Raw genomic sequence first — 57289 nt, forward strand, 5'->3', positions numbered from 1 at the left:
CCTCCTTGCCCTTCCAGTTAACAGCGGCTCAACAACGCTGTGTCAAGGAAATCAGTGCGGACATGAAACGCGCTTACCCGATGCACCGCTTGTTGCAGGGTGACGTGGGTAGCGGCAAAACCATTGTGTCAGCCATTGCCGCCGTGCAAGCGATTGCCAGCGGTTTTCAAGTGGCCCTGATGGCGCCCACTGAAATCTTGGCCGAGCAGCACTACCTGAAAATGCGCGCCTGGCTGGAGCCTTTGGGTGTAGAGCTGGCCTGGCTAAGCGGCAGTTTGGGCGTCAAGGCCAAACGTCTGGCTTATGACGCCATCAGCTCCGGACAAGCCAGACTGGCCATCGGCACTCAGGCTCTGATTCAGGACAATGTCCAGTTCCAGCAATTGGGCTTGGTGATTCTGGATGAGCAGCACCGCTTTGGTGTTGGCCAGCGCCTGGAACTGAACCGCAAAGGGGACGCGCAGGACAAGAAAGGGCAAGCCCACTTGCCGCATCAACTGAATATGAGTGCCACGCCCATCCCGCGTACCTTGGCCATGGCCTTCTTTGCCGATCTGGATGTCTCCGCCATTGACGAACTGCCGCCGGGCCGCAGCCCCATCATTACGAAACTGGCCGCCGATAATCGCCGCGATGAAATCATGGCGCGCGTTCGGGCCGAAGTCGCTCAAGGTCGACAAGCCTATTGGGTCTGCCCCCTGGTTGAAGAAAGCGAAGCGCTGCAATTGCAAACCGCTGTAGACACCCATGCGGCTCTGGAGCAAGCCTTAGCTCCCTTGCGAGTAGGCCTGATTCATGGCCGCTTGGCCTCCACGGAAAAAGCTGAGGTGATGGAGGCGTTTCGCAGCGGCAACCTGGACGTGCTGGTTGCGACCACCGTGATTGAAGTCGGTGTAGACGTGCCCAATGCTTCTTTAATGATCATTGAACATGCCGAGCGCTTTGGTCTGGCGCAACTGCATCAGTTGCGGGGTCGGGTAGGGCGGGGGCAGATTCAGTCTGTTTGCGTGTTGCTGTACCAAGCGCCACTTTCGGCTATTGCCCGCCTGCGTTTACGCGCCATGTATGAAACGACTGATGGTTTTGAAATTGCCCGGCGCGACTTGGAACAACGCGGCCCGGGCGAGTTCATGGGCATGCGCCAATCCGGACAGGCAGGCTTGCGGTTTGCCAGTCTGGAGTCCGATGAAGACTTGATCGAGCAGGCCCAAACCTTGGCCAGCACCTTTCGCCGTGATTATCCAGACCACGCACACCACCATTTACAGCGTTGGATGAAGGGCCGAGAAGAATTACTCCGTAGTTGACCACGAGCCTGCATGCAAGCCTGACCATTTACGGCGTGCTTACGCGAGGCATGATGGATATGGCGCCGCAGGCGCCCCCGTATTGGGGCGGAGAGGCTCTGGCTGTCAGGCCGGAGTTCTTCACCCAAGGTCTTAATGCTGTTTTGCACAAGGAATTGTCATGACATTGACCGAGCTGAAGTACATCGTTGCCGTAGCACGCGAGCGTCATTTCGGACGTGCTGCCGAAGCCTGCTTTGTGAGCCAACCAACCCTGTCGGTGGCCATCAAGAAGTTGGAAGACGAATTAGGCGTGGTCATCTTCGAGCGTGGCGGGCCCGAAGTGGCTATTACCCCGATTGGGCTGCGCATTGTCACCCAGGCACAGAAAGTGCTGGAAGAGGGGGCCAATCTGCGGGAGATTGCCCGCCAAGGCCACGACCCCTTGGCGGGCCCTTTGCGCGTGGGCATTATTTACACCGTGGCACCGTACCTGCTGCCCAAGCTCGTTCCCAAGCAGATCGAGCTGACCCCACAAATGCCACTTTTATTGCAAGAAAACTTTACCGTACGCCTGTTGGAACTGCTGCGCCAAGGGGAAATTGATTGCGCCATTGTGGCCCTGCCTTTGCCCGAAACCGGCCTGGTTATCCGCGAGCTGTACGACGAGCCTTTTGTGGTGGCCATGCCCCATGAACATGCCTGGGCCAAGCGCAAGGAAATCGATCCTGAACAACTGAAAGATCAGACCATGTTGCTGCTCGGTGCCGGCCATTGCTTTCGCGATCAGGTGCTGGATGTGTGTCCGGAACTGTCGCGCTTTTCAGCATCCAGTGAAGGTATACAGCGCACCTTTGAAGGCTCTTCACTGGAAACCATTCGACATATGGTTGCTACCGGCATCGGTCTGACGGTCCTGCCTGCAAGCTCCTTAAGTGCCCCAGGCCAAGCCAACGAGTTGCTCGCTTACGTTCCCTTCAAAAAACCCATTCCAGATCGACGCATTGCCTTGGTTTGGCGCAAAAGTTTTCCACGTATTTCAGCCATTGATGCGTTGACCCGTGGGATCATGGAAAGTGGCTTAGGTGGGGTCAACTACTTAAAAGTCGAATACAACAGCAATTTCCCGTATCCTGAACTAGCGTAAGTCGCATCATTACTGCGTGTTATTCTGCTTCAGTACCTATTTAGCCCTCTGTTTAACAGGAGTCCACTATGGCAAAAGCCGTGAAAGCAGTGAGTAAAACCGCCAAGGCCAGCAAGGCCGAAGCAGCCCCAAACACTGATACCAAGGTTACAGTTGCAGCTGAAACAAAGGCTGAATCAAAACCGGTAGCCACCAAGAAAGTGACCGCTAAAAAGCCCGTCGCCAAAAAGCCTGCCACGACTGCCAAAGCGCCCGCGACAGCAACTAAACCTGCGGCGAAGCCGGCCTCTGCCCGCAAGCCTGTCGCTGCCAAACCCACCGCTCCTGCTGGAGCCGCCAGCAGCGCCCTGAAGATCGATATCGGTATTTCGACAGCAGACCGTGCTGCGGTAGTCAACGAGCTGTCCAAGGTACTGGCCGACTCCTACACCGTGTACCTGATGACGCATAACTTCCACTGGAACGTCACCGGCCCCATGTTCAAGACACTGCATGAGCTGTTCATGACGCAGTACACCGAACTGTGGCAAGCCCTGGATGATATCGCCGAGCGTATCCGTGCCCTGGGTCACTACGCCCCAGGTACTTACGCCGAATTCCAGAAGCTGTCGTCCATCTCGCAGCCTACGTCCGTTCCAAACGCCACCACCATGATCGAACTGCTGGTCAAAGGTAACGAAGCCTTGGCTCGCACTGCTCGCGCCGCATTTAATCGTGCTGACTCTGCCGACGACCAGCCTACGGCTGACTTGTTGACCCAGCGCCTGGACGTACACGAGAAAAATGCATGGATGCTGCGTAGCCTGCTGCAGTAATTACCTGCTTATCGCCCTCAAATAGCGATAAAAAAAGGCCACCATACGGTGGCCTTTCCTATTCCCCTTATAGAAAACCCTGAATTCGCCCGCAAGGCAGGCATAAAGCCCTGTTATCGGTGTATGCTTTCCTGCATATTCACGGAGGTGTTTTCTATGAAAATTCGTTTCACTCCTGTTGCAGCGGCCATGAGCCTGGCAACGGGTCTGCTCTTGTCCGGTGCTGCTCACGCTGACAATATCCGTATCGCGCTGGCTGGTCCTTTCACCGGCTCGGTGACTCAATACGGTGACATGGTCAAACAAGGCGTCGATACCGCCATCGAACAGATCAACGCGGCTGGTGGCGTGTTGGGCAAACAGCTCGAACTAGTCACTGTTGACGATGCCTGCGAACCCAAGCAAGGTCCCGTCGCAGCCAACCGCATCGTGAATGACAAGATCCACTATGTTGTCGGTCACGTGTGCTCGGGCGCGACCATCGCGGCCACTGACATCTACAACAACGAAGGCGTGTTAATGGTGACCCCTTCGGCAACAGCACCCGCTGTTACCGACGGCAAAGGTTACGACATGATCCTGCGCACCATTGGTCGTGACGACCAGCAGGGCCCGGCAGCGGCCAAGTTTATTCTGGAACAGATCAAACCGACTAAGGTCGCCGTCCTGCACGACAAACAGTCCTATGGTCAAGGTATTGCCGCTTCGGTTCGCTCCGAACTGCAAAAAGCGGGCACCGAAGTTGCTCTGTTTGAAGGCATTAACGCAGGCGACAGCGATTATTCTGCCGTCATCACCAAGCTGAAATCCACCGGCGTGGACTTCGTCTATTTTGGTGGCTACCACCCGGAAATGGGCCTACTGTTGCGCCAAGCCGCTGAGCAAGGCGTGAAAGTTCACTTCATGGGCCCAGAAGGCGTGGGTAATCCCGACATTAACGCGATTGCTGGCAAAGCTGTTGAAGGCATGCTGCTGACCTTGCCTGCGGACTTCTCGCAAGATCCGGATAACCAGGCTATCGTCCAAGCCTTCAAGGACAAGAAGCGTGACCCTAGCGGCGCGTTCCAACTGTCCGCCTATGCCGCCACTCTCGCGATTGCCGAAGGCATCAAGGGCGCTGGCGCTGATGATCCCATCAAAGTTGCCGACTACCTGCACGCCAATAGCGTGAAAACGCCCATCGGCCAAATCAGCTGGAACAAGCAGGGCGACCTGAACGACTTCAAATTTGACGTCTTTAGCTGGCACGCTGACGGTACTAAAACCGTCTACGGCAAGTAATCCCTGATTCTTGCTCGTAAAAAAACCGGCCTTCGGGCCGGTTTTTTATTGTGCCTTGCCTTGGCGTTTGCTCAGGCCTCAATACGCAATCCCGTATCGCGATCAAACCAATGTAGAGGGTGGGGCGGCATATAGCCAATCTGAATGGCCTCGCCAATTTGAATCGGGTATTTACGGGTCTGCTCAATCGGGCAGCGCACGATAATGCGATAGTCGCCACAACCCAAGTGCAACAACTGCTCAGAACCCAAGACTTCCACCATTTCCACTTGCGTTGTCACACCGGGCACATGCAGCTTGATGTGCTCTGGTCGTATACCCAAGAACACCTTACGACCACGTACTGCAGCGGGCACCATCTCCGGGCCAAACTGTACGGGCTGACCGTTATCCTGCATGATTGCGCCTTGCTCGTTCACCTGCACGGGCAACAAGTTCATGGGGGGTGAACCGATAAACGTGGCTACAAAAACGGAAGCAGGTTTCTCGAACACCTCGGCTGGAGTGCCAATTTGCTCGGGCATGCCCTGATTCATCACAATCATGCGCTCGGCCAAGGTCATGGCCTCGATCTGATCATGAGTCACATACAAGCTGGTGGTTTTCAGGCGGCGATGCAGCTTCTGAATTTCCAGTCGCATCTGTACCCGCAGCTTGGCGTCCAGATTGGACAGGGGCTCGTCAAACAAGAACACCTTAGGTTCACGGACAATCGCACGGCCCATGGCAACACGCTGACGCTGGCCACCCGACAGTTGCCCAGGGCGGCGTTCCAACAAGGCGCCCAACTCCAGAATCGCCGCAGCGGCATTGACCCTTTGCTTGATTTCGTCCTTGGAAAACTTACGGATCTTCAAGCCGTAGGCCATATTGTCAAAGACCGACATATGCGGGTAGAGCGCGTAGTTCTGGAACACCATGGCGATGTCGCGTTCTGCCGGTTCCATATCATTGACGACTTTACCGTCGATCAGTACTTGGCCCCCCGTGACAGACTCCAGGCCCGCCACCATACGCATCAAGGTTGATTTACCGCATCCAGAGGGGCCCACAATCACCACGAACTCGCCATCTTTCACGTCCACATCAATACCGTGAATTACGACCGTCCCGTTCGGGTAGGTTTTCTTGACGCCTTCAAATCGTAAGCTAGCCATTCAATAAAGCCTGTAGAGAATTACTTTTCAGAGTCGATGAGACCTTTGACGAACCACTTTTGCATCAGCATCACCACCAAAGCAGGTGGGATCATGGCCAAAAGGGCCGTTGCCATCACCACGTTCCACTCGGTCACGCTGTCACCACCGGAGATCATGCGTCGAATCCCGACCACGATCGGGTACATATCCTCTTTGGTGGTAATAATCAGCGGCCACAAATACTGGTTCCAGCCGTAAATAAACTGAATCACAAACAAAGCGGCAATACTGGTCTTGGACAAAGGCAGCAGAACATCTTTAAAAAACCGCATGGGGCCAGCACCGTCAATGCGAGCGGCCTCGATCAGTTCATCAGGCACCGTCAGAAAGAACTGACGAAATAGAAAGGTAGCGGTTGCAGAGGCGATCAGGGGCAGGATCAGGCCCCCGTAGCTATCAAGCAAATGCAAGTCCGCCACGACCTCATACGTGGGCATGATGCGCACTTCCACCGGCAGCATCAGGGTGATGAAAATCATCCAGAAACACAGCATGCGAAAAGGGAAGCGGAAATACACCACGGCAAAGGCCGAGAGCATGGAAATAATGATTTTGCCCACCGCAATGCCCAAGGCCATGACCATGCTGACCAGCAACATGCGTCCGACTGGAGGGGAGTTGGTAGCCGTACCCTGCAAGGCGGTAATGTAGTTCTCCACCATGTGCGAGCCAGGCCAGAGCGACATAGGCGCACGCGCGACTTCCGCACTGGTCTGGGTGGAGGCCACAAAGGTGATATACAAGGGCAGGGCAATCACGATCACACCCAGAATCAGGGTCAGATGCGTGAAAAAATCAAGAATAGGGCGTCGTTCAACCATGACTGTGTTCCTTGCTGCGCATCAGCTGTACGTCACTTTGCGATCAATATAGCGGAACTGAATCACTGTCAGCGCCACAACCACGGCCATCAGCACCACAGACTGAGCCGCCGAGGAGCCAATATCCAAACCACGGAAACCCGTGTTGTAAACCCGGTAAACCAGAATCGAGGTCGCCTCGCCTGGACCGCCCTGGCTGACCACGTCAATAATGGCGAAGGTGTCAAAGAAGGCATAAATAATGTTCACGACCAGCAGGAAGAAGGTCGTAGGGGCCAGCAAAGGAAACACAATGCCCCAGAAGCGGCGCATGGGACCAGCCCCATCCATCGCCGCAGCTTCGATTAGCGAACGCGGGATGGCTTGCAAGCCGGCCAGAAAAAACAGGAAGTTGTAGGAGATCTGCTTCCAGACCGACGCAATCACCACCAGCAACATGGCGTCATTGCCATTCAAGCGTGGATTCCACTGAATGCCATGCTCCAGCAGGAACACGGCCACGATCCCCACTGATGGAGAAAACAGGAACAACCACAATACCCCGGCCACCGCGGTTGCCACCGCATAAGGCCAGATCAGCAGGCTGCGATACAGCAGTGCTCCTCGTATTACCCGATTTGCCATCACGGCCAAAATCAGTGCCACCACCAAGCCCAGCACCGACACGGCAAGCGAAAATACGGCCGTTGTCTTGAACGAGGCCCTATATTCCGCGCTACTGAACAGCTCGGCAAAATTGTCCAGGCCCACAAACTGCGAAGACAGGCCAAAAGGATCTTCCAAATGAAAAGCCTGCCACAGCGCTTGACCGGCAGGCAGAAAAAAGAAGATCAGGGTAATGGCTAGCTGCGGGGCCAGCAGCAAATAGGGCAGTGTCTTATGACGAAAGACGACTCGTTTTTCCATAGGTTTGCGCGCAGTGGGAAGGGAGCGCCACCATCAGGGTGGACAGACTTCAAGTGAAACGAAAAGCGTATGAGCGGCTTGGACTGCATCACGACACGATGCTGGCTTGGCGCCAGAACAGCAAGTCATCAGCAACTGCGCTCATACGCTCGATTGTAAACCACCCGCGCAAGGCGGGTCGGGCTTACTTCACGCTCTTTTCAAAGCGCTCCAGCAGTTCATTACCACGGCTTTGCATGGCTTTCAAACCCTCTTCAGGCGTGACCTTACCCGCAAAAATCTGCTCCATGACACCGTCTTCGATATCACGAATCTGGGGCAGGTAACCCAGACGGATACCACGCGAGTTCTCGGTGGTGCTGGCATCGAGCTGTTTGACGGCAACGTCTGCACCCACGTTCTTGGCATAGAAATCGGAGTCCTTGGTCATTTCAAAGCCGGCTTTGGTCACAGGCACATAGCCGGTGTCCTGGTGCCAGGCCGCAGCTTGTTCCGGGCTGGAGATGAAGTGAAAGAATTCGGTCACGCCTTTGTAGACATCATCCGATTTTTTGGCAAAGACCCACAGGGAGGCACCACCAATGATGGAGTTCTGGGGCGCGCCCTGGACATCGCTGTAGTAGGGCAGGCTGCTGGTGCCAAACTCAAATTCGCCGGTTTTGATAATGTTGGCGCGGTTACCACTGGAACCGGTAAACATGCCGCATTTGCCACTGGTAAACAGGGCATTAGCGGTATCGCCGCGACCACCGTAGGAGAACGTGCCGTCCTTGGACATGTCCGCCAGAAAGCTAATGTGCTTGAGAAACAGCGGGTTATCCAGTTGCAGACGGGCGCCGGGGCCACCAAAGCCGTTATTCTCGCTGGCAAAGGGAATGTTGTGCCAAGCGGCAAAGTTCTCCAGCAATATCCACGAGGGCCAGGAGGAGGTGTAGCCACACTCTTGGCCAGATTCACGCAGTTTCTTGGCTGCTGCGTGCAATTCTTGCCAGGTCTTGGGTGGTTTCTCAGCATCCAAGCCGGCTTTCTTGAAGGCATCCTTGTTGTAGTACAGCACCGGCGTGGAGCTGTTAAAGGGCATGGAAATCAGCTTGCCTTCATTAGACGAGTAGTAACCGGCAACGGCACCCAGGAACTCCGCTGGATTAATAGGCTTGCCTACTTTTTCCGACATTTCCTGCACCGGCTCAATGGCGCCCTTGGCCGCCATCATGGTGGCAGTACCCACCTCGAATACCTGCAAAATATCGGGGGCATTACCAGCACGGAAAGCGGCGACGCCAGCGTTCATGGACTCGCCATAGTTGCCTTTATACGAAGCTTTAACCTGGTAGTCCGACTGAGATGCGTTAAAGTCTTTGACTAATGCATTAACCCGTTCGCCCAAGGCCCCTTCCATTGAGTGCCAGAACTGAATTTCCGTGGCCGCTTGCGCAGTGCCGATAGAAGCAATCAGACCGGCTAGAGACAGAGCAAATAGTTTTGTTCGCATCAGGCTTTCTCCTGTATAAAAGGTGCCGCTAATGGTGTAGCAGGTTTAAAACTCAAGCTTATTACTTGTTTATGACGCTCTCATGAATGTAGCCATGGGAACGTTATATAAGCAATGACTAATTACCCTCGACTGCTGAAAAACGCGTCAAAGGACAGATTTCTAATGGGAGCGATGATGAATCCACACGATACCTCTTTTAAGCTGGCGTTTATTGGCGCGGGCAATATGGCCAGTGCCTTGGCCGCTGGTTTAATCGGGAAACGCTGCGGCGGCTCGGACGTTCTGGCCATTGATATTTACCCCCCAGCACTGGAGTCGTGGGCTCAGCAGGGTGTACAGACCACCCATGAACCCGGCCCGGCCTTGTCCAAGCAACGTATCTGGGTGTTTGCCGTCAAGCCCCAGGTCATGAAGGAAACCGTGCTGGCCTGCAAACCCTATCTGCAAGAGGACACTCTGGTTATCAGCGTCGCCGCTGGCATCCCGGCAACCGCTCTGGCCGACTGGCTGGGCGAACCCGGTAAGCCATACCAGCGCGTGATCCGCTGCATGCCCAATACCCCAGCCTTTATTGGTTGTGGCATTACCGGCCTGATGGCTCTGGAACAAGTCGATGAAAGCGATAAAGCCATTGCACAACAACTGTTGAAATCCGTCGGGGAAGTCGTCTGGGTTGAAAACGATGCCGCCATTGATGCTGTCACCGCAGTATCGGGCAGTGGTCCAGCTTATGTGTTTTTGTTTATCGAAGCCTTGATCAAAGCCGGAATTGAACAAGGTTTGTCCCCTGAGCAGGCTCGTCAGTTGTCCCTGGCCACCTTGCACGGCGCAACCCAACTGGCCACTCTGTCGCCGGAGGAGCCTTCAGTCTTGCGCGAAAGGGTTACTTCCAAAGGGGGGACAACGGCAGCGGCCTTGACGGTCTTTAATGAAGGCGGTTTTACGCCACTGGTGCAAAAAGCCGTCAATGCCGCCAAAGTGCGGGCCGGTGAATTGGCTGCAGAGTTTTCCTGACACTCGGATAACTCCCTAGCACGTTGCCAGGAATTGATATAGCGCAATAAAAAAGCAGTCAAAGAGTAGAGGGGCTCCGAAAGGATCTCCTCTTTTCTTTTTTATAGAGAAGGCGTTTAGTAAGCAGGCGGATTTTAGCCTACCCATTAACAGTGCCTCCTTATTGCAAAAATAAATAAGTAGGGCGCTAGGGCTTATACGAAGTGACAAGTTTTAGGCGGCTCCCCCAAAATGGGTTCCCCTGGTGCAGAACAATGTGAATGCAAGCACCAGAACAAGCACTTTCTAAAAGTAATGCCGGTAGACCCCGGCCTCGGGAGACAGTTGCTATGACCTTTACTCGACGCTTCACCCCCGCTCTGACCGCTTTGGCCACCGTAATGGCCATGGGCACAAGCTACGCGGCGGACACCATCAAAATTGGTATTCCTCAGCCCATGACCGGCCCGTCCACCCAATACGGTGACCAGATCCAGGCCGGTGCCTTGACCGCGATTGACGCGATTAATGCCGCTGGGGGTGTCAAAGGCAAACAGCTGGAAGCCGTTCTGATTGATGACGCATGCGAACCCAAGCAGGCTGTGCCGGCGGCCAACCGCGTGCTCAACTCTGGCGCAAAATTCGCTGTTGCTCACGCCTGCTCGGGTACAACGGTGCCTGCGGTCAATATTTACGAACAAGAAGGCATTGTCGCGATTACTCCCGGAGCCACCTCGCCCTTGGTGACCGACACCATCAAGCCTCATTATTTTTTCCGCACCATTGGGCGTGACGACCAACAAGGCCCCTTTGCAGCCGACTATATTGCTGACGTTCTCAAGCCCAAGAGCATTGCCGTCCTGCACGACAAGCAGACTTACGGCTCAGGTGTTGCCACTCAAGTGCGTGACGCGCTCAAGAAAAAGAACATGAATATTGTCATGTACGAGGGTATTAACGTTGGCGACAGCGATTACTCGGCCGTAATCACCAAACTGAAGGGTGTGAACCCCGATCTGATTTATTTCGGCGGTTACCATGCCGAGCTGGGCCTGCTGTTGCGTCAAGCTCGCGAGCAAGGCATGACCAACACCTTCATGGGCCCGGAAGGCGTTGCCAACCGCGATCTGGTCGCCATTGCCGGCCCGGCCGTGGAAGGTTTGCTGGTGACCTTGCCAACCGACTTCACCAAGATGCCGGCCAACAAGGATGTGATGGAAAACTTCAGCAAATACAAGCGCAATCCTAACGGGGCCTTTACCTTCCCGGCTTACGCGGCCGTGCAAATTATTGCCGACACGATCAATGCCGTAGGTGAAGATTCGGCCAAGGGAGCCGACTACATGCACGCAAATGCGTTCGATACTGCCATTGGCAAGGTAGAATACGACGCCAAGGGTGATTTGAAACATTTCGAATTTGCCGTTTTCAAGTGGGATAAAGAAGGTAACTTTGATCTGGTTGAGAAATAAGACTGGATGATGTGCCCCCGCTCTCTACGAAGAACGGGGGCATTGCTTTTAGATGCCCACAAAGCCTCAAAACAAAACGACGGACTCAACGGAAAAAAACAAGCATGTCTGATTTACTCCCTCAGATCGTGCAGCAGCTGTTCAATGGTTTATCCTTGGGCGCTATTTATGCACTGATCGCCATCGGCTACACAATGGTCTATGGCATTATCGGAATGATTAACTTTGCCCACGGCGAGATCTACATGATCGGCGCCTATGTCGGGCTGGTGACCCTGACTGCGATTGGCGTAGGCTCGGGTCTGCCCATCTGGCTGATCATTCTTATCATGTTGCTGGTTGCCATGCTGGTAACCGCCGTTTACGGCTACGCAATTGAAAAAGTTGCCTATGCGCCATTGCGTGGCAGCCCTCGGCTGGTCCCGCTGATTTCAGCCATTGGTATGTCCATTTTCTTGCAGAACTGGGTTGCCCTGGGCCAAGGCGCACGCGATATGGCTGTACCCGCCTTGCTGACGGGTTCTTTCCAGTTCAGTCTGGGCTCGGACGGCTTTACGGTTACCGCGCCTTACTCTCGCGTCATGATTATTGTCGTCACCGTAGTGCTGATGATCATGCTGAGCCTCTACATCAAATACTCGCGTCTGGGTCGTGCCTCGCGTGCTTGTTCACAAGACTTGCGCATGGCCAATCTGCTGGGGATCGACACCAATAAAATCATCTCCTTCACCTTTATCATCGGTGCCATGCTGGCTGCCGTGGGCGGCGTGCTGATTGCCACCGCCATTGGCAAACTGAACCCCTTTATCGGCTTTATTGCCGGCATCAAAGCCTTTACAGCCGCCGTGCTGGGCGGGATTGGCAGCATCCCCGGCGCCATGCTGGGCGGAGTCTTGCTAGGTTTGGCAGAAACCTTTGCCGCTGCCTTTATTTCGTCGCAGTACAAGGACATCGTGGCCTTTTTACTGTTGGTCTTTATCCTGCTGTTCCGCCCAACGGGCCTGCTGGGTAAACCCGAGGTGGAGAAAGTCTAATGATGAACCGCTTTAGCAATGCATTTATCGCCGCTGTCCTGGCAGGCATTATTGTGGCTCCCGTCTTTGGCCTGCAAATTATACGCACCGGGATGACCACCCACCTGGAAAGCGATTGGCAGATCATCCTTATCGGCATGGCACTGGTCTTTGTCGTCCAGTTGATCCGCCCTAACGTCAATCGCACCAAGGTGCGTGAAAGCCGCTGGACCTTGCCCAAACTGAGCATGCAGCACAAGAAGATCCTGCTGTACATCGTGATCGCTTGTGCCGTGGTCTGGCCCTTTTTTGGTGGTCGTGCCCAAGTGGACATTGCCACCCTGGTGCTGATCTACATCATGCTGGGCCTGGGGCTGAACATTGTGGTCGGCTTTGCCGGCCTGCTGGACCTGGGTTTTGTGGGTTTTTATGCCGTAGGTGCCTATACCTACGCCTTGCTCTATCACTACGCAGGCTGGGGCTTCTGGGAAGCGCTGCCGCTGGCGGGTGGTATGGCGGCCCTGTTTGGCTTCCTGCTGGGTTTCCCCGTACTGCGCTTACGCGGCGACTACCTGGCCATTGTTACCCTGGGCTTTGGTGAAATCATTCGCCTCTTGCTCATCAATATGTATAACCTGACGGGTGGCCCAGACGGCATCTCCGGTATTCCCAAGCCAACCGTATTCGGTTTCCCCATGGCGCGCCGTGCGCCAGAAGGGCAGACCACGTTCCACGATATGATGGGCTGGACCTTCAGCAATCAGGACGTCGTGGTGTATCTGTATTTGATGGCCCTGGCTCTGGCCCTGATTACCTTGTTAGTCTCCAGCCGTGTGGTGCGCATGCCTATTGGCCGTGCCTGGGAAGCCTTGCGCGAGGACGAGATTGCTTGTCGATCGCTGGGTCTGAACCCCACCACCATCAAACTGTCCGCCTTTACCATGGGCGCCATGTTTGCCGGTTTTGGCGGTGCTTTCTTTGCTGCCCGTCAGGGGCTGGTCAACCCAGAGTCCTTCACTTTTATTGAATCAGCCTTAATCCTGGCCATCGTCGTGCTGGGTGGTATGGGTTCACAAATTGGCGTCATTCTGGCTGCCATTGTGCTGACAGTGGTTCCTGAATTGGCCCGAGAGTTCGCGGAGTATCGGATGTTGATTTTTGGTTTGGTCATGGTTGCCATGATGGTTTGGCGTCCACAGGGCTTGTTACCTGTGCAACGCCCTCATGTGGAGTTGCGTACATGAGCCCATTACTCCAAGTATCAAACCTGTCGATGCGTTTTGGTGGCTTGCTGGCAGTCGATTCCGTCAGCTTCGATGTAAAGAAAGACGAAGTCTTTGCCATTATTGGCCCTAACGGCGCTGGGAAAACCACCGTATTTAACTGTGTCGGTGGTTTTTACAAACCCACCTCCGGCTCGGTCACCCTGGAAGACCAGCCCATCCACGGCTTGTCCAGCCATAAAGTGGCACAAAAAGGCTTGGTGCGTACCTTCCAGAACGTACGCCTGTTCAAGAAACTGACCGTACTGGAAAACCTGCTGGTTGCCCAGCACAGTCAGCTCAAGGCCGGCTTTCTGTCTGGCCTGTTAAACCTGTCACGCTACAAGCTGGCAGAAAAACAGGCCAAAGAACGAGCCGTGACATGGCTGGACTTCATGGGTCTGACCGATCTGGCCAACCGTGAAGCGGGCAACCTGGCCTACGGCCACCAGCGCCGCCTGGAAATTGCACGTTGCATGATTACCAAGCCTCGCTTGCTGATGTTGGACGAGCCTGCAGCGGGCCTGAACCCCCAAGAGAAACGCGATCTACAGGCCCTGATCGACCAGCTACGCCGGGAGTTTGGCGTGGCCGTCTTGCTGATCGAGCACGATATGAGCCTGGTTATGGGCGTGTCAGACCGGATCCTGGTCATGGAGTATGGCAAACCCATTGCCACCGGCCTACCTGAAGAAGTGCGCAATGATCCGCGCGTCATCAAAGCCTATCTGGGGGAAGAATAAGTGCTGAAGCTGGATTCCGTATCTACCCATTACGGCGCTATTCAGGCGCTGGATCAAGTTAGCGTGGACGTGAATCAGGGCGAAATCGTCACCCTGATTGGCGCGAACGGCGCTGGCAAAACCACCTTGCTCATGACCGTATGTGGCTCGCCCCGAGCCAGCTCGGGCAGCATCAGCTTCATGGGCGAGGACATTACCCAAGCCGATACGCACCGCATCATGCGCAAAGGCATCGCTATCTCTCCCGAAGGCCGCCGCGTCTTTCCAGACTTGACCGTATCGGAAAATCTGAAGATGGGCGGCTTCTTTCTGAGCCGCAGCGAGATCGAAGAAGGGGAGGAGCACGTCTACAAACTGTTTCCCCGCCTGAAAGAGCGCGCAGCCCAACGTGCCGGAACCATGTCAGGTGGTGAGCAGCAAATGCTGGCCATCGGGCGTGCGCTCATGAGCAAGCCTTCCTTGCTGCTACTGGACGAACCTACGCTAGGCCTGGCCCCACTGATCATCGCCCAGATTTTCGACATCATCCGCATGATTCGGGAAGAAGGTGTGACGGTGTTCCTGGTGGAACAAAACGCCAATAAGGCTCTGCAAGTTGCAGACCGTGGTTATGTGCTGGAAACCGGGAAAGTGGTGATGCAGGATACCGGGGCCAATCTGTTGGCCAATCCGGATATTCGGAAGGCGTATTTGGGGGCTTGACGTATTTGCACCCCAGAAAAAAGCTGAACACCAAAAAAACCAGAGATGGCGTATCTGCCAATCTCTGGTTTTTTTATTTACCCCTGCTTAGTCTCAAATAAGTATCCGTTTCAACAAAAAGTGGCGCAAGGCAAAAAGAGGCTGGGCCACCGTTCACTTCTACTCGTTTTCCAAACAGAGTGTGAGCTGCTGCCCGTTGGAGCCAAAGGCGCAATCAGGAAGAGGGGTACGTAAATTGAAATGCAGCGGCAGCACCAAGTAAAGCACGACCAACAATAACGCAACGACTGTTTTAACCTTGCTTGGTCGGGATGCTATCGGGTAAAGTCCGGCCTGTCGATATTTCACGATGCCGATCGCCGCGAGGCCCGCCCCTACCAGCATGGATACATAGAGCTCGCCAAGCCCAGGTGACAACATCTGCTCATGTCGTTCATACGCCTGCCAATATTGAATCCGCCACAGCGCACTGATACCCACTTGCAGTAGCCCCGCTAATACCCAGGTAATATGCCATCCAGAGAGCCGGAACAACGCTAGAGCGCATAGGCCTGATACGCCAAAAACCCAGTAGCTAAGATTGAATAGGGCGCCAAACATACCGCCCAATAGCGTTCCGCTGACATCCGTGGGTTTTAATACATGAAAATTAATGAAGGCAAACAAGGCCAAGACGGCCAATGCGGCAAGCCAGCTTGCCGCATAATAGCCGAGGTTTCTGGGAGCAGGCCCATCGTGTCTTTGCCGATAAAAACTGAACAGTCTGTTTTTACTCACTATCAACCTGTCCCAGAGCATGATGCTGTGTGGCTCGCCAGATAAGTGTGTGATTCGTCTCGTGCTATCTGAAGGATCAATCACTCACTATTCGCTTTGCACACAAGCTTAATCCTTCAATAGACCTTCACCACGCAAGGCCGCTTTCACGCCCTCGTTCTGCTCCATACGAGCAAAGAACGCGTTCAGGTTCTTCATGCCCGACAGGTCCAGCTTCATCAGGCCAGCCCAGCGCAGCACCACGTACAGGTAAGCATCGGCCACAGACAAGGAGCCCGACAGGGTTTCTTTGCCTTCCAGGTGCTTGTCAATCACGCCCAGTTGTTTGGTCAGCAAAGCAGCGGTCTTGGCTTTGATTTCGGCCTGGGTCGCTTCCTGATCAGCGTAGCGATGCACACCGAACACCACGCCCACGTTACGGTGGATTTCAGCGTTCAGGAAAGCCAGCCAGCGGCGCGCTTCAAAGCGCTGTTCGATCGTGCTGCCAATCAAATTGGCTTGCGGGTTCTTTTCGTTCAAGTATTCCAGAATAGCGATACTTTGCGTCAAGACCAGATCACCGTCCACCAGAACCGGCACAGCGCCGCTCGGGTTCAGTTTCAGGAAGGCTTCTTGTTGCAGTTCGTCGCGGCTAACGCGCTGGGATTCAAATGGCTTGCCTAGCCACTCCAATGCAATGCGGATTACCAAAGGACAAGCACCGGTCATGTAATACAGTTTCATACGTTCCCCTTCCAAAATTGCGATAAACAAAATGGCGCGAGCTTGTCGCGCCACTCCAAAACAATCAAGGCTGCAAATGTCGCGCTAGAAAGCGTTCCATGCGCTCGTAAAACTCGAACTTGTTCTCGTCGTTGTGAAAGCCGTGGCCTTCGTTGTCCTTGACCATATACTCCACGTCTACACCACGTGCTTTTAAAGCCTCGACCATTTGATCGCTTTCCGCCTTGTTCACCCGAGGATCATGTGCGCCCTGAGCAATAAATAGCGGAGTACGGATTTTGTCGGCGTGCAGAACCGGAGAGTTGGCTTCCAGCAGCTCTTTATCCTTCTCCGGATCGCCCACCATGGCGTGCATTTTCACCAGCAGCGGTTTCCAATACGGCGGGATGGTGTTCATGAAAGTCAGCAAGTTGGACACGCCTACATAGTCCACTGCAGCCGCGTACAAGTCCGGGGTTTTGACGATACCGGCCAAGGTCGCATAACCACCGTAGCTGGCACCGTAAATGGCAATACGCTTGGGATCAGCAATCTTTTGATCCATCAGCCACTGCACGCCATCGGTAATATCGTCCTGCATGCTCAGGCCCCATTGCTTGAAGCCCGCTTCCCAGAACTTGCGGCCATAACCGGTCGAACTACGGAAGTTGATTTGCAAGACGGCGTAGCCACGGTTGGCCAGGAACTGCACCTCGGGGTTAAAGCCCCAATAGTCGCGCGCCCAAGGGCCACCGTGCGGGTTGATTACCACCGGCAAATTACGGCTGGGTACACCCAGCGGCAGACTCAGGTAGCCGTGGATTTTCATGCCATCGCGTGCCGTAAATTCGATGGGATGCATGGTCGCCATATCGCTTTCAGGCAGCGCACTATTGATGACAGCCAGCTTATGCAGGCTGTTGCTATCCACGTCATAGAGGTAGCGTGAGCCTGGATTGCGGTCGCTGTAGCTGGCCACAATCATTTTCTTTTCATCGCGGGTGATGGACTGAACGCTGATCTCGTAGCCGGGCAGTTGGCGCGCAATTGCCGCGTGGACTTTCTCGCTGTGCTCGTCAAAGAAATGCTGACCCGGTTTGTCGGTGTAGTAATCCACCGAGGTCAGCACCTGGCGAAGACGGGAATAACCGGCCCCCATCAAATCGTAATCAGGCAATTCGTAAATTTTCTCTTCCTCGTGCGGCTTGGCAGGATCAATCAGGACTAAGGCCGAAGTGTCACGGCCACGATTGCTCAGCGCGTAAAAACGCTGGTTATCCGCGTGAAAGAAGAGGGGGCTGACTTCGGTACGGAAGTCCGTTTGCAAAATGCTGCGGAAGGGCTCGGATTCGCTGTCACGGTAACGCAGTTCGGAATCTACGCCCGAGATCGAGATCGCCAAACGCACACGACCTTGATGGTCCGTGCTCCAGCCCAGTACATCGCCTGGGTTCTCAGCGGCCAGGGTGCTTTCGCCGGTCAGGACATTCACCTTGTAGACATCAAACACTTCCGGGTTGCGGCCATTGTGTGACACCAGGATATGCTCCGGGTCGTCGGGCAAGTCATCCTGTACACCGGCGCGCACACCTTCCAGCGGTGTCAGATCAGTGACTTTGCCCGTGATCACGTTCACGGCCAGTACGTGATAGTTCTCGTCGCCATTGACGTCCTTGGCGTAAATAACGGTCTGGTCGCCTTTCCAGAAGTATTCGGCAATATCGCGCTGATGTTCAGCGGTGACTCGACGAGGCTCACCGACCGGTTCACTGCCTTTCAACTCTTGCACAAAGATATTTTGACGGGCGGGATTGCCATCAATTTTGACGGGCTCCATAAAGCCGATCATGCGCCCCTGGTCCGAAATCCGGAAACCGCTACGCTTGGGATTCTGAAAGAAGTCCCGTATGTCGTACAGTGGGGGAGTGGTGCTAGCGACGTTATCCGGTATCAGGGCGTGGGCGCCCAACGAAAGCAAGAGGGACAAGAGCATAAGCAATAACCTATAAAACAGGGTTATGAGGATCAGACCAAGGACAAGCCTGCGTCAATCCCATTACTATATCGGATGATGGTACCCGGCAAAGCTAAGAGCCCTCTGAAAATAGGGCCAGAATAGCGGGGACAACCCAGGACAAGGACAGGCATGACTTCTTTGACTCGTATCGTTTTTCTGGATAGAGAGACACTGTCAGACAGCGTACAGCTGCCACAGGTTCCCTTTAAGCATGAACTGCAAGTGTACGGACGTACGGCTCCCGATCAAGTGGCCGAACGTATTGCTGATGCCGACATTGTCATCAGCAATAAAGTGGCGCTGCGACGTGAGCATTTGCAGGCCGCGCCCAACTTGAAAATGATCGCGCTGGCCGCTACCGGTAGCGACAATATCGACCTGGATGCCGCCCGCGAACACCAGATTGTCGTCAGCAATATCCGCGACTATGCCGTACGTAGTGTTCCGGAGCACGTTTTTGCGCTGATCTTTGCCTTGCGTCGCAATATCTGCGCTTACCGCCAGTCTGTCAAAGAAGGCCGCTGGCAAGAAGCCCAACAGTTCTGTTATTTCGACTATCCCATACGCGATCTGGCCGGCTCCACCTTGGGGCTGATCGGTTCGGGCTCCTTGGGGCAAGCCGTTGCCACCATGGGCCGCGCCTTGGGCATGAAAGTCATCTTTGCCCAGCGCCGTGGTCAGACCATCGTCAGTAATGCTGATGACCGCCTGCCTTTCGAGCAAGTTCTGGAACAGGCGGACATCCTCTCCTTGCATTGCCCGCTGACAGCAGAAACGCAGAACATGCTGGGCATGGCCGAATTTAAGCGTATGGCCCCGCGCCGCCCCTTGCTGATCAATACCGCCCGTGGCGGGCTGATTGACAATCAAGCGCTGGAGCACGCCTTGCGGCAAGGCTGGCTGGGTGGCGCCGGCATTGATGTTTGCACGCCCGAACCGCCACCCGCGGACCATATCCTGATGCGCTTGTTAGACTTGCCCAATTACATTTTGACGCCGCACATAGGCTGGGCCAGTCAGGAAGCCATGCAAGCCCTGGCAAACCAGCTGATCGAAAACATTGCGGCTTTCCACCGTGGCGAAGCACGCCATACGCTGTAGACAATGACTGATTTAAGCTCCTATCAAGCCAATTTTTCCCTGGCCGGCCGCTGCGCTCTGGTGACCGGCTCTTCTGCTGGTCTGGGCCTGGAAATCGCCCGTGCCTACGCCGCCCATGGCGCCCATGTGATTCTGCATGGCCGCAACGCCAGCAAACTCCTGCCGCTTGCCGAGGAACTGAAAGCCGTTGGCGCCCATGTCGATACCTGGGAGCACGATCTGGCCGATCTGGACTCCTTGCCGGGCTCCTACCAGGCCCTATGCCAGCGCGCCGGCACACCGGATATTCTGGTGAACAATGTAGGCGTACGACTGCGCAGCCGCTTGCAGGACGCCAATTGGGACGATATTGAGCATTTGCTGAATGTGGACCTGCTGGCCACGCTGAAATTGTCCAAATACGCGGCCCAGGCCATGCTGCACGCCCAAGCCCAGCAAGGTCGTATTGTGACCTTGACCTCCATTGCAGGCCCGCTGGCCCGTCCGGGTGACGCTATTTACCCCGTCGCAAAGCAGGGACTGGCCGGCATGGTGCGTGCGCTGGCAGTAGAATTTGGCGGGCAGGGCATTACCAGCAACGGCATTGCCCCTGGCACGTTTGCCACAGAAAGCAATGCGGCGCTGGCCCAGGATCCGGTCAAAGGCCCTCTGGTGGTTGGCCGCAATCCCTTGGGACGCTGGGCCAATCCGGATGAAATCCGCGCTGCTGCTGTGTTTTTGGCCTCCCCGGCTGCTTCCTATGTCAATGGCCATATCGTGGTTGTAGACGGCGGATTCTCCATTACTTTCTGATTTTTCCTGATCATGCCGCTACCTCGTCCCATCCGCATCGCGATCAATGGCTATGGCCGCATAGGCCGTTGCTTGCTGCGCGCCATTTACGAATCCCCACAACGTCAGGCGTTTGATGTGGTGGTTATCAACGAGCCCGCCACGATAGCCACCATGGCTTACCTGACGCGCTTTGATTCGACTCATGGCGTATTCCCGGCCCAGGTAGAGCACAACGAACACGAACTGATTGTGGGTGGCAAAGCCATACGGGTTCTGCATGAAACCGACCCCAAAGCCATAGACTGGGCGGCGCTGAATCTGGACATGCTGATCGAGTGCAGTGGCGCCTTTGGCAGCCGCGCCGAGCTGCAACAGTTCCTGGACGCCGGTTGCCCGCGTGTGCTGGTATCAAACCCTGGCAATAGCGCCCAGGATGTGGATTTCACCACCGTGCTGGGCATTAACCATGAGCAGTTGCAGGGCGACGAGCGGATTGTCTCCAATGCGTCCTGCACCACCAATGCCATCATCCCGGTTCTGGCTGAACTGGATAAAACCTTTGGCATACGCCACGCCTTTTTAAGCACGCTGCACTCGGTGATGAACGATCAGCCCATGATCGACGGCTACCACAGCAGCGATCTGGCCCGTACCCGTTCCGCCTTGCAATCCATGATTCCCGTCTCTACCGGATTGGCGAGCGGCGTAGAACGTCTTTTGCCGCAGCTAAAAGGCAAGGTTCAGGCCAAGTCCATACGTGTGCCCATCTTGAACGTGTCGGCCATTGATCTGATGGTCAATCTGGAGCGCGACACTAGCCGGGACGAAATTAACCAGCTGTTTCAGAAAGCGGCACAGCAATGGCCTGGTATTCTTGACTACTCCGATCAGGCCCATGCCTCGATCGACTTCAATCACAATCCACACTCTGCCGTGGTGGACGGATCACAAACCCGAACCAATGGGGACGGGCTGGTCAATATGCTGGTCTGGTTTGATAACGAATGGGGGTTTTCCAACCGCATGCTCGATATTGCCTGTGTGTGGGCTGCGCGCTTTTTGCGCCAGCCGTGAACACCCCATTTCCAAACTGAACTGTCTTCCGAATTCTTACAGGAGCCATGATGAGTACGACACGTATTGAACAGGATTCCATGGGAACCATTGAGGTTCCCGCCGACCACTATTGGGGCGCACAGACACAGCGCTCGATTCTGAACTTCCCGATTGGTCGCGACCGCTTCCAGTGGGGCCGCAGCATGATCGAGTCGCTGGGCATCCTGAAAAAATCCACGGCCCTGGCCAACCAGGAACTGGGCGAATTGCCCGACGAGCTAGCCCAGTTGATTGTCAAAGCGGCTGATGAAGTGATTGCAGGCCAGTGGGACACCGAATTCCCGCTGGTAGTGTTCCAGACCGGCTCTGGCACGCAAAGCAATATGAACGTGAACGAGGTGATCTCCAACCGCGCCATTGAGCTGGCCGGTGGCGAGAAGGGCAGCAAAAAGCCCGTCCACCCGAATGACCACGTAAATCGCGGCCAGTCGTCTAACGACACGTTCCCGACTGCCATGTACATCGCAGTGGGTCTGGAATGTCAGCGCCGCCTGCGTAAAGACGTGGGCCAGTTGCGCGACACCCTGGCCGCCAAAGCCAAGCAATTCAACAATATTGTGAAAACTGGCCGTACCCACTTGCAAGATGCCACGCCCATCACGCTGGGTCAGGAAATTGGTGCCTGGGTTGCGCAGATTGATTTCGGCCTGCAAACCGTGGACAAGGCACTGGACGGCATTTACCAACTGGCGATTGGCGGCACTGCCGTGGGTACAGGTCTGAATGCCCATCCGCAGTTTGGCGAGCGTACAGCGGCCCATATTGCCAAGATCACAGGTCTGCCATTCCAGGCTGCCGAAAACAAGTTCTTCGCACTGTCGGCCCACGATGCGCTGGTGAACCTGTCCGCCTCCCTGCGTACCCTGGCCGGTGCCTTGATGAAGATGGCTAACGACGTGCGCTGGCTGGCCAGCGGTCCTCGCTGCGGGATTGGCGAACTGCAAATCCCCGAGAACGAGCCCGGTTCCTCCATCATGCCCGGCAAGGTCAACCCGACTCAGTGCGAAGCTCTGACCATGGTAGCCGTGCAGGTCTACGGTAACGACGCTGCTGTCGGCTTTGCCGGCAGCCAAGGCAACTTCCAGCTGAACGTCTACAAACCGGTGATGGTGCATAACGTCCTGGAGAGCATTGCCTTGATCAGCGATGCGTGCCTAGCCTTTGATGAGCATTGCGCCCAGGGTCTGGAACCTGTCATGGAGAAAATCCAGCACAATCTGGATCAGAACCTGATGCTGGTTACCGCCTTGAACCGCCACATCGGTTACGACAAGGCCGCCTACATTGCCAAGACCGCCCATAAAGAGGGCCTGACCTTACGTGAATCCGCCCTGAAATCGGGCTACCTGACTAACGAGCAGTACGATCAGTGGATTGTGCCGTTGGATATGACTCACCCGGGCTAAACCCCAGCCTCGGTTATGCTTGACCGTGTTCGCTCCATCAAGGGAGCGAACACCTAAGAAGACGGCCCTGTGTCTCTATGAAAGAGTAGGGGAGTGTTTCACCCCAACTAGCTGCCTTTCACTGCCCTATGCGTATAAAGAAAATTCTCGGCTTGTCCTCGGCGTTTGCTGCCACCGTGCTGGGCATGGCTGCCGCCATTGCGCCGACGCCGGCCCGGGCACAATCTGAACCTGTTCCTGTTATCAGCGGGCCGGCTGTCTCGGTTGAAATCCTGGCCAGCGGACTGGAACACCCTTGGGCCATGGTTTTTTTGCCCAATAACGCCGGAATTCTCCTTACCGAACGCCCAGGCCGCCTGCGCATTTGGACCAAAGAAAACGGCTTGTCTGAACCCATAACCGGTGTGCCCAAAGTCCACGCGCACTCTCAGGGCGGTTTACTGGATGTGGCTCTGGCCCCGGATTTTTTCCGCAGCCGCCGGATTTATCTGGCTTATGCAGAGCGGCGCGACAAGCAACACTCGGCCACCACCGTAGGCTATGGCGTGCTGTCTTCGGACCTGAAACGTATCGATGCCTTCCGTCCGATTTTCCGCCAGGAACCCGCCTTGTCCACCGGGCAGCACTATGGCGTGCGCATGGCCTTTGATCCGGGTGGACGAGACCTGTACATTGCCTTGGGCGAGAACAACCAGCCCGCAACCTCCCAGCAACTGGATCATCTGCAAGGCAAAGTCGTACGTATCCGTCCGGATGGCATGGTCCCACGCGACAACCCCTTTCGCAGTCTGCGCGGTGCCAGGGCGGAGATCTGGAGCTACGGCCACCGTAACCCGCAGGGCATGGCCTGGAACCCCTGGACAAATGAACTCTGGGTCGCTGAACATGGCCCGCAAGGCGGCGATGAGCTGAACCGCATTCAATCGGGCGCCAATTATGGCTGGCCTTTGCGTACCAAGGGTCAAGGCTATGATGGCAAACCCATTCCCAACGCCAGTACCACACTGATTGAGGGCCTGATCGAACCCTTCCACTACTGGTCAGTGTCGCCTGCTATCAGCGGTATGGCTTTCTATAACGACGAGCGCGTCCCGGACTGGCAGCACAGCCTGTTTGTTGGGGCCCTGAAAGAGCAAGCCTTGATTCGTCTGCAATTTGACGAAGAGGACGGCCATATCGTCGGAGAAGAGCGCTTGTTGCAAGACCTTAAGCAGCGTATCCGGGATGTACGCGTCGGGTCGGATGGCGATGTCTATGTGCTGACCGACGAAAACAACGGCCAGCTCCTGCGCATCCAAGCCAAGCCCTGATCCCTTAAGCCGGTTTGCGACTGCGTGTCGCCATAAAGCTGGGCAAGTATTTCTCGATCTCAAAGCGCGGGGCGGGGTGCATTTCTTCGATGTAATCGACCAGATGCAAACCTGCCTGCAACTGCCCACCAATCTGCTGCGCCAGGGAATGCCCAAAAATCAAGGGCTCCATGCGAGCCTGCTTGGCTTGTAGTGCGTCGGCATCCAGGCTGCTTAAGTCCGAATAAGGGACCGTGAACTTGGGACGGATCAAGCCCTGCTGGGCATAACTGGGATCCCGGTCGGCAATAAACACAGCCGGATTGAAGAAGCTGGACAGCAAATGTCCGCCTGGACGCAAAACGCGGGCGCATTCTTTCCACACCACGCTGATATCAGGCACATACTGGTTAGACACCGGGTGTAAGATCAGATCAAAACTCTCGGACGCAAAGCGCGATAAGTCGCACATATCGCCTTGTTCGATCTGCAAGGACAAGCCGTCACGCTCGGCCACCATACGGTCTTTGTCCAGTTGCCCGGCAGACAGATCAAACACCGTTACCTTAGCCCCGGCTGCGGCCAAAATAGGGGCTTGCTGCCCACCGGCACTGGCCAGGCATAAAACGGATTTACCTTGAATATCACCCAGCCAATCCGCAGGAACAGGCGAGGGCAGCAAATGCACTTGCCATTGCCCACGACGGGCCTGTTCAACCTGTTCGCTGCTGACAGGCAAGGACCAGGGGCTTTCGGTTTGCGCCTGCTTGTCCCAGGCACGGGCAGTGTGATCGAGTAAGTCGGAGTCTGGCATAAGGGGTGCGTTTGTAGTTGTGATGGCGGTATTGAAACACAGTCATAAAAAAGGCCGTCTCAAGGACGGCCTGCCGAGACTGAACAATCAGCTCAATTACTTAATCAAGGTGACGGGCACATGCACCAGGCTCAGCACCTTGGTTGTAACCGAACCCAGCACCAGGCCGGGTAGGGCGCTCAGACCGCGAGTCCCCATCACAACGTGATCGATTTGGTTATTTTCTACATATTCTTTGATAGTTTGAGCGGCGTTGCCGGCAATAATGCTCTCTTTGACTTTCAAGGGCGATCCAGCCAACACGGAGCGCGCAGGCAAAAGCGCATTGCTGCCTTCATCCTGGTAGTACGCCTGCAACACGTCTTCCGAGAAAAAGCGTTTAACGTTGCCCGACACGATCGGTGTAGGAACAGCCAGTACGTGCAAAGTGGCTTCTGGTTTGCCCGTTAGGATGTCAACCGCTGCTTTCAAAGCGCGCGTGGAAGCATCTGAGCCATCGACAGGAACGAGAACATTAAGCATGAAGACCTCTTGTAGTGTATGAACTGTTTAAGTATGAAGCACTAACTTCTACTAGGACATTACAGAATAAGCGCAGCGACCCGCTTGATCAGCATCAAGACCCACCGCAATTTATGAAAGCTTGTTCTATCATAACCGTATGATCACGATGTGCATGCCACATAGCCCCACTTATGTGCGGAAAAATACAAGTGCGACGCACCTTTCTCGCCCACCGTTCTGGCGCACCAGCCTTTTAATTAGGAGATACCCCTCATGCGTGTAAAGCAGCTACTGGTCTGTACAGCCTTGTTCAGTGCCGGTTTCAGTGCTCAGGCAGCCCAAGCCAGTTTTGAATCGGTCCAGGATGTGTTGACCAGAAACGCTTGCCTGTCCTGCCACACTGTTGACAGGAAAGTGGTCGGTCCTGCCTATAAAGACATTGCTGCCATGCGCAAGGGCGATCCGGCCAATGCTGAGGTGATTGCCCAGCATATTCGTCAAGGTAGCAAGGGGGTTTACGGTCCTTTACCCATGCCTGCAAATCCGGCCATTTCCGATGCGGACATCCAGGTAGTCGTGGACTGGATCATGGCGGGTGCGCCAAAAGAATAAGCAGGGTGTTGACACACAGGGAAACGGTCAACCAAGGATGGCCGTTTTTATTGGCTGCGCAGGATTGCGATTTTCCGTGCCATCCTACGATCATCATTTTGATAGGAAAAGACAAACGCAGCATCTGCGGTCAACGGCTAGACCACAAAATCCCAAGGCGATAAAAAAGCCTGGGGGCATCAATAGCCAGGCTTTTTTCTACATGATCAGATTGACTTAAAGAGTGTCGTTCCGATTCATCTTTTTGGCGTATTGCGCAGGCTGAAAGCTCCAGGCCATGATGGCCACCAATGCCGCCATTGCCGCATGCAACATCCAGCCTGCCTGAAAGCCATTACTCATTTCACGCAACTGCACGCTGATCATGGGAAAGAGGGCCGCAATCGGAAAGCCACCGCCTTGCATCAAGGCACTCAACGTCCCGGCACGAGCCGCATCCGGAAAGTGGTCCAGAGCCACCAACAGCAGCAAAGAAAAACAACCGCCCAGACCGATGCCGATAATAATCGCCCATAAATATGGGGCCATATCGGGCACAAAAGTAAAGGCCAGAAAGCCAACACATTGGCAAGCCAGGGCCAGCCATACCCACATACGGCGGTCTTTGTTCTTGGCCGCCAAGGTGGGCAAACCAAACGCCGCAATCGCTTGCGCCACCGACAAAACCGCCACCAGGCTACCGCTGGATTGCGCTGACCAGCCTCGATCTTGGTAGAACGTCGCTAGCCAAGTCACCAAGGAGGCATAACCCCCGTTGATCAGGCCAAAACACACCATTAAGGTCCAGGTGCGGGGACGAGCCAGCAAAGACAAGGAGGGCGGCGACAAATTCGCGCCCGGCTCCTGGCGTGGCACCACTTTCCACGCAATCCACAAGGCCACACTAATGGGCAAAGCCCAGAATGCCAGGGCGATACGCCAACTATCCGTCAAGGCACTCAGCAAAGGCGTAATCTGCGCGCCCAAAGCACCACCCCCCATCAGGGTGGCCGAGTAAATTCCGGTTACCTGAGCAATATGATGCGGAAACTGCTCTTTGATCAAACCGGGCATCCCAGCCTGCAACAAAGACACCCCAAAACCGCAGATCAGGGCTGTGGCAATCAGGCTGGCTCCATTGGGCACAAACCAGCGCAACACGCAGCCCAGACACAGCAAAAGCAAAGAAGTCATCAGCACGTGACGCAGCGCCAGGACACGCCGCAAAGAGGGCATGCAAAAGGCCCCCAGCCCCATCACCATCATAGGCAGCAAGGTCAACCAGGCCAGGCTGCTCAAAGGCATGTCCAAGCCTTCGGCCACCTGCCTGGCCAAAGTACCGCTGGATGTCAGAAAAGGGCGCAGGTTCAGCCCGACCAAAATGACGAAAGCCAGCCACAAGCCTGGGCTGGCCAATGCGCCCGACCGTGCGGGCGCAGTCTGAGTAAAAGACATAAAATCGTTATTGTTGTTGATGAGAAGAAAAAAATAGAGGGACGAACAGACTAGGCTTAGGGATTCGCCCCGGCCTGCTCCAGAATTTCGGCCATCTCGGTTTGGCTACGTTGGCGCGCCAAACTTAACGGTCGTACACCCTGACGATCCGGCAAGTTCACATCCGCCCCGGCCTTGATCAGCAAGCGCAGTACTTCCTGATGATCTGGCCCCCCATCGGACAACACGATGGCCTCATGCAGGGCAGTCCAACCCAGATAATTCACGTGATTAGGGTCTACGCCCGCTGCCAGCAGCAAACGTACGATATCGACATAGCCATGTTCAGCGGCAGGGATCAAAGCGGTGCCACCATAACGGTTCACGCTACGCAGATCAGCCCCATTTTTCAGAGTCATGCGTAGAATTTCCAAACGGCCTTGTGCACCGGCAACCAGATAAGGGCTGTCGTGAATGGAGTCAGTCTGGTTCACATCCGCGCCCGCGCGTATCAACTGCTCAGCAATATCCACATGGTTCAACCAGGTCGCACGTAGCAAAGGGCTTTGCCCTTGATCGTCGCTGACACTGACACTGGCGCGTGCTCGTTTTTCTGACAGAATTTCGCGCACCTTGGCACTATCGCCTTGTTCGACTGCTTCCAGCAAAACGGTTTGCGAGTACACGTTGCCACTTCCTAAGGCCAGGCCCATCACCAGTCCTGCCAACAAGCCTTGAATTGTTGCGCTCATGTACGTTCCCCCTTCATGGCTTTGGCCAAAGGGGCCAAACGTCTATAAATAGCATAGTTAGGTTTTGATCAATAGCGCGTCACGGCCATAGCACTTATATTTTTAGGGATAAGCCTGACCGGCCGCTGCGACATCCAGCTCCGGTTGCGACATCAATCGGTCCAGTTCACTGCGTAAATAGTTCAAAAACACACGAGTTTTTTGTGGCATCAGGCGGGATGGCAATAGCGCCAGAATGGGGAAAGGCGCAAACTCCCAATCAGGCAAAACACGCTCCAGTTGCGCACAATCCGGATCCAGACGGCGCTCCAGCAAGGATGCGGCGGTAATTCCCAAATCATGCACAGCCAGCTTGCGCATCATGATGGCGTTATTCACAGTGATAGCCCCTTCCACAACAGCGTCATAACGCTCTTGATTCGGGCCGCGCAGGGACCAGATACGATCCGCACGAGCAGGGCGGGCGCAGATACACGTGTGTCCTTCCAACTCTGAAGGGTGTTTGGGCCGCCCTTTGCGATCCAGATAATTGCGGGTTGCATACAGCCCCAATCGAATCTGTCCCAACATGGTGGCGACCGCGCTGGAGTCGGGCTGGGCACCCACGCGAATGACGCAATCGTAATTGTCCGACTGCAAATCAATAGGCCGAATCGTCAAATCAAACTCCAGCTCGATATCGGGATACTGCTGATTGAAGCCTCGGATAATGGACGGCATCAGCACAATGCTGAAGCTAGCCGGCATGGAAACGCGCAAGCGGCCTTTGGGGGTTTGGGCCACATCCAGCAACTGCTCGTGGGCCAGCCGGGCCTGTTCAACTACGGCCAGGCAACGCTCGAAATACACTTGCCCGGCATCGGTCACATCCACATTGCGGGTGCTGCGTTTTAGCAAAGCCACCCCCACTTCTTTTTCCAGTTCACGGATACGGCGTGACACCGTGGAGACGGGCATTCCCAAGGCCTGGGCAGCGCGACTAAAGTGGCGAGCGCGGGCCACTTCCACGAAGATCGCGATGTCGTTGAGCAAAGGGCCGGCGATAATGGTACTCATTTGGATTGTTCCATGAATGGAAATACATTTGCAATATTAAGGGTTTTTACTAGGTTTAGAAAGGCTCATACTCCATCTAACGATTCGCTAAACACCACAGCGAACGACCGAAAAACACACCATAGATATTTGGAGTAAATAATGAAAAACATCACACGCGCAACTATCGCCAGCCTGATTCTGGGTGCTACCGCTTTGAGCGGCACCGCCATGGCAGCCACCAACAACGTCGCCACCGGTGAAAACCTGAACTACCCAACGATTCAATCGACCGACGCTCCTTTGAGCCGTCAGCAAGTGGTTCAGGAACTGGCTACCGCTCAAGAGCAAGGCTACGTTAGCGCGGGTTCCATGAGCGATTACCCACGTATTGATACCCGCTCCGAACTGAGCCGTGATCAAGTTGCAGCTCAAGCCAACGACTGGAACAACAACAACGGCTCCTTCGTTGCTTACTAAGTTGAATAATCGCTAGTTAGTCGTCGCTTCCCCCTTAAAACGCCTCTTCGGAGGCGTTTTTTTTACCGCCGGGCCGTCCTAAAGCACGGTGCCCCCGATAAAAACGCTCCCTTGGGGATGAGCCGGACACACAGTAGTCCATTGCGGACTGCTGTGCGTCAGACGAATCCGAGCAGCATGCAGGCCGCGAGGTGGAGCGCAAGCCGAAGGCGTAGCATGGGGGCATTTTTTACCGCCGGGCCGCCCCAAGGTAAAAACGCTCCCTCGGGGGGCAGCAAGCCGAAGGCGTAGCGTGGGGGCATTTACTATCACGTCTTGACCTTCCCATCGGGTCAAGCCCTAAAGTGGCTCCATTGACGATTCATTGAAGGGTGATTTCGATGACAACAAGCGCTTCAAACAAGGGCTCACGCCTGACTTTAGACGTAGAAGGCATGACTTGCGCCTCCTGCGTGAGTCGGGTTGAAAAGATTATTGGCAAAGTGCCAGGAGTGCAATCGGCCCAGGTCAACCTGGCCACCAACAAAGCCACCGTGGACTACGACGGGGCTGCACCCATCCAAGCGATTATGCAGGCAGTGGAAAAGGGTGGTTACAAAGTTTCCCAACAAGACATCGTTTTGGATGTGCAGGACATGACCTGCGCTTCTTGCGTAGGTCGGGTGGAAAAAGCCCTGCTGAAAGTGCCCGGTGTACAAAAAGCCTCGGTCAATCTGGCTACCGCCAAAGCCCACGTCCAGGTCGTGCAAGGCGTAAAAACTGCCGACCTGATTCAGGTCGTAAGCAAAGCCGGTTATCCCGCCAGCCTGGCTCAGGCTGCCGCCACAAACGACCAGTTCGAACGCGCCGAGCAAAGCTACGAAACCCTGCGCAAGCGTTTCTGGCTCGCTCTGGTTCTGGCCTTACCTGTTTTCATTCTGGAAATGGGCGGCCATATGGTGCCTGCCTTTCATCATTGGGTGGCCAGCACCATCGGCACACAAAATAGTTGGTTGATCCAGTTTGTTCTCACCACGCTGGTCTTGCTATTTCCTGGGCGAGAGTTCTATACCAAAGGAATTCCTGTTCTGCTGCGTGGCGGCCCGGATATGAACTCGCTGGTGGCGGTGGGGACGTTGGCGGCGTACAGCTTCTCGCTGGTTGCAACCTTTGTTCCCCAGTGGCTGCCTGCCGAATCCGTTTACGTTTACTTCGAAGCCGCCGCTGTCATCGTGGCCCTGATTTTGCTCGGGCGCGTCATGGAGGCCCGCGCCAAAGGCCGTACTTCTGAAGCCATTCAGCGCTTGCTCAGCCTGCAACCACCTACCGCCCGTGTACGTCGTGACGGACAGGAAGTCGAACTGCCTTTAGCCGATCTGCATACCGGCGATATCGTCCTGGTTCGTCCCGGCGAGCGTATTCCGGTTGACGGTGATGTGGTGGCCGGTCAAAGCTATGTGGACGAATCCATGGTGACGGGCGAATCGATTGCCGTCTCCAAATCCCTGGGCGATAAGGTCATCGGTGGTACGGTAAACCAAAAAGGTTCGCTGGAATTTGAAGCTACCGCCGTAGGGCAGGACACCGTACTGGCCAATATTGTCTCTATGGTTGAGCAGGCCCAAGGCTCCAAGCTGCCGATTCAGGCCGTGGTCGACAAAATCACGCTGTGGTTTGTGCCTGCCGTCATGACACTGGCCGTCTTGACCGCCATTGTGTGGCTGATTTTTGGCCCATCGCCCGCACTGAGCTTTGCGCTGGTCAATGCCGTGGCCGTGCTGATTATTGCGTGCCCTTGCGCCATGGGTCTGGCCACACCAACCTCCATCATGGTGGGAACAGGTCGTGCTGCACAGGCAGGTGTGCTATTTCGTAAAGGGGACTCTCTGCAAGCACTGCGCGATGTGAAAGTCGTGGCCGTGGATAAAACCGGCACCTTGACCAAAGGCGCGCCCGAGCTGACCGATTTTGTGTGCGCCTCGGGTGAAAACCAGGATCAGACTTTGGCTGCCATTGCCGCTTTGGAGAATTACTCCGAACACCCGATTGCTCAAGCCATCGTCAGCGCCGCCAAGGACAAGCATGTCACGCTACCCAAAGCCGAGCAATTCGAGTCCCTGACCGGCTTGGGCGTCACGGCTCAAATCGGAGCCGATCAATGGCATGTCGGTGCAGACCGCTTGATGACTCAATTAGGTGCAGACCTGTCTGCTTTTACGGAGCAGGCCCAAGCGCTGGCCCAGGAAGGCAAGACGCCCATGTATGCCGCTCGCAACAAGCAGGTTATTGCCTTGCTGGCTGTGGCTGATCCGATCAAGGAAACCACCCCGCGCGCCATTGAGCAGTTGCATGCCCGTGGCATCAAAGTAGTCATGATTACCGGTGATAACCGCCACACGGCCCATGCCATTGCCCGCCGCTTGAATATTGATGAAGTGGTGGCGGAAGTCATGCCTGAAGGCAAAGTCCAGGCTGTCCAGGCCTTGCGCGAAACCCATCAACATCTGGCCTACGTCGGTGACGGGATTAACGACGCACCCGCGCTGGCCGTGGCCGACGTGGGGATTGCCATTGGCACGGGCACGGATATTGCCATTGAAGCGGCTGATGTGGTTTTGATGTCGGGGGACATGCAAGGCGTAGTCACCGCGATTGCCTTGTCCCACGCCACCATGCGCAATATCCGTCAAAACCTGTTCTGGGCCTTTGCCTACAACGTGGCGCTGATTCCCGTTGCCGCCGGTGTGCTGTATCCCTTTAACGGCACCTTGCTCTCGCCCATGTTTGCCGCAGGCGCCATGGCCTTGTCCAGCGTCTTTGTCGTTAGCAATGCCTTGCGTTTGCGTCGTGTGAAGCTGGATTAAGATCTTCTCAAAACACGTAGTACCGCAGGTCTTTAAAACCCGTTGTTTTAACAACGGGTTTTTTCTTCTCTCTTCTCTCTCAGAGCAGAAAAATGCCGCCACGGATGGGCGGCATGTTTATCGGGCAAAACAATATCGCCACACTCACGCTCCGACCTGTACTGATAATCAGGCTTTCAGCGTATAGCGCAAAATCTCGACGATCTGCTCGGGTGTGGTCGCCCAGGCCTGCGCACTGGCATCCACTTCTTTCAATGGGTGGATGATGTCCTCGGCATGCAAGGTCACGTAAGGTTTGCCCAAGGCGGCACAGAAGCCAGCATCAAAAGCAGCATTCCACTGCTTGTACTTGTCCCCAAAACGCACCACGACCAGATCCGCCTGCTCAATCAGGGCTCTGGTACGGATGGCATTGATTTTGGAAGACTTGTGATCACGCCAAAAACCTTCGCTGGCCGGCCCCAGGTGATCGCCTGCGGCATCGCTGGCATCATGATCGGTGACCGGGCTGGTAAAGGTGATATCCAGTCCAACGGCCTTTGCGCCTTGGGCAATCTGCTCGCGCCAATCCGTGTGAATTTCGCCGGACAGATAAACGGTGTAAGTCATTACGCACTCCATAAAGAAAAGCCGGACGCCTCTTCAACAGGCGCCCGGCGCATTCAAACCCGTCCAACAGTAGCATATTGAGCGCTGCCTAACAGCAGACAAACGCGATAGCCCTTATTTGCAAACACATTCAAGGTGTCAAACAGGCGGCTCGTACCTCTGGATACCGTATTACATGGGTGCAATCGGCTTGAACTCGCAGATACCACGCCTTGGGATTGCTGTTTTACTGAGCGATCCAGGGCGTCTAGCTAGTTCAGTTTTCCTGCAATGAATCGGGCAGATACTTACACCTTATTTCCAACCCAAACTATGAGATTGCTCCAGCGCCTGGTGACGTTGATCATCATCGGTATGCAGATAGATATTGGTCGTGGCAATGGACTCATGGCCCAGGGTGTCACGGATGATGCGTAAATCCACGCCTTGATCAGCCAGATGAGAGCCTGCTGAATGGCGCAGCCAGTGTGCCGAAGCCTGCTCCAGAATGCGGGCCTGAGATTCCTGGTCTGGATGCAAATTCCGCAAACGGTCAGCACTGCCTTGAAAAACCTGTTTGACCAGTACATGCGCCATGGCCCGCGTCAGATGTTTGTCACTGGCGCCAGCCGACATTAATAAAGGATAGGGCTCCAAGGCCTGCGGGGCACCCTGCAGAGCATGCGCTTGCCGATAGCGCATCAACTCACTAAACAGCTCCTGCGTCAAAGGCACACGACGCCATTTATCGCCTTTGCCGTGGATATGCAGCCACCACTGGGCTGTCGCTCCCGCATCGGCACGTTCTTGAACATCGGCCATACGTGCCTGAACCAGTTCGGAAATACGCAAGGCACCACCATAAAGGATAGAGAAAAGCCAGCGTACACGCGCCTTGTAGCGCAACTCGCTCTGCGTATCTTCGGGCAAAGCCTGAATGTAATCCTGCACCCAACGCCATTGCAGCCGGCTCAAATATCGCTGCTGGGAGGCAGTGGTTTTCTTTTGTCGACGACCTTGATGCGACAAGGCCAAAGGATTGCCCGCCAAATACCCCGCCTGCACCAGCCAGCTAAATAAAGAGTTCAGGATCAGTACAGCCTGATTCCGGCTGCTTTCAGACAAAGGCCCGGCAAAGGGCCGCCACGCCGCATGGTGACGGGCAGGGCGGGCGCGTCCTTGAACCACCCAACGATGAGCTGGTTGAGGGTCTGCCAAAAACAAACGATAGGCCAGGATGTCTTCCAGACTAAGCGAGGACAGATCCTTGCGACGCTCCAAGACGGCCCACAACAAAAGCCGCTCCGCCTCCTTGCGATAGTTCGCGTAGGTACGCGGGCTATCTATATAGCGTGCCAACCAGGCTCGCAACGCCTCTATATCTGTTTGCGCCTCAATCTGCGCCCGCCCACCGATAGAACGGTTTGCGCCTTGCCGCCCATCAAAACGGGCCAGTAATTGAGCAATATCGTCCGATCCCAGTTCTGTTGAGGGCGACGTGTTGGCTATTTCCATGGATAAGCAGAAAAACAGAGGCGTTAAGAGAGCAGGGAAGGGTTTTCAAACCCGCCCCCGTACAATCCGGCCTTCTTAAGGCCATATATTTGACATTATAGAGATAATGTCAAATTATAGAATTCAATTTGTTGATAATTTTATATATTACGTTGTATTATTAATTAAATTATCAACAAAGGTGAAAAATGGAGCAAAACCAGCCCAATGAGGGCCAAATCTTGGCTGATGTGGCCCAATTACGCGATCGCTTCAGCCATACGCAGACTTTGTACAAAGAAGTGGCTGCGCTCCTGTTTTTTCGCTATGGCGTCACGCCTACGGCCAACAAGCTGTACCAATTGGTGCGTAAAGGCAGCATGAGTGCCCCAGCCCAGGCTCTCCAGACGTTCTGGGAAGATTTGCGGGACAAAAGCCGGGTTCGGCTGGATATGGCTGATATGCCAGAAGAACTGCAAAGCCTGACGGGAGACCTGCTGGGCCGTATCTGGCAAGAAGCCATGGGTCACTCAAAACAGCACCTGCAGCATTACCAAACCCAGGCTGATGAACGCGTCGCACAGGCTCAAGCCCTAACCCAGGAAGCACAACAGGCACTGGAAGTAGAGCAGGGCGCCTTGAAAACGGCTCAAGCCAACATAGAACGCTTGAAAGAAGCACTACAGACAGCCGGTCAGGAGCAAGCGGCTCTGAAACAAGACTTGCTGCACGCCAAACAACGCCAAAACGAGCTGGAAACCGAAAAGCAGTTGGTTCAGCAAGAGCTGCGCCGCCAAAGCGAACAGTTCACCCAGGATTTGGAGCGGCTGCAAAAAGCCATTGAGCTGACCGAGGAGCGCGCCCAGGCCAACGAGCGCCGTGCCTTGTTGGAAATCGACAAGGAGCGCTCCATTCAAACGCGACTGCGTCAACAAATAGAAGAGGCCGAGCACGCGAACAAAACCCAGCGTCAGGCTCACGAACAAGAGCTGAACCAGCAGCAGGATCAAATGCAGAAGCTGCGCCAAGAACTGGGGCAAGAGCAGGGCGAGCGTCGTGCCATGCAAGCAGCTCTGGATATCAGCCATAGCTTGGCCAAAGAGATGCAGGGACAACTACAAATGCTACGCACACGTACAGCCTTGCTGGAGCGAGAAAATGAAGAAGCGCGCAAGAAAGCCCAACTGCTCAGCCAGCAACTGGAGCAAGCTCAGGCCCAGCCAGTGCGGCCCGTACGCTTAAAGCGGCGCTTGATCAAGAGCAATCCTGAACAATGAAGAGCCCATTCAGCAGCCTATGCCAGCATGCACTAGGATAGGCGTGGCGCGCTTTCAATCACCGAAAAAGGTGTCGGCCGATTTAGCGGGATTTCAATCAAAAATCAGGCAAAGCCCAGCCTTGAATGAACGAGCAGCCGAACCGAAGGCAAGGACAATTCATCGCCTCCCTCGTGCTTTGAATCCCTTCGTCCTCCTGCTTCGAATGCCATCATGAATGGAGCACTGCGTGTAACGGTCTGTTTTAGCGTAAACGACCAATAGCAGCCTCGTGCTAAGCTTTTACCCATGCTGCGCGCACTCATTTCATCTCGCAAAACCATAGGCTGGCTTTTAGTAGCCAGCCTTATTGTTTTGTTTGCCAGCATCGGCCTGGGTACCAGCTTTACCGCGCACGCCACGACTCAGAGCGCGGCTCACAGCATCATTCAAGGGCACCACGCCTCGCCGGGGCAATCTCACCATAGCGCTCCCAACCATTGCAGCACCCCGCAAAAAAGTGGCTGCTGCGCGTGTCTTGCGACACTGATTCCACCGCCTGAAGCGATTGTCTTGCAGCCCGCTTTCCCTCCCGTTCCTTTGCACCAAGACTACCTCTCCCGGTTCATTGGCCCCGCCCAGCCACCTCCGCGCTCGTCCTGATCATCTCGTTCTAATTACCGCCCCAAGCCTAAAAAGCCTGTACTCACTAGGCGTGGGCAGCGCATGTGTATTGATGATTAATAGGGATAAACCCATGAAACGACGCGATTTTTTCAAACTCACCTTAGGTGCCAGCCTCTTGAGCAGCCTGCCTATACGAAGCTGGGCACAGGGCATGATGGAGCACCACGGATCCATGCCCGCAGATATGCCCGGTCACGGCATGATGGCTCGGCAAGGCTTGATGCCGGTCGAAAAGATGCCGGCAGGTCAGGCACTTCAAGCTCTACCAGTGCTGAAAAACAGTAGTCAGAAAAAAGGGCTGTTTCAGGCGAAAATTACTGCGGCCGCCCACCAACGTGTGCTCGCCGATGGTAAAACCACCGAGCTTTGGCTATACAACGGCCAGGCTCCCGGCCCACTCATCGAGCTGTACGAAGGCGATCAAGTCGAAATCGAGTTTGAAAACCAGCTGGATCAAGCCACTACGATTCACTGGCACGGCTTGCCCGTACCCTCGGATCAGGACGGGAACCCACAGGACGCGGTCTTACCAGGACAAAGCCGCTACTACCGCTTTACTTTGCCCCAAGGTTGCGCCGGCACCTACTGGTATCACCCGCATCCGCATGGAAAAAGTGGTGAGCAAGTCGCGCATGGACTGGGCGGGACAATTATTGTTCGTTCTCCCAAAGACCCGTTGAAGGACTACGCGGAACAACATTGGGCGATCAGCGATTTGCGGTTGGACATCAATGGCCATATACCGGCCAACACCGGCCCGGATTGGATGAATGGCAGGGAAGGGCAGTTCGTGCTGTTGAATGCTCAACGCCAGCCGCGCATCCAGACCAGCACAGCAGAACGTATTCGCGTCTGGAACTCCTGCTCTGCCCGTTATTTAAGGCTGCACATCCCCGGCGCCCAGCTGATTCAAGTTGGTACAGATGGTGGGTTGCTGGAACAGCCTTTGGCCGCCGCAGAGTCTATTTTGCTGGCACCGGCTGAACGGGTGGAGTTCTTTATCCAAGCGGAAAAAGACCTGGAAAGCAGCTTGCAAGCCCTGTATTACGATAGGCAAAAAATGATGGTCAAGGAAAAGCCCGAGACCTTGACGCTGGCTGGGCTGACAATCCGCCATCAGGAAATCGACCTGCCCGAGCAGCTACGGACAATTCCGGCGATTCCTGCTGCCGCCAGTACCGCAAAAGTGGTGTTCAGCGAAGTCATGCCCATGAACCACGACATGCCATCCGGGCACGGCTCTGGCATGGCGGCCTCGCCCGGAATGAACCATCAGGGCATGGGGGGCATGGACCAGGAAACCATGACGCCCGGCATGGCAGCCATGCGCTCCATGTTCCGCATCAACAATCAGGTCTACGACATGAACCGTATCGACCTGCGTTGCCCGACCGGGGAGTGGCAATACTGGGATGTCATCAACGACTCCCATATGGATCATCCTTTCCATCTGCACGGAACGCAGTTTCAGGTGCTGGCACGTCAAACCGGCAACAGGTCCTTCCCGGAGCCATTCCGTGCCTGGCGAGATACTGTCAATCTGCGCCCCAACGAGACCGTCCGACTGGCATTCCGACAGGAATTGCCAGGCCTGCGCATGTTTCATTGCCACATTCTGGAGCATGAGGACCTGGGCATGATGGCGCAGCTAATGGTGGAATAAGGAGGCGGATTAAGGCTCGTCCGGCTTTCAAGCTGAAGTCTTGAAAACGTCCGCTCCGCAAGGCTGTGTGCCAGCGGGGCGGACAAAGCCGTCCTGCTTGAAAAAAACCCGGCGTCGCCTGCATTACAATACCGCTTTTGAATTTCTCATTTTCAGCGGAGCACGCGCCATGAGCCTGTTGGGCACCCCTTTATCGTCGTCGTCGGACAAAATCATGCTCTTGGGCTCGGGAGAGCTGGGCAAAGAAGTGCTGATTGCGCTGCAACGCCTAGGGGTAGAAACCATCGCGGTAGACCGCTACGACAACGCACCTGGCCAGCAAGTTGCCCATCATTCGCGCACTATTACCATGAGTGACGCCGAGCAACTGCGCGCCCTGATCGAACAAGAAAAGCCCACCCTGGTTGTGCCCGAGATTGAAGCTATTGCTACCGGCGTGCTGGAAGAGCTGGAAGCCCAAGGCAAGGTGCGCGTCATACCAACCGCCCGTGCTGCTCGGCTGACCATGGACCGCGAAGGCATTCGCCGTCTGGCTGCTGAAACACTGGGCGTTCCCACCAGCCCCTACCAATTTTGCGAATCGCTGGCAGAACTGCAAGCCGCTATCGACGATAAGATCGGCTACCCCTGCGTAGTCAAACCCTTGATGAGCAGCTCGGGCAAAGGTCAAAGCAAGATCAGCGGGCCTGATGACGTCGCCAAAGCCTGGGACTACGCCATGGCCGGTGGCCGCGTTAGCCAATGCCGCGTCATTGTGGAAGGCTTTATTGATTTCGACTACGAAATCACTTTGCTGACCGTCCGTGCCGTCGGTGCAGACGGCCAGATCGAAACCCAGTTCTGCGACCCCATTGGCCACAAGCAAGTAGATGGCGACTACGTAGAGAGCTGGCAGCCTCAGCCCATGAGCCCCAAAGCCCTGCAAAGCGCACGCGATATCGCCCAGGCGGTCACCCAGAACCTGGGTGGCCAAGGCTTGTTTGGCGTAGAGCTGTTTGTGAAGGGCGATCAGGTATGGTTCAGCGAAGTCAGCCCCCGCCCACACGACACGGGCATGGTCACCATGGCTACTCAATGGCAGTCCGAATTTGAGCTGCATGCACGCGCGATTCTGGGCCTGCCAGTCAATACGGCCTTGCGCATGCCCGGCGCCAGCGCCGTGATTTACGGTGGCGTAGATGCGAAAGACGTGGACTTCCTGAATGTGGCCCAAGCCCTGCGCATCCCGCAAACCGATATCCGTCTTTTCGGCAAACCCGAGAGCTTTGAAAAACGCCGCATGGGTGTTGCGCTGGCAGCAGACACTGACCTGGAAACGGCCCGCGCCAACGCTCGCCAAGCCGCTGCCACCGTCAAAGTCCAAGCCCGCTAAAACAAGGCGTTTTCCACCATGCCCATCATCATCTTCCTGCTGTTCATAGGGATTATTGCGGCGCTGGTCTATGGTGGAATGCAGCTCTTTAACCTGGTCAGCGCCAGTGCTGGTGCCTTCGCCGCTATCTTGAGCCTGTTGATAGCGGCGGCCATTCTGGTGGCTCCCTTTATGGTATGGCGACGCCGTTATCTGGCCATCCACGGTAAAAAACAACAAGGCCAGCGCATTGTAGAACTGGCTTTACCCGATGGCTCGATACGCCTGGATGCCTTGCAAAAGCGTGGTCAGATTCAAACCGGGCAGGGGGCACGTGCCTTTATTTTTGCGGATATTGAAGCAGTAGAGCCACAGGGCAGGGGGCTGACACTTATATTGCGTAATCCCACCCAACGCTGGGAGATTCAAACCAGCCACTTTGCTGAAGCCAAACGCTGGCACAAGATCCTGAACCTGGCTGCAAAACAGGATTTATAGGGCCAACATCAGTCCTGCAGCACATAAAAAGCACCCGCAAGTGCTTTTTTGTTTGTTTTTTGTTTGGTTATTTTGGCAGGATAGCCAAGCGAATACATCAATAGCGGGCTGCCGTCCTTAGACTTGCTCACTAACTTGATCCGACAAGGCCGGCTCATTGAGGCTGATCATGTGCTCATCCAAAGACTCCAGCGTTTCCACAACGGTACGCAGCACCTGAATACGCGCCGCTTTTTTGTCCTTGCTAGGCACAATATGCCAAGGCGCCATGTGAGTATCAGTCTGGGCAAACATCTCCTGAGCCGCACGTTGATACGCCGTCCATTTCTCACGATTACGCCAATCTTCTTCCGTAATCTTGTAAGCCTTAAAGGGCGTTTCCTCGCGGGCCTTGAAGCGCTTTAGCTGCTCATCCTTATCAATATCCAGCCAGAACTTGATCACCGCCGTGCCGTTGGCCAACAATTGCGCCTCAAACTCATTGATTTCCTCGTAGGAACGATGCCAGGCAGCACGGGAGATCAGCTTCTCCACTCGTTCTACCAGCACACGACCATACCAGGAGCGATCAAAAATGGAGATTTCTCCCAGACGCGGCAACTTGCGCCAGAAACGCCATAGATACGGACGTGCCCGTTCCACCGCGTTAGGAGCGGAAATAGGGAAGATATCGTACATCCGCACATCCAGGGCTTCAGTCAAACGGCGAATAGTGCCGCCTTTACCGGCCGCATCGCGTCCTTCAAAGACCAGTACCAAAGAATGTTTGCGGAAGGCTTTGCTACGTACCGCGCAGGACAAACGGCCTTGCCAATGCAAAAGCTCGGCATCGTAATCCAACACAGGCTCCACGGGAGGAGGGGACTGCAAGCTGGCAGTCGGCACATTCAAACGAAACGGGAACGCATACGGCTCTTTAACTTGTCGCGGGACAATGGGTTTATCCAAAGCCTGCAACACGACTTTTGCCAAGGACACATCACGCAAGTTCTGATCTGCGCTGGGGATCACCACCCAGGGAGCGTAATTTCTGTGGGTCAGATTAATGGTTTGTGTGGCCGCATTGCGCAATTGCTTGAATTTCTTGTGAACCTTCAAGTCTGCCTTGCTAACACGCCAAGCTGTATTTGGGTCAGCCATCAAGGTCGTACAGCGGGTCAACTGAGCTTGAGCGGAGAGGTGAAACCATAGTTTCAACACCTGCACGCCTTGATAGGCCAGTTGCGCTTCAAAACGATTGATCAAATGGGTGTATAGGGCGATCTTGGTCGGGTCCGGTTTTTTGCGGCCCAGCTCTGTCATCAAAGGGGCATACCAGGAACCAAACACCAAACCCGTCTGACCACGAACCGGCAGCCGATTCCAATAACGCCACATTAAAGGCCGCATGGCTTCCTCTTCATTGAGCGCACCAAAAGCCAAGGTGTGTACGTAGCGAGGATCCAACCAACTGTTCAAGGTATTGATCGCAGAGCCTTTTCCCACACCATCCATCCCGGCTACCACGATCAGCAAGGTTTGATCTGCTTTTTGCAGACGCTCGTACTGCTTTAGCAGCAGCGCTTCGCGCAGCGCGTCAATCTGCGTCTTGGCTACGTCATCACTCAAGCTGGGATCGCGTTCGGCAAACTGTAGTTCATGGCCCATCGTGCTTCGCTCCGTTTCACATAGCTCGTCACTATAACCATGCAAGGGGAGACTTAACTACCTTGGGGGGAAATAATCTGCAGAAAAACAGTAGCCAGGACGAGCGTAGTAGCGATTCTTTAGAGGTAGATACAAAGCACTGCTATTTAGCGACTTTACATAATATACATTATGCGATGTTTCCCAGCCGTCCTCGAGACAGGAAAACGAGCCTGTTCAGCAGTCTTTTGCATTATGTGAAGTTAGGCACCTCACAGTAATCTAAACCGAAACCCCGTCGAAACGTTGAATTGCACGACTGATCGGACGGTAGCACAGCACTTTATCCTGTGTCAAACATCCCCTTTATTCAACGATCCAACTTCAAGACTGGATTGACGGGAGGCACGGGTAAAACAAACCGATCCGGGTCCGTCAACACCACCGCCGCCAGCGAGGCGACCGGCACATTTCCTTTGCCGATGATCTGATAGCGCAAAATGTTGACCTTGCCACCGCCTTCCACTTGCCGCATCCGATGCCACCCAGCTTTGATAACCTCTCTCTGAATTTGCATCCCCATGGCATCCGCTTGCTCTTCAGGCCCTGTTTCAGCCGCGTAGCGTTTGAAAATTTTGGGTGAAATCAGTGCTATGCCTTCCTCTACAAAATGCACGGGTGCCCCAGATTCATTGTATTTAATCTCACGGCTGGCCAAGCCTTGCTGCAACCACTGGATAAACGCCGTCGCGGCTTCGCTGGGTTCCTTCACCGGGGCTTCGTGCGGTAGTTCAGGCAGGCTTGGTGTCAACACGACCGGCGTGGTGTTGGCCTGGCTGAACATGCGTTGCGATTTTGCCTGTGTCTTTGGAGCAAGCTCTGGCTCCAAAACCGACGCTTTAGGCGTCGGTAAGGCTGGTAATGCTCCAGGTGTGTGCTCAACAGAGGCTGGCACAACACTTTTAGCCTTTGCTGCAGTTATGGCTGTTGCTTCACGTTGTTGTGATTTTTTGACTGGGCGTGCGCTGCTAACCACCGCTGTCGGCGCTGAGCTCACAGACCTTGTCTTTTGCGACGTTTGTGGTGGGTTGCGATGAATAATGTTGGATGCTGTATCAGCTTCATCCAGAAAGTCATCGTCAACATCAAAGCCATCTACGGCGAGTTCGGCTGGCAAAATCACCGTCTCGTCGTCGTATGCCTGAATTGAAGCAGTTTGGTGGGTATTGCTTGAGGTTGGCCCAGGTTTGGGCTGGTTGCCGCTTTGCGCTGCGCCATTTTTCGGTGTTTGCCGCTTGGCTGCGCCAGTTGACGCATTTTTGGGCTTTCTAAACTCCATTGCTGGAACAAGATTACGCTTGGGTGCAGCCGTTTGTGGTCGAGCTGAGGCAGTTTTGGCCGTTGTGGCCACCTTTTGCGTCAATACTCCTTCATCAATGTTTTCTGGAGCAGCTTTGGCTTGAATGACTGTTGTATCAGGGCTGTGCTCAGGATCAACCGCAACTGGATCAGCTTCTGTTTCAAACTCATCATCGCCACGTTTGGCCCGGACATGGATCTCTCCAGACATCGCCGGTGGGTATAAGTTTGGATCATCATAGAGCTTTGACAGTGGAAAGCGCAGCACACTTAGTCTGTGTCGATAGTGATGGGCTTCTGCGCCCTCTTCTGTCGCTGGCGTTTGCCCGTTGATTTCAACGTGCCAAATCGCTTGACCAGAATGAGGGCTGACTTGCAGGATTCCATATTCCTGCCATGTATCAAACAGCCTATCGTTCTTGGCCTCGCCAGGTACGGACTCGTCAGGCTCATGCTTTTTAATCCAGGCCCGCGTGGCATCGGCCACACGCTTAGCCACAAACCACACCGAGCCGTCATACACCCATCCGGCAGCTCCAGTGCGATTGAGCGGCAATTCCGTTCCAGACTGCAACATGCTTTTGAGCGCTTGCATGAGTAAATCCACCAGCGGCACTGCATTGGCTGTCGCAAAACGAGCCTTGCTGCCCTTGATCAATGCGTTGCTGGTGGAGGCCTGGTCAGCGCGTTTGATAATGTCAGCCAATAATCCATCCTTGTGGCCTGACAAATACTGAGTCAACGCATCAAAGGCGTGAGGCGTTTGAGACAAAAAAGTTAAGGCAGATTTTGGTGCAATCTGATGAAGTAGGGTCAGTGCCAAGCGATTATGGGCCTGGTAGTCCCGGCTGGCTTTTGGCTCAAACTCGACCCGATACTCCAGATCCAGGCGCCCCTGCCCCACCTCGAACAAAGAGCCCGCAAGCGGTTTCCATCGTAATGGCTCGTCCATCGCCCCGTCTCGCCATAGGATCCGTAGATCCGTCATCGGTTTGGCAATGTCATGAAGCAGTGCCGCGTAGAAGACCACATAGGTCCACTGATCGCGCTCTGAGTCAATCTGCTCAACAGGTGCATTCGTCGGTAGAAAATGCGCGTTTCGCCAGGTCATAGCTGCCAAGACCATCTCTAGCGTATGAGCCAACAAACCACCAGCATGGGCATGGTGGTGGGCTTCTGAGGCGGGCATAAGCTGGACGTACTCCGCATATCGTCGGATAGCAGGAATGAAATCGCGTCTAAAAACAGGATCAGCGACACGCGACTGTAGGAACATTTGATGTACTGCTTTTTGAGCTTTCAGCAGACGGATCAGGTCATCGGACTCCAAAACGCGCAACCACCCCTCTTCCCGCCCTGCTACTCGTTGGGCAACTGGAACTGGTGGGGGTGGCGGAACCGGGGCGGGCTTAGCCGTGCTAGAGGCGCGTCGCGGAATATACGTGGAGAACTTAGAGATCCAAGGTGGGGTGCGGCGGTGAGTCATACGCTAACGTTCAAGCAAATGGGCTCGCAACGCCTCTAGCGTCGGGCGAGGATGGCGCAAAGTGAGCAAAATATGCAATGACTCAGTGGGGTGTTGCGGATCGCCCTGCTGCAGAAAATGGAACCAGCTCATCTGCAATGGATTCCATTGGATTGAATCAGGATCTGGCAGCATGTTCTTGCCCCAGTGAGCCCGATAGTGGACAAATGGCTGCTGCAAAATATCTTGAACAATGCGTTCTTTGCGCTCAGCCAGATCCACGGCTTGGCTACTTTCTTGCGCCAGGCTCTGACAATGATTCTTCAAAATTTCTCTCACACACAGATGAGGATCATCTTCATCCTCGGCATAAATTTCTAAACCGTCATAGCGCGATAGCCAGGCTGAAAAATGCGGGACCCAATCAGCCAGACCCAACTCAGTCAGGTGCTCGACAATGCGGTAAATCGCATGGCTACGATCATGCGCATCACGCCCAAAATGGGGAAACCCAGGATCGGGGTATGGATGCTCGTCTAGGTGCGTGTGGGCGAGGATAGTCATAGCGGCCACTCTACAAAGCGATTTGCCATCACTCAACGCGATACCGGTCGCGACGTAACCGAGGGTTCTCGCTTGCACGCACCGTTAAGTTCTGATAAGTCACACCGTCCGCTATGCTGCCCGAGGCCATTTGCGGCGCTTCACCCAGCCCCTGGGTGAGGCGCTGCGTAACCCGTAAGCCCCCTTTTCCCCTACCTGTAAGGCCTTTCCCGTCGGCCACCGGATTTTTAGGTGGACGGCGGCCCTTTGGATAAGGCCCTTGCCCCGTAACAACCCTTTCCCAGTAGCGGATTGACGCCCCGGCAGTCCGTCAACACATTCTTGTTCTATTTGTATTGTGCAATACAGAGCATTCTAACTCGGATGCCCTTTCTTTACTTGTTCAAAAACGCATCAAGCAGGCCGCGCGGATAACGCACATAACTGTTTTCGTCAAGCTGAAACCCCGTGTTACGTGACCTCGGGTTAACGAGCGACACCTCGGGGGGCCTTTGCAACACTGAAAGCCATTCTCAATCGGATGGAGTACTTCATGAGCTGGACAGCTAGACTCGCTGTTGCCGCGCCACTGGCTGTTTTGGCGTTGCAGGCCCAAGCCCAGGTCGGGGATACCTACGACAACGGCACACAGGTGCGAATTGGACAATACAGCACACAAGCCAGCACACCAGGGCATAGCGTTTCTGATCCCCTGTCTGTGTTTGTGGCGCTGACCTACCCACGTCAAGACGTAGCCACCATTGATGGTGCGATTGAGTACACCCTCAAACGGACAGGTTGGCAGCTTGATCGCTCCAAGCTATCGCTAGAAGCCGCGCAGTTTCTTCGCTTACCCCTTCCAGAATCCCAGCGGTCGCTGGGAACGTATCGTGTGCGTGACGTCTTGAATGCACTCGTAGGCGAGACCTGGCGCTGGGATGAGGACCCCATCCGTCGCAGACTGTGGATCAGTCTAGCGGCACAGCCGACTCTGTCGGGCGTCGAGCTGACGCAAAATTGGCTCCAGGCCCAAACCTACCCCGTCACAGTTGACCCTAAAAAGCCGTGGTTGCCCCTGACCGAGCGCATCAGCGGGGTGCAGCCATGAACCAGCAAGATCAACAGTGGCAACAGCAACAAGATGATCAGCGTCGCCGGGAGCACGCCGAGCAGCTAGAACGTGAACGGATTGAAAGAATCAATCTAGAAGAAGCCATGGAGGCAGAAAGGCTTGAGCGCGACCCCCAGGAAAGAGCGGAACGTGAACAACGTGAGCGTGAGCACCAGTTAGAGCTTGAGCGCCAAGAAAAACTGGATCAACACGATCTCGACCACCGACGCGAACTGGAGGCTGCAAAGCAGGATAGACACGGCTTTGTGCGAACCCTCTGGCTCATTCTGTTCTCACGCAAAGAACAAACGGCAGACGTTGAAAAACATAACGCGGAACCCGTGTTTTCGTCCGTAGTGGATCCTGTGAACGAGACGCAAAACAATGAAGCAGTCACCGATTTCTTTGCTGAACAAGACAATCAAGCGCAAGCAGCCAGCGTTTCGCCATCCCCATTGGCATCTGCTGCACAAACCGATACTCCAACGTCTAAGAAAAGGTCAGGCTATCCGTGGAAGCTAATCCTGGCTTTGTTGCTTTTTGCTGTCCTGTTCTTGAGCTGGAAATACCTGTTTAACCAACCTGTGGTTGAGCAAACAGCCGCCTTGTCGGCAGCCGAGCCCTCACTGGCTGAAATCGAAGACCAGGTCTCCCCTATTGAGGATGAGGAAAAGGGTGACCCCTCCCCTGCTCCCGCCACCAGTGATCTAGGCAATGTAGAGAAAGCAGATGAAATGCCGATAGACACGGCAGAGTCAACGGAATTTCAAGAGCTTTCCATTGATCTCGGGGAGTCGTTCCCATCGAACCTTGAAACAGCGCAAGCCTCGTACGCCGTTCAAGAAACACCAACTTTTGAGGTGCAAATATCGTCCCTGCAGCGTGATGTCAACGAAATCAGACAGTTACTCAATGAGCTCTTGCATCAAAACGAGCAGTTGATAGTTCTGTCCACACCTGCGCCTGAACCAGAACCAGAGGCGGTGCCCGTTGTTGAACCTGCCCCCGTTAAAAAGCCGGTCACACGTCGAGCCAGGGCCGCACCGAAGCCAAGCGTTCGTCTTGTCTCAGTCGATATGTGGGATGGCAAACCCTCCGTTGTCGTCGCCAGTACACGCGCAGGCGACAACCAAACCTTAGTGATGCGGCCAGGTGACACCGTCAACGGCGTCACGCTGCAAAGCGCAAGCGCATCCGAGCGCAGCGCCTCTTTTCTTGTAAACGGAAAAACCATCAAGTTAACCGTGGAGGGCCAGTGATGCCGCGCCGTATGAAAATCAAAGCAGCAGTCGTCAGCCTGCCCCTGCTTTTCCCTGTGGTGGCCCATTCGCAAACCCAGGCCACCGCTCAGCAACGTACCGAAGAAGTCACCAATGCGACGCAGGCACAAGGGCGCAATCCGATCGCACTGGATGCCGTAGATCGCCTACGCGCCAATATTTGGGGCTTAACTGACGAAGAAATGTTGCGCGCCAAAACCTTGCTGGAAGGCCCCCGCAAAGCATTCTCAGTTGAAAACCTCTCGCCTATTGAAGCGCTCGGCATTCACGCGACCTCGGAAGCCGAGCGCCGTAAATATGCCGAAATGTTCGCCCGTGCCTTTCATGCCGACGTCGAGCGGTCGCTGGCATGGAACCGAGCGTTTACCGAAGCGATGGCCCGCCTCTATCCGAACGAACCGGTTGTCAATTTCAGCCAGATACCACCTGTTCCCGCAACGGTGGGTGCAGCTGACACCTTGAATGTGCCACGCACAGCCATTATTGAAACCCCCGCGCCAGGCCACACACCGCTGACACAGGGTGTTCCAGCTCAGGGGACTAACAAGTAATGGGGACTTCCATGCACCGCCGTCAGTTTCTTGGCGCCCTCACTGCACTGACTGCCAGTGGCGTCATGACACGCTCCTGGGCACTGACTGCGCCTGCGCAGTCGATGCTGGCACAGCCAGAAGGCTTGGACCCGCAATGGTGGCCATATTGGTCGGATACGGCTGTGCGCATTGAACCTAGAATCACGCCCCAGGCGCAAATAGCCATTCCCGATGGGTATGTTCGACAGATGCCGCGCATTCGCACCCATCCAGATGCGCCCATCGTGACAGCCTCCCTGTTGCCTCCCCGTGCGTATGACTGGGCAGGACAGCGTTGGAACATTGACCCTTGGCTGCTCTACGGCGTGGCACTGCAAGAGTCGCAAATGAAGTTTGGCCAGCAGACACTGCCCTACCCCTGGACACTTTGCGTCAGAGGAGTCGGCAAGCGATATGGCTCCTATGAGGCCACCCTGCAAGCGCTACGCAAGTATGTAGATGTCAAAGGCATCCGCAATGTGGATTGTGGTGCGATGCAAGTGAACTGGGGCTATCACAACGACAAGCTCCAGAGCCTAGAGCGTGCTCTGGACCCCTACCCCAACCTCGAGGTAGGCGCACAAATCTTGCGCAATCACTTCGACCGCCACGCTTCCTGGCGTCTGGCTGTGGCGCTCTACCACACGGGATCCAGAAATACTCAAGAACGCGTCACTCGCGGTAATCGATACAGCCGTGGGGTATTCAATAAATTAGCAAAACTTGGGTTGGACACAACGGAGTTGGCTGCCTCGACTGGTTGGAGGCGATATGCGCCGTAATCTCGTTCTTGCCCTATGTACAGCGACTGTGCTGATTTCCAGCCAGTCCAACGCACAGACCGTGCCGATCACCACAGACGATTCGGTTCCTGCTGTTTCATATTACTCGGCCTTGATTTCAGGGGTGGATCAACCCGGTGTGGGTGCTGGTGCTCAGTTCCCACTGACGTCGACCTTGCTACAACCTGGGGTGCTCAAGCCATCGGCTGTTCCAGTATTCAACCCAAAATGGATGACCCAAACATTAGCCATTGTCGGTGACGACAAAGGCTCAAAAGAGTGGCTCAAGCTCCATTTGGAGCGTCTGCTTTCTTTGCAGGCCACCGTCATTGTGGTGTCCGCAGCCAGTGAAAAACGCTTTAAAGACATCCAGCGGCAAGCCAACGCCTTGCCCATCGTCCCTGACTCAGGCCACTGGTTACAGAATCGCCTTGCCGCAGCCCGTGTAACGGTCTACCCCGTGCTGATTGGCCTGGACGGTCAAGCGCGCCAGATCATCTTCTCAGAAGGGTTTGAACGAGGTGACGCGCATGAAAAATAACGCCGTCTTGGAAGCGTTACTGCGTCCGCCTGTCGAGATCTGGAGTGCGGCAACCGCGTGGTCCGTCACCGCCACGGCTGCCCTGGCTCCTTGGGCGCTGATGATGCCCCCTTCTTTGGGCTACGTTGCAGCCGCAGGGTCCGGGTACTTCGGCGGAGTCCGCTTTAAACAAGCAATGCGGATCAAGCGTTACCACCATCACCTGAAGTACTACAAGGTCACAAGAATTGCTCCTGCCAAAATCCCCGTGGCATCGGGAGAGTTTTACTTGGGCGAAGGGTTCGAGTGGTCGCAAGCGCACACGCAACGTAAACGTGAGGCCTTGCAACCGCAAGCCAAACGTTTTGTACGCCCATCGGCAAAAGAGCTGGCCCTCCGAAACCTGGGCGCAAAAGCCATCGAGCAGGCACAAGGTAAAGGCCCTGTTAAACCGATTGTTAGAGCCATTGCGAGAATTGCAGGTATTGATCATTGGCTCAACCCATTGCAGCCTCACCCAGACTTAGGTGGCTCACCCATCGTGCATGGCGTGGGCAGCATGGACGAAGCCCCCGTCAAGATTCGCCAATCTTCTCGCAATGGTCATATGTTGGTCATGGGCACAACCCGCGTGGGTAAAACCCGGATGTTAGAGATGATGGCCACCCAAGACATTCACGCCGGGCACGTCACTATCGTGATCGACCCCAAGGGGGATGCCGATCTGATGCTGCGTATGTATGCCGAATGCGCACGCGCAGGCCGCTTGGATCAGTTCTACATGTTCCATCTTGGTTATCCCGAGATCTCGGCCAGGTACAACGGCATTGGCAACTTCTCGCGTATCACCGAAGTAGCCACCCGTGCCACCAACGCCTTGCCCAGCAGCGGAAACTCCGCCGCTTTTAAAGAATTCTCCTGGCGTTTCACCAATATTGTGGCTCAGGCCCAGGTCGCACTGGGTCGCGTCCCGACCTATGAAGCCTTGCTCAAAGATGTGACCGGCATTGACGGTCTATTCATGGACTATGCCCGCATGGTGTTTGCCCAGCAAGCCCGTCAAGGCCGCCTGATCGACTGGGAGGTAAGGCTGGCCAACCTTGAGCTTGCGCTGCAAGACCGCAAAACCGCCCCACCAGTGCCACGGGCATTGGCCGATCGACAACCCGAGTTTGTGGCGATGTTTTTGCTCATCAAAGAAGCCAAGATCAAAGACACGGTACTCGCAGGCTTGGCAGCCGCCTTTAGCTATGAGCGTAGCTTCTACGAGAAGATCATCGCGTCCTTGGGACCATTCCTGGAGAAGTTGACCACCGGCGCAGTAGGCAAACTGATCTCTCCCGACTACTACGACCAAACCGATAAGCGACCAATTTTTGATTGGATGAGCGTCATCCGTCAGGGCGGCGTGGTCTATGTTGGCCTGGATGCACTGTCTGACTCGGTCGTGTCCTCGGCCGTGGGTAACTCCATGCTGGCCGACTTGGTCAGTGTCGGCGGAAAACTCTACAAGACCGGACTGGATCCCCATGCCCCAGACGGCAAAATCGTATTACCGACCATTTGTGCCCACTTTGACGAGGTCAATGAGATTGCAGGTCCTGAATTTGTGCCGATGGTAAACAAGCTGGGCGGCTCAGGGTTTCGTATCACGGCATACACACAGTCCGCTTTTGATATTGAGGCCAAAGTCGGGGACAAGGCCAAGGCGGGTCAGATCATGGATAACTTCAATCACCTGGTGATGCTGCGCGTGCGCAGTGTCACGACGGCTAAGCTGCTGACCGACCAGGTTCCCGAAGTTGAAGTCGTTCATCTAACTCCAATGTCAGGTGTCACAGACACCGCCGCCCAAGGCACCGGCGTGGACTTTATCAGTCGAAACGACGATATCTGGACCAAAACCAAGGTCCCCATGATTGAACCAGCCGATGTGCTGGAACTGCCGCAAGGCCAAGCCTTTGCCCTGCTTGAAGGCAACCGACGCTTCAAAATCCGTATCCCGTTGGCTGATGCACGCAATGACGAGTTCGTACCTGAGTCATTGCAAAAAATCGCCGCGCAAATGAAGGCCCGCTACCGAACTTCCGAGCAATGGGCCAGTGAAACCGACTGGTTCACTGAAAATTGGCTCAATAGCCAACCTATCGCCGAGGGCACCAGCATGATCGCCACTGATCTAGCAGTGCAAGATCCTGACCCCGATGACGACGATCAAAGCAGCAGCGCGATAAGCACAGACACCATGGGCCTGATCACAAGGGGGCACGGATGAGTAGCAGCTCGACCAATCGCCCTGTAAAGCCCACCACTCGCGGCCCTATTTTGATGACCTTTGAGATGGTCATGGGTTTGCTGATGGTCTCTATCTCAGCGTGTGTGCTGGGCTTGCTTATTGAGCTGGCTGGCATTCATACGATCTGGAAAGACCAAGGCACAGGCCATGCTCGCTCCATCGTTGAACAAGATCTGAGCTACATCGAGGCAGCGCCAAAGAGCCTGATTATTCCCAATACCGTGGCCTTCTCAAACAGGATGCTCAGCTATATCTCCTGGCCTTACGAGAAATTCGGAATTTTGCAGTGGTATGCCGATAGTCACGACCCTGTCTTGACTCGTCAACGCGCACTGCGCAGAGCAAAAGAGTCAGCGGCAAATGGCAACAGCCTCTCATCCAGGCTCAAAACGATAGGCGCTGATGCCAGCCAATTTATCAGCACGGTGCTCGTGCTTTCCATGTACGTCGCCATGGACGTGGCGCTTCGACTATCGATTGCTCTTTACGCACTACCGGCCTTCGTTCTTGCGTGCCTGGTCGGTGCCGTCGATGGCTTGGTGCGGCGTGACCTGCGCCGCTGGAGCGGCGGGCGCGAGTCTTCCTTCGTGTACCACCACGCCAAGCGATACACCACCTGGGCGCTAACTGGCGGATTCGGACTGTATTTGACTTGGCCCTTCGGGGGTTTCAACCCCGCTTACATGGTTCTGATTTTCACCGCGCTGGTGGCAGCAACGCTCAGCACCACCGTTGCTGCACTCAAGAAATATATGTGAGGACAAGGGATGACGCATAACCATTTCAATGAAATTGCATGGCGCGGTGTGTGTGAACAGTGTGCGCAGCACGCTGCTCGGCGTTCAGGCCTGTCAGAAACGATCTTCAGCAGAGAATTGGCCGCCGCTCTGGGTCCGCAGTTGCAGCAGATCAGTGAGCCGCACCGTGAACATGCGACCAAGATCGCCCGTGAGTACGGCCACCTGACAGAAAAGGAGCTGAAAGAAGACGATCAGTGGAACGCCGATCACGGCTATTGCGACCATGGCATCGAGTTGGGCTGCTGCCCACGCGGTTGCGAATGAGAGCAGCCATGACACACACCCAAATTACGCCTGAATCAGAGAACGGGAGAAAACATTCATGAATACAAAAACACCTGAAACCGTGCTGTTGGGAACGGGGCGCATGGCGCGTCGGGCCTGGGCCATTGCACTGCTATTGGTAGCGATTAGTGCGCGCGCCGGAGATACGGAAAGCGAACGCGAGAATTTGGCACGAATAGAGAACGAGCTGGCCGTTGTGCAACAAATGGTGGCCGCAGCCTCTCGTGATGCACCGCCGTCCCAGCGCGTCAATTTCCGCTACGAATGGCTAATCAATGACCTGGACGTGATGCGTCGGGGCATTCAACAACACCTCAATGCCCCCATGCAGCCACGCCCTGTCGAGCCACTGCGCGGCGACTATCGCCAATAACGCGACATAAGGAGATCACCTTATGGGCATGAACCAGGCACAGCTGGGTTCGAGCATGAGAGAAGCCTTTGCAGCAGGCTCAGGGGTTGACCCCAACACCATGAAGATCGTGCTGACAATCATCACGGTCGCGGCGGTGGTTCTGTTTTTCGCCTGGTTGGTGATGACTGCCCTTGATAACTACCGGGAAGGCCAGCTCAAGCAGGAAGAGGTGATCTGGGCCTGCCTCAAATTAGTGTTGCTCTTGTCCTTAATCCTGTGGGTGTTGGTTTGACGCCCACAGGACTTCTTAACACATCAAACCATACGGAGTTTAGCTATGACCACACTGAACGCTCTGTTGGCGGCACCCCGAGCGGGGTGGCAAAAAGCCAAGCGTCACCTCGCGCAAGCCGCTTTGATCCCTGCTGTAGCGTTACTTTCGTCACCTGCCATGGCGGCTTTGCCCACGATGCCTACACCGGGATCTGGCATTGACGGGGCTCAAGTTGCTGACGGCGATTGGCTTGGAGCGATGGGTGCTTACTGGAAACAGGGCATCACGATTCTGGCCATGATCTTTGTTGGCTACTTTTTCCTCAAAGTAGTTATGGGTGCGATCACAAAGTGGAACCAATACACCCGTGGTCAAGCTGATATCAGCGACCTGAAAGAGTACGTGATTACTGGTGGCGTGTTGGCCATTGCACTCGTTGCCATGGCAACGTATGCCATCGCCACGCTCGGGTAAAGGGGAAATGTCGCTATGGCTCGCAAACCCTCTGCCCCACATCTTGAACAGCTGGATGAACAAGTTACCCAGGGCATCGCTACGCCGATAACCGATCGCGTGAATGTTCAGCCAGCCATTCTGAACGGTATGACGGTCGATGAAGCACAAATCATCGGTCTGATCTCCGTGGTGGTGTGTCTGCTGGTGGGCTTGGTACTGCTGGCCATAACCGGCTTTTGGCAAACACTCATGGCCATCATGCTATTTGGACCATTAGTCATTTTGTGGTTTGCCTCTAAATACCTGGCTGGCCTTAAGCGCAACCGTCCTGACGGCTATTACAACCAGGCTATGCACCACTGGATGGCCTCTCGTGGGTGGGTGAAAGCCAAATTCATCCGCCACAACGGGTATTGGAGCTTGGGCCGGACCTTGCCTTTTAGCTTGTCCACTTCGTTCAACCCTAAACCGTCCCGTCAGAAAGTTGTTTCTACGGGCGATACGGCCATCCCCTCTTCTTGCGCTGCTCATGGTGTGACAACGACAGGTCAAACGCCGATAGCGGATAAAGCGAGCAACAACGTATGAGTTCAAAATATTTAAACGCCCTGGCCACGGTTCAGGCGACAAACAAAAGACTGGGCGCACTTGTTTTAGTTGTCGCCGCCCTAGGCGCTGTGGGTATGTACTTTGCTGCCCGCACACCACATCGAATCGACGTCAATCTGCACCCCAACATCCAAGGTGGGGACGTGGTCACCGTAACCGACGGCCAGTCGCCTGTCCCTGACGTCAATGTGTATGGCTTTGCCTACTACATCTGGCAGCAGGTCAATCGCTGGCAGGCTGACGGATACAAAGACTACGGCAAGCAGATTTACTACTACCAGGCGTATATCACCCCGTCTTGTCGAGCTCAGTTAGAGAACGACATGAACACACGGGACAGAGCCGGTGAGCTGCGTTCGCGTACACGAATCATGACCGAAATCCCTGGGTTTGGATTCTCACCAAGACGGGTGATCTCACACGGTACCAATAGCTGGACCGTACTGCTCGACATGCAATTGCAAGAGACATTTCGTGGCCAGCAAATCAAAGACATCTACATCCGGTATCCGATGCGTGTCGTGAAATATGACGTCGACCCCGAGAAGAACCCTTGGAAACTGGCCATTGACTGCTATGGCAACAACCGCCCTGCCCGCCTGAACCCTGACGAAGTCGCCGCCGTTCAAAAGAACAATCAGAGTCCTGACCTACCCTCTGAATCAGAGATCATCCCCGCGACGTTGCCAGGCACCGTCAGCGACCCGGCCACGAATGTCACCGATCCGGCTCCGACACCTATCCAGGTGCGCCCCGCCCAACCTCAAAGCGAGTGAGATTGTTATCCATGAAAGCCATTCTTAGCATTCGCAAAACAGCTCTGGCCTGCGCTCTTTTGGGACTGGCCCAGTACGCACAGGCGCAAGTGCGAGACTTGGGGCCGAATTTGGAAAGCGTCCCAGCCGACCTTATTGCCCCCGATCCTGGCAGCACAAACCCACCTGCCAATGTGCTCCCCACAACAACCGCACTTGGAAATAATCCGCCCGATCTAGGAGAGATCCCCGGTCTCGGCACCCCATCACTGAACACCGAATATCACCAGTCTGACGCCAATGCGATGAGTGGCCAGTCTATGCCTATCAGCACCGTGGATACGGCAATTGAACAGGCAATAGAAAACCTAGACGAAACAGGTAAAACCATCCGCAAGCCACCGCAGAACAAGCCACATGGAGTCGAGCGGGCCGTGTTTGATCGTGCGCCTGTGCGCGCCCCGCTTCCCGTGGGTATTGAACGCATGATCACTTTGCCGGCGCCTGCCGCCCTGCATGTGCCCTCGGATATGTCCAAGATTGCCCGAATCGAAGTCATTGATCGCACGATGTACATCACGGCGTTGCAGCAGTTCACACCTGTGCGAATCATTGCCGAACTCATTGATTCCGGGCAGCAAATTCCCTTCGATCTGCTTGCCGACAGCACGACAGCCAGTGCCCGTAGCGAACTTCAGGTTTTTGTCGTGGCCTCCTCATCACCTGGTGCAGGAAAAAGCGACGGTGATGGCCCCGCCTCCCAAGCGGCTGCGCAAGCGACCAGCATGGCCAATGAACACACATTGAGCCAGCAAATGGCGGAATCAGCTCCCACAGACATGGTCCAGCTCACGCGCTACGCCGCACGCCAACTGTATGCCCCGAAGCGGCTGGCCACGCCACTCTCAGGTGTACAGCAGGTTGAAGTCACTACGGAGCCAATTGCTGACCTAATTCGCGGCGTCAATGTTGTATCCACCCCCGTCGGTCAGTGGCGTTCTGGCCAGCTCTACGTGACAGCCGTCCTCATCAAGAACCGCTCACACCAGCCCTTGGAAATTCCACTGGAACAAGTGCGCGGGCAATGGATTGCAGCAACCGCGCAGCATGGGCGAATTGGTTCAGCCGGTTCCGAGACGGACACCACCGCCATTTATTTGGTGTGCCAGCGCCGATTTGAAGCCTGCCGCTAATAAAGGAACAACAGTATGAGCAGCACGTCTAGCAACAAACTGATCCCCATCCTCGGTGGTGTCGCCGTCCTGATCGTCAGCGTGGTGATATACAAGCAGTTTTCAGGTTCAGGATCCTCTCAAGACCCGGTACTGACCTCCATTCCGACACCTGAAAGTGCCACACTGCCCACAGCGCAAGGAGCGGACAACGACAACGCCGCTGAAACCTTGCGCACCGTCACCGCCAGCAATGAACAATTGCGGCGTGACGTGGCACGCGTGATTGAAATGAACAATCAACTCATCGCTGAAAATAAGCGCATGGGCGGTGCTAATGCGACGGTTTCACGTCGCATCGAACAAGAGCAGCGCGACACGCTCAATCTTGACGGACCCCGTACGGACTCGATCGACCCAAGCGGCGACGAATCTGAGGCAAAGAGCGCGGTTAACCTCACCTTGCAGCGCGGCTCCGAAGCGGTCGACACGTTTTCACGCGCCTTTCAAATGGGCATGTCGCCTGCCCGCTCTGAAACGGAAGCGGCCAATCGAGCGGCCCAGACTAGAACGACTTCCCTGCGGCCTCAACAATTAACGCCCGTGGGAACACAAGCGGCCACGGCAACCGTTGCCTCAACCGGCCCGTACCGTGTATTGCCTCCCATGGGGTACAGCGCGATAACGGAGTCCGAGCGTGGCCGCAATGGCAATGATGGTCC

The 57289-nt window shown here is 55.1% G+C and carries 55 protein-coding genes (2 of these 55 only partly in view); 37 read left to right on the top strand and 18 right to left on the bottom strand.

Annotation, left to right across the window (positions count from 1 at the left end; translation table 11 throughout):
- The 4 genes from recG to OKX01_RS09230 all read left to right on the top strand — a co-directional run.
- On the top strand, positions 1–1307 hold the 3' portion of the coding sequence (gene recG, locus OKX01_RS09215) for an ATP-dependent DNA helicase RecG (protein WP_264672833.1). 775 nt of this gene lie to the left of the window's left edge; the window shows 1307 of its 2082 coding nt (coding positions 776–2082); its start codon lies off the left edge, out of view; it ends in the stop codon at positions 1305–1307.
- 160 nt (positions 1308–1467) lie between these two features.
- On the top strand, positions 1468–2433 hold the full coding sequence (locus OKX01_RS09220; RefSeq protein WP_094196690.1) for a LysR substrate-binding domain-containing protein: 966 nt from the start codon (positions 1468–1470) through the stop codon (positions 2431–2433).
- A gap of 347 nt (positions 2434–2780) precedes the next feature.
- Complete coding sequence (locus OKX01_RS09225) at positions 2781–3248, top strand: Dps family protein (protein ID WP_094198343.1); 468 nt, start codon at positions 2781–2783, stop codon at positions 3246–3248.
- 156 nt (positions 3249–3404) lie between these two features.
- Positions 3405–4529, top strand: coding sequence for a branched-chain amino acid ABC transporter substrate-binding protein (locus tag OKX01_RS09230; protein WP_094196691.1), 1125 nt, complete (start codon positions 3405–3407; stop codon positions 4527–4529).
- Between the two features lie 71 nt (positions 4530–4600).
- Here the strand turns inward: OKX01_RS09230 and OKX01_RS09235 are convergent, their stop codons facing one another.
- The 4 genes from OKX01_RS09235 to ugpB all read right to left on the bottom strand — a co-directional run bounded on the left by OKX01_RS09235 (position 4601) and on the right by ugpB (position 8947).
- On the bottom strand, positions 4601–5686 hold the full coding sequence (locus OKX01_RS09235) for a sn-glycerol-3-phosphate import ATP-binding protein UgpC (protein WP_094196692.1): 1086 nt from the start codon (positions 5684–5686) through the stop codon (positions 4601–4603).
- 20 nt (positions 5687–5706) lie between these two features.
- The gene (gene ugpE, locus OKX01_RS09240; protein ID WP_094196693.1) at positions 5707–6549 is read right to left on the bottom strand and encodes a sn-glycerol-3-phosphate ABC transporter permease UgpE; all 843 of its coding nucleotides are present in this window, start codon (positions 6547–6549) and stop codon (positions 5707–5709) included.
- A 21-nt stretch (positions 6550–6570) separates the two neighbouring features.
- Positions 6571–7455, bottom strand: a complete 885-nt coding sequence (gene ugpA / locus OKX01_RS09245; RefSeq protein WP_094196694.1) for a sn-glycerol-3-phosphate ABC transporter permease UgpA — start codon at positions 7453–7455, stop codon at positions 6571–6573.
- Between the two features lie 184 nt (positions 7456–7639).
- Positions 7640–8947, bottom strand: coding sequence for a sn-glycerol-3-phosphate ABC transporter substrate-binding protein UgpB (gene ugpB, locus OKX01_RS09250; protein WP_094196695.1), 1308 nt, complete (start codon positions 8945–8947; stop codon positions 7640–7642).
- A gap of 165 nt (positions 8948–9112) precedes the next feature.
- On the opposite strand from ugpB, the gene proC reads away from it, so the two are divergent.
- From proC to OKX01_RS09280, 6 genes are all read left to right on the top strand, one after another.
- The gene (gene proC / locus OKX01_RS09255) at positions 9113–9964 is read left to right on the top strand and encodes a pyrroline-5-carboxylate reductase (protein ID WP_094196696.1); all 852 of its coding nucleotides are present in this window, start codon (positions 9113–9115) and stop codon (positions 9962–9964) included.
- A 329-nt stretch (positions 9965–10293) separates the two neighbouring features.
- Positions 10294–11415 (top strand): high-affinity branched-chain amino acid ABC transporter substrate-binding protein, encoded by a 1122-nt coding sequence (locus tag OKX01_RS09260; protein ID WP_094196697.1) that lies wholly within the window; start codon positions 10294–10296, stop codon positions 11413–11415.
- A gap of 104 nt (positions 11416–11519) precedes the next feature.
- Positions 11520–12449, top strand: coding sequence for a high-affinity branched-chain amino acid ABC transporter permease LivH (gene livH / locus OKX01_RS09265; protein WP_094196698.1), 930 nt, complete (start codon positions 11520–11522; stop codon positions 12447–12449).
- Complete coding sequence (gene livM, locus OKX01_RS09270; protein WP_121738934.1) at positions 12449–13672, top strand: high-affinity branched-chain amino acid ABC transporter permease LivM; 1224 nt, start codon at positions 12449–12451, stop codon at positions 13670–13672. Before livH ends, livM begins: the two co-directional genes overlap by 1 nt.
- On the top strand, positions 13669–14433 hold the full coding sequence (gene livG / locus OKX01_RS09275) for a high-affinity branched-chain amino acid ABC transporter ATP-binding protein LivG (RefSeq protein WP_094196700.1): 765 nt from the start codon (positions 13669–13671) through the stop codon (positions 14431–14433). The genes livM and livG overlap by 4 nt, the downstream gene beginning before the upstream one ends.
- Entirely contained in the window at positions 14434–15135 is a 702-nt protein-coding gene (locus OKX01_RS09280) for an ABC transporter ATP-binding protein (protein ID WP_094196701.1), read from the top strand.
- Positions 15136–15294: 159 nt separating this feature from the next.
- Here OKX01_RS09280 and OKX01_RS09285 read toward each other — a convergent pair whose 3' ends face one another.
- The 3 genes from OKX01_RS09285 to OKX01_RS09295 all read right to left on the bottom strand — a co-directional run bounded on the left by OKX01_RS09285 (position 15295) and on the right by OKX01_RS09295 (position 18607).
- Positions 15295–15996: a hypothetical protein gene (locus OKX01_RS09285; RefSeq protein WP_264672834.1), complete on the bottom strand. Its 702-nt coding sequence runs from the start codon at positions 15994–15996 to the stop codon at positions 15295–15297.
- A 24-nt stretch (positions 15997–16020) separates the two neighbouring features.
- A complete protein-coding gene (locus OKX01_RS09290) occupies positions 16021–16635 on the bottom strand; it encodes a glutathione S-transferase family protein (RefSeq protein WP_094198345.1) in 615 nt (204 codons plus the stop codon).
- Positions 16636–16699: 64 nt separating this feature from the next.
- Complete coding sequence (locus tag OKX01_RS09295) at positions 16700–18607, bottom strand: S9 family peptidase (RefSeq protein WP_264672835.1); 1908 nt, start codon at positions 18605–18607, stop codon at positions 16700–16702.
- 153 nt (positions 18608–18760) lie between these two features.
- Between OKX01_RS09295 and OKX01_RS09300 the strand changes: the two genes are divergently transcribed.
- The 5 genes from OKX01_RS09300 (at position 18761) to OKX01_RS09320 (ending at position 24338) form a co-directional block, all read left to right on the top strand.
- A complete protein-coding gene (locus OKX01_RS09300) occupies positions 18761–19732 on the top strand; it encodes a D-2-hydroxyacid dehydrogenase (protein WP_264672836.1) in 972 nt (323 codons plus the stop codon).
- Positions 19733–19735: 3 nt separating this feature from the next.
- Positions 19736–20524 (top strand): SDR family oxidoreductase, encoded by a 789-nt coding sequence (locus tag OKX01_RS09305; RefSeq protein WP_264672837.1) that lies wholly within the window; start codon positions 19736–19738, stop codon positions 20522–20524.
- 12 nt (positions 20525–20536) lie between these two features.
- Positions 20537–21580: a type I glyceraldehyde-3-phosphate dehydrogenase gene (locus tag OKX01_RS09310; RefSeq protein ID WP_108727491.1), complete on the top strand. Its 1044-nt coding sequence runs from the start codon at positions 20537–20539 to the stop codon at positions 21578–21580.
- A 50-nt stretch (positions 21581–21630) separates the two neighbouring features.
- Positions 21631–23028 (top strand): class II fumarate hydratase, encoded by a 1398-nt coding sequence (fumC, locus tag OKX01_RS09315; protein ID WP_125276831.1) that lies wholly within the window; start codon positions 21631–21633, stop codon positions 23026–23028.
- A gap of 128 nt (positions 23029–23156) precedes the next feature.
- Positions 23157–24338: a PQQ-dependent sugar dehydrogenase gene (locus OKX01_RS09320; protein WP_264672838.1), complete on the top strand. Its 1182-nt coding sequence runs from the start codon at positions 23157–23159 to the stop codon at positions 24336–24338.
- 4 nt (positions 24339–24342) lie between these two features.
- On the opposite strand, the gene OKX01_RS09325 is transcribed toward OKX01_RS09320, so the two are convergent.
- Both OKX01_RS09325 and OKX01_RS09330 read right to left on the bottom strand, forming a co-directional pair.
- Complete coding sequence (locus OKX01_RS09325; protein WP_230018168.1) at positions 24343–25131, bottom strand: class I SAM-dependent methyltransferase; 789 nt, start codon at positions 25129–25131, stop codon at positions 24343–24345.
- Between the two features lie 96 nt (positions 25132–25227).
- Positions 25228–25653, bottom strand: coding sequence for a universal stress protein (locus tag OKX01_RS09330; RefSeq protein ID WP_094196705.1), 426 nt, complete (start codon positions 25651–25653; stop codon positions 25228–25230).
- 255 nt (positions 25654–25908) lie between these two features.
- On the opposite strand from OKX01_RS09330, the gene OKX01_RS09335 reads away from it, so the two are divergent.
- Entirely contained in the window at positions 25909–26247 is a 339-nt protein-coding gene (locus tag OKX01_RS09335) for a c-type cytochrome (RefSeq protein WP_264672839.1), read from the top strand.
- Between the two features lie 216 nt (positions 26248–26463).
- Here the strand turns inward: OKX01_RS09335 and OKX01_RS09340 are convergent, their stop codons facing one another.
- From OKX01_RS09340 to OKX01_RS09350, 3 genes are all read right to left on the bottom strand, one after another.
- Positions 26464–27681: a cyanate transporter gene (locus tag OKX01_RS09340; RefSeq protein ID WP_264672840.1), complete on the bottom strand. Its 1218-nt coding sequence runs from the start codon at positions 27679–27681 to the stop codon at positions 26464–26466.
- A 56-nt stretch (positions 27682–27737) separates the two neighbouring features.
- Positions 27738–28412 (bottom strand): ankyrin repeat domain-containing protein, encoded by a 675-nt coding sequence (locus tag OKX01_RS09345; protein WP_094196708.1) that lies wholly within the window; start codon positions 28410–28412, stop codon positions 27738–27740.
- A gap of 102 nt (positions 28413–28514) precedes the next feature.
- A complete protein-coding gene (locus OKX01_RS09350) occupies positions 28515–29468 on the bottom strand; it encodes a LysR family transcriptional regulator (RefSeq protein WP_094196709.1) in 954 nt (317 codons plus the stop codon).
- Between the two features lie 141 nt (positions 29469–29609).
- Here OKX01_RS09350 and OKX01_RS09355 point away from each other — a divergent pair, with 141 nt between their 5' ends.
- Both OKX01_RS09355 and OKX01_RS09360 read left to right on the top strand, forming a co-directional pair.
- Positions 29610–29927 (top strand): DUF4148 domain-containing protein, encoded by a 318-nt coding sequence (locus OKX01_RS09355; RefSeq protein WP_094196710.1) that lies wholly within the window; start codon positions 29610–29612, stop codon positions 29925–29927.
- A gap of 380 nt (positions 29928–30307) precedes the next feature.
- A complete protein-coding gene (locus OKX01_RS09360; protein WP_264672841.1) occupies positions 30308–32770 on the top strand; it encodes a heavy metal translocating P-type ATPase in 2463 nt (820 codons plus the stop codon).
- Positions 32771–32938: 168 nt separating this feature from the next.
- Here the strand turns inward: OKX01_RS09360 and OKX01_RS09365 are convergent, their stop codons facing one another.
- Both OKX01_RS09365 and OKX01_RS09370 read right to left on the bottom strand, forming a co-directional pair.
- On the bottom strand, positions 32939–33379 hold the full coding sequence (locus OKX01_RS09365) for a YtoQ family protein (RefSeq protein WP_264672842.1): 441 nt from the start codon (positions 33377–33379) through the stop codon (positions 32939–32941).
- A gap of 294 nt (positions 33380–33673) precedes the next feature.
- Complete coding sequence (locus tag OKX01_RS09370) at positions 33674–34873, bottom strand: tyrosine-type recombinase/integrase (protein WP_264672843.1); 1200 nt, start codon at positions 34871–34873, stop codon at positions 33674–33676.
- Positions 34874–35061: 188 nt separating this feature from the next.
- On the opposite strand from OKX01_RS09370, the gene OKX01_RS09375 reads away from it, so the two are divergent.
- Positions 35062–36129, top strand: a complete 1068-nt coding sequence (locus OKX01_RS09375) for a DNA-binding protein (protein WP_264672844.1) — start codon at positions 35062–35064, stop codon at positions 36127–36129.
- 333 nt (positions 36130–36462) lie between these two features.
- Here OKX01_RS09375 and OKX01_RS09380 read toward each other — a convergent pair whose 3' ends face one another.
- Entirely contained in the window at positions 36463–36594 is a 132-nt protein-coding gene (locus OKX01_RS09380; RefSeq protein ID WP_264672845.1) for a hypothetical protein, read from the bottom strand.
- Positions 36595–36865: 271 nt separating this feature from the next.
- Here OKX01_RS09380 and OKX01_RS09385 point away from each other — a divergent pair, with 271 nt between their 5' ends.
- The 3 genes from OKX01_RS09385 to OKX01_RS09395 all read left to right on the top strand — a co-directional run bounded on the left by OKX01_RS09385 (position 36866) and on the right by OKX01_RS09395 (position 40307).
- A complete protein-coding gene (locus OKX01_RS09385) occupies positions 36866–38458 on the top strand; it encodes a multicopper oxidase family protein (RefSeq protein WP_264672846.1) in 1593 nt (530 codons plus the stop codon).
- Positions 38459–38627: 169 nt separating this feature from the next.
- Positions 38628–39830: a formate-dependent phosphoribosylglycinamide formyltransferase gene (gene purT, locus OKX01_RS09390; RefSeq protein WP_121740129.1), complete on the top strand. Its 1203-nt coding sequence runs from the start codon at positions 38628–38630 to the stop codon at positions 39828–39830.
- An 18-nt stretch (positions 39831–39848) separates the two neighbouring features.
- Entirely contained in the window at positions 39849–40307 is a 459-nt protein-coding gene (locus OKX01_RS09395; protein WP_125276824.1) for a hypothetical protein, read from the top strand.
- 117 nt (positions 40308–40424) lie between these two features.
- On the opposite strand, the gene pap is transcribed toward OKX01_RS09395, so the two are convergent.
- From pap to OKX01_RS09410, 3 genes are all read right to left on the bottom strand, one after another.
- Entirely contained in the window at positions 40425–41954 is a 1530-nt protein-coding gene (gene pap, locus OKX01_RS09400; RefSeq protein ID WP_264672847.1) for a polyphosphate:AMP phosphotransferase, read from the bottom strand.
- A 349-nt stretch (positions 41955–42303) separates the two neighbouring features.
- On the bottom strand, positions 42304–44631 hold the full coding sequence (gene mobH / locus OKX01_RS09405) for a MobH family relaxase (RefSeq protein WP_264672848.1): 2328 nt from the start codon (positions 44629–44631) through the stop codon (positions 42304–42306).
- Positions 44632–44781: 150 nt separating this feature from the next.
- On the bottom strand, positions 44782–45321 hold the full coding sequence (locus OKX01_RS09410; RefSeq protein WP_123049342.1) for a hypothetical protein: 540 nt from the start codon (positions 45319–45321) through the stop codon (positions 44782–44784).
- Between the two features lie 532 nt (positions 45322–45853).
- Between OKX01_RS09410 and OKX01_RS09415 the strand changes: the two genes are divergently transcribed.
- The 15 genes in view from OKX01_RS09415 to OKX01_RS09485 are tightly spaced (at most 58 nt apart) and all read left to right on the top strand, a layout consistent with a single transcriptional unit that may run on beyond the window.
- Complete coding sequence (locus OKX01_RS09415) at positions 45854–46408, top strand: hypothetical protein (RefSeq protein ID WP_086060454.1); 555 nt, start codon at positions 45854–45856, stop codon at positions 46406–46408.
- On the top strand, positions 46405–47670 hold the full coding sequence (locus tag OKX01_RS09420) for a hypothetical protein (protein ID WP_264672849.1): 1266 nt from the start codon (positions 46405–46407) through the stop codon (positions 47668–47670). Before OKX01_RS09415 ends, OKX01_RS09420 begins: the two co-directional genes overlap by 4 nt.
- The gene (locus tag OKX01_RS09425; protein WP_123049345.1) at positions 47670–48242 is read left to right on the top strand and encodes a hypothetical protein; all 573 of its coding nucleotides are present in this window, start codon (positions 47670–47672) and stop codon (positions 48240–48242) included. Before OKX01_RS09420 ends, OKX01_RS09425 begins: the two co-directional genes overlap by 1 nt.
- 11 nt (positions 48243–48253) lie before the next feature.
- Positions 48254–49045, top strand: a complete 792-nt coding sequence (locus OKX01_RS09430) for a transglycosylase SLT domain-containing protein (RefSeq protein WP_264672850.1) — start codon at positions 48254–48256, stop codon at positions 49043–49045.
- Complete coding sequence (locus OKX01_RS09435; protein ID WP_264672851.1) at positions 49035–49586, top strand: integrating conjugative element protein; 552 nt, start codon at positions 49035–49037, stop codon at positions 49584–49586. The genes OKX01_RS09430 and OKX01_RS09435 overlap by 11 nt, the downstream gene beginning before the upstream one ends.
- Positions 49576–51840, top strand: a complete 2265-nt coding sequence (gene traD / locus OKX01_RS09440) for a type IV conjugative transfer system coupling protein TraD (protein ID WP_264672852.1) — start codon at positions 49576–49578, stop codon at positions 51838–51840. Before OKX01_RS09435 ends, traD begins: the two co-directional genes overlap by 11 nt.
- Entirely contained in the window at positions 51837–52619 is a 783-nt protein-coding gene (locus tag OKX01_RS09445; RefSeq protein WP_264672853.1) for a TIGR03747 family integrating conjugative element membrane protein, read from the top strand. The genes traD and OKX01_RS09445 overlap by 4 nt, the downstream gene beginning before the upstream one ends.
- Before the next feature lie 9 nt (positions 52620–52628).
- Positions 52629–52925: a hypothetical protein gene (locus OKX01_RS09450; protein ID WP_264672854.1), complete on the top strand. Its 297-nt coding sequence runs from the start codon at positions 52629–52631 to the stop codon at positions 52923–52925.
- Positions 52926–52983: 58 nt separating this feature from the next.
- Positions 52984–53319, top strand: a complete 336-nt coding sequence (locus OKX01_RS09455) for an RAQPRD family integrative conjugative element protein (RefSeq protein ID WP_230018133.1) — start codon at positions 52984–52986, stop codon at positions 53317–53319.
- Between the two features lie 22 nt (positions 53320–53341).
- Positions 53342–53593, top strand: a complete 252-nt coding sequence (locus OKX01_RS09460) for a TIGR03758 family integrating conjugative element protein (RefSeq protein ID WP_094196722.1) — start codon at positions 53342–53344, stop codon at positions 53591–53593.
- 45 nt (positions 53594–53638) lie between these two features.
- A complete protein-coding gene (locus OKX01_RS09465) occupies positions 53639–54049 on the top strand; it encodes a DUF2976 domain-containing protein (RefSeq protein WP_094196723.1) in 411 nt (136 codons plus the stop codon).
- A 15-nt stretch (positions 54050–54064) separates the two neighbouring features.
- The gene (locus tag OKX01_RS09470) at positions 54065–54619 is read left to right on the top strand and encodes a TIGR03750 family conjugal transfer protein (RefSeq protein WP_094196724.1); all 555 of its coding nucleotides are present in this window, start codon (positions 54065–54067) and stop codon (positions 54617–54619) included.
- Positions 54616–55416: a PFL_4703 family integrating conjugative element protein gene (locus tag OKX01_RS09475; protein ID WP_094196725.1), complete on the top strand. Its 801-nt coding sequence runs from the start codon at positions 54616–54618 to the stop codon at positions 55414–55416. The genes OKX01_RS09470 and OKX01_RS09475 overlap by 4 nt, the downstream gene beginning before the upstream one ends.
- A gap of 11 nt (positions 55417–55427) precedes the next feature.
- Positions 55428–56588, top strand: a complete 1161-nt coding sequence (locus OKX01_RS09480; protein WP_094196726.1) for a TIGR03749 family integrating conjugative element protein — start codon at positions 55428–55430, stop codon at positions 56586–56588.
- 15 nt (positions 56589–56603) lie between these two features.
- Positions 56604–57289: the beginning of a TIGR03752 family integrating conjugative element protein gene (locus tag OKX01_RS09485; RefSeq protein WP_094196727.1), read on the top strand. It continues 895 nt past the right edge of the window; the window shows 686 of its 1581 coding nt (coding positions 1–686); it begins with the start codon at positions 56604–56606; its stop codon lies off the right edge, out of view.

It is taken from the genome of Alcaligenes sp. SMD-FA, from assembly GCF_025960365.1.
In the GTDB taxonomy this organism is placed as follows: domain Bacteria; phylum Pseudomonadota; class Gammaproteobacteria; order Burkholderiales; family Burkholderiaceae_B; genus Alcaligenes; species Alcaligenes aquatilis.

Bases quoted from the DNA above. Each gene is read 5' to 3' on its own strand.
- OKX01_RS09455 (WP_230018133.1), top strand. From the start codon at position 52,984: ATGAATACAAAAACACCTGAAACCGTGCTGTTGGGAACGGGGCGCATG.
- OKX01_RS09430 (WP_264672850.1), top strand. From the start codon at position 48,254: ATGCACCGCCGTCAGTTTCTTGGCGCCCTCACTGCACTGACTGCCAGT.
- OKX01_RS09235 (WP_094196692.1), bottom strand. From the start codon at position 5,686: ATGGCTAGCTTACGATTTGAAGGCGTCAAGAAAACCTACCCGAACGGG.
- OKX01_RS09220 (WP_094196690.1), top strand. From the start codon at position 1,468: ATGACATTGACCGAGCTGAAGTACATCGTTGCCGTAGCACGCGAGCGT.
- OKX01_RS09330 (WP_094196705.1), bottom strand. From the start codon at position 25,653: ATGCTTAATGTTCTCGTTCCTGTCGATGGCTCAGATGCTTCCACGCGC.
- OKX01_RS09335 (WP_264672839.1), top strand. From the start codon at position 25,909: ATGCGTGTAAAGCAGCTACTGGTCTGTACAGCCTTGTTCAGTGCCGGT.
- OKX01_RS09360 (WP_264672841.1), top strand. From the start codon at position 30,308: ATGACAACAAGCGCTTCAAACAAGGGCTCACGCCTGACTTTAGACGTA.
- livH (WP_094196698.1), top strand. From the start codon at position 11,520: ATGTCTGATTTACTCCCTCAGATCGTGCAGCAGCTGTTCAATGGTTTA.
- ugpA (WP_094196694.1), bottom strand. From the start codon at position 7,455: ATGGAAAAACGAGTCGTCTTTCGTCATAAGACACTGCCCTATTTGCTG.
- fumC (WP_125276831.1), top strand. From the start codon at position 21,631: ATGAGTACGACACGTATTGAACAGGATTCCATGGGAACCATTGAGGTT.
- OKX01_RS09475 (WP_094196725.1), top strand. From the start codon at position 54,616: ATGAGTTCAAAATATTTAAACGCCCTGGCCACGGTTCAGGCGACAAAC.
- OKX01_RS09480 (WP_094196726.1), top strand. From the start codon at position 55,428: ATGAAAGCCATTCTTAGCATTCGCAAAACAGCTCTGGCCTGCGCTCTT.
- OKX01_RS09445 (WP_264672853.1), top strand. From the start codon at position 51,837: ATGAGTAGCAGCTCGACCAATCGCCCTGTAAAGCCCACCACTCGCGGC.
- OKX01_RS09365 (WP_264672842.1), bottom strand. From the start codon at position 33,379: ATGACTTACACCGTTTATCTGTCCGGCGAAATTCACACGGATTGGCGC.
- livM (WP_121738934.1), top strand. From the start codon at position 12,449: ATGATGAACCGCTTTAGCAATGCATTTATCGCCGCTGTCCTGGCAGGC.
- OKX01_RS09350 (WP_094196709.1), bottom strand. From the start codon at position 29,468: ATGAGTACCATTATCGCCGGCCCTTTGCTCAACGACATCGCGATCTTC.
- OKX01_RS09290 (WP_094198345.1), bottom strand. From the start codon at position 16,635: ATGAAACTGTATTACATGACCGGTGCTTGTCCTTTGGTAATCCGCATT.
- OKX01_RS09310 (WP_108727491.1), top strand. From the start codon at position 20,537: ATGCCGCTACCTCGTCCCATCCGCATCGCGATCAATGGCTATGGCCGC.
- OKX01_RS09395 (WP_125276824.1), top strand. From the start codon at position 39,849: ATGCCCATCATCATCTTCCTGCTGTTCATAGGGATTATTGCGGCGCTG.
- OKX01_RS09325 (WP_230018168.1), bottom strand. From the start codon at position 25,131: ATGCCAGACTCCGACTTACTCGATCACACTGCCCGTGCCTGGGACAAG.
- OKX01_RS09415 (WP_086060454.1), top strand. From the start codon at position 45,854: ATGAGCTGGACAGCTAGACTCGCTGTTGCCGCGCCACTGGCTGTTTTG.
- OKX01_RS09380 (WP_264672845.1), bottom strand. From the start codon at position 36,594: ATGGTGAGATTGCCCCGGCGAGGCGTGGTGCCCTTGAATGATGCTGTG.
- OKX01_RS09385 (WP_264672846.1), top strand. From the start codon at position 36,866: ATGAAACGACGCGATTTTTTCAAACTCACCTTAGGTGCCAGCCTCTTG.
- OKX01_RS09295 (WP_264672835.1), bottom strand. From the start codon at position 18,607: ATGCTCTTGTCCCTCTTGCTTTCGTTGGGCGCCCACGCCCTGATACCG.
- OKX01_RS09230 (WP_094196691.1), top strand. From the start codon at position 3,405: ATGAAAATTCGTTTCACTCCTGTTGCAGCGGCCATGAGCCTGGCAACG.
- ugpB (WP_094196695.1), bottom strand. From the start codon at position 8,947: ATGCGAACAAAACTATTTGCTCTGTCTCTAGCCGGTCTGATTGCTTCT.
- OKX01_RS09345 (WP_094196708.1), bottom strand. From the start codon at position 28,412: ATGAGCGCAACAATTCAAGGCTTGTTGGCAGGACTGGTGATGGGCCTG.
- OKX01_RS09340 (WP_264672840.1), bottom strand. From the start codon at position 27,681: ATGTCTTTTACTCAGACTGCGCCCGCACGGTCGGGCGCATTGGCCAGC.
- OKX01_RS09450 (WP_264672854.1), top strand. From the start codon at position 52,629: ATGACGCATAACCATTTCAATGAAATTGCATGGCGCGGTGTGTGTGAA.
- livG (WP_094196700.1), top strand. From the start codon at position 13,669: ATGAGCCCATTACTCCAAGTATCAAACCTGTCGATGCGTTTTGGTGGC.
- OKX01_RS09410 (WP_123049342.1), bottom strand. From the start codon at position 45,321: ATGACTATCCTCGCCCACACGCACCTAGACGAGCATCCATACCCCGAT.
- OKX01_RS09370 (WP_264672843.1), bottom strand. From the start codon at position 34,873: ATGGAAATAGCCAACACGTCGCCCTCAACAGAACTGGGATCGGACGAT.
- OKX01_RS09375 (WP_264672844.1), top strand. From the start codon at position 35,062: ATGGAGCAAAACCAGCCCAATGAGGGCCAAATCTTGGCTGATGTGGCC.
- OKX01_RS09305 (WP_264672837.1), top strand. From the start codon at position 19,736: ATGACTGATTTAAGCTCCTATCAAGCCAATTTTTCCCTGGCCGGCCGC.
- OKX01_RS09425 (WP_123049345.1), top strand. From the start codon at position 47,670: ATGCCGCGCCGTATGAAAATCAAAGCAGCAGTCGTCAGCCTGCCCCTG.
- OKX01_RS09260 (WP_094196697.1), top strand. From the start codon at position 10,294: ATGACCTTTACTCGACGCTTCACCCCCGCTCTGACCGCTTTGGCCACC.
- OKX01_RS09460 (WP_094196722.1), top strand. From the start codon at position 53,342: ATGGGCATGAACCAGGCACAGCTGGGTTCGAGCATGAGAGAAGCCTTT.
- OKX01_RS09420 (WP_264672849.1), top strand. From the start codon at position 46,405: ATGAACCAGCAAGATCAACAGTGGCAACAGCAACAAGATGATCAGCGT.
- OKX01_RS09465 (WP_094196723.1), top strand. From the start codon at position 53,639: ATGACCACACTGAACGCTCTGTTGGCGGCACCCCGAGCGGGGTGGCAA.
- OKX01_RS09300 (WP_264672836.1), top strand. From the start codon at position 18,761: ATGACTTCTTTGACTCGTATCGTTTTTCTGGATAGAGAGACACTGTCA.
- proC (WP_094196696.1), top strand. From the start codon at position 9,113: ATGGGAGCGATGATGAATCCACACGATACCTCTTTTAAGCTGGCGTTT.
- OKX01_RS09320 (WP_264672838.1), top strand. From the start codon at position 23,157: ATGCGTATAAAGAAAATTCTCGGCTTGTCCTCGGCGTTTGCTGCCACC.
- ugpE (WP_094196693.1), bottom strand. From the start codon at position 6,549: ATGGTTGAACGACGCCCTATTCTTGATTTTTTCACGCATCTGACCCTG.
- OKX01_RS09435 (WP_264672851.1), top strand. From the start codon at position 49,035: ATGCGCCGTAATCTCGTTCTTGCCCTATGTACAGCGACTGTGCTGATT.
- traD (WP_264672852.1), top strand. From the start codon at position 49,576: ATGAAAAATAACGCCGTCTTGGAAGCGTTACTGCGTCCGCCTGTCGAG.
- OKX01_RS09470 (WP_094196724.1), top strand. From the start codon at position 54,065: ATGGCTCGCAAACCCTCTGCCCCACATCTTGAACAGCTGGATGAACAA.
- purT (WP_121740129.1), top strand. From the start codon at position 38,628: ATGAGCCTGTTGGGCACCCCTTTATCGTCGTCGTCGGACAAAATCATG.
- OKX01_RS09355 (WP_094196710.1), top strand. From the start codon at position 29,610: ATGAAAAACATCACACGCGCAACTATCGCCAGCCTGATTCTGGGTGCT.
- pap (WP_264672847.1), bottom strand. From the start codon at position 41,954: ATGGGCCATGAACTACAGTTTGCCGAACGCGATCCCAGCTTGAGTGAT.